Source organism: Pseudomonas parafulva (genome assembly GCF_000800255.1).
GTDB lineage: Bacteria > Pseudomonadota > Gammaproteobacteria > Pseudomonadales > Pseudomonadaceae > Aquipseudomonas > Aquipseudomonas boreofloridensis.
The window spans coordinates 3765642-3823312 of sequence record NZ_CP009747.1; the positions used below are offsets into that span (position 1 = coordinate 3765642).

The window sequence follows — 57671 nt, forward strand, 5'->3', positions numbered from 1 at the left end:
GCGCAACTGCACGCCCCTGCACCCTACGCGGTCAACCTGATCGTGCACCCGAGCAATCCTCGCCTGCAGGCAGATCTGGCGCTGTGCGTTGAGCACCGGGTGCCGATTGTGATCACCAGTCTCGGCGCAGCCAAGGAGGTGGTGGATGCCGTGCACAGCTATGGCGGGGTGGTCTTCCACGATGTCACCACCCGCCGGCATGCGGAAAAGGCCGCCGAGGCCGGTGTAGATGGTTTGATCGCTGTGGCAGCCGGCGCTGGAGGGCATGCGGGAACCTGGAGTCCCTTCGCGCTGGTCGCCGAGATTCGCCAGTTCTTCGACAAGACCCTGCTGCTGGCGGGTTGCATCAATCATGGCCACGAGATCCTCGCCGCCCGCCTGCTGGGCGCCGACCTCGCGTACATCGGCACACGCTTCATCGCCACCGCCGAAAGCCATGCCCAAGCGGCATATAAACGGATGCTGCTGGATGCCCACGCAGCAGACATCGTGCACACCCCTGCCGTTTCGGGCGTACCCGCCAGCTTTCTGCGCCAAAGCCTGGAGCAGGCCGGCTACGACATGACCGCGCTCAAGTCCACAGCCGAGGCGACCCGGCTCAAACCGATGGATGAAGAAGCCAAGGCTTGGAAAACCGTGTGGTCCGCGGGACAAGGCGTCGGCGCAATCGACGACCTGCCATCCGCTGCAACGCTGATCGAACGACTGCGCCAAGAGTACCTGAGCGCTCTTTCCAAAGGCCCCGACCTGGCGCTCTGAGACCTGCGCAAAAGCCAACAAGTCGGCCAACCACGCTGTACACTAGGGCCCCTCTTCAGCCGCCAGGAGCCTTGCATGACCCGTTACGCCATGATCACCGGAGCTTCCAGCGGCCTGGGACTGGCCCTGGCGGAGGCCCTGGCGCGCCGCGGGCGCAATCTGATCCTGGTGGCACGGCATCGCGAGACGCTGGAGCCCATCGCCATGGAGTTGAACCAGCGCTTCGGCGTCGAGGTGTTGCTGCGTGCGTGCGATCTCAGCCAGCCATTGCGCCTGTCGGGCTTCGTACTGGAACTCGAGGAGGGCGAGCGGCGCATCGACCTGCTAGTCAATTGCGCCGGGCAGCGCACCTACGGCCCCTTCCTGGCTCATGAATGGGCCGACGAGCAGGACCTACTGGAAGTCAACGTCCTGGCCCTCACCCGCCTGTGTCATGCGATCGGCAACCTGATGGCGGTTCAGGGCGGCGGCCAGATCCTCAATGTCGCCTCGCTGGCCGGTGTCGCGCCTGGGCCCTGGATGGCGTGCTACAGCGCCAGCAAGGCCTACGTGCTGAGCTTTTCGCAGGCCCTGCGCGAAGAACTGCGGCGCACCGGAATAAAAGTCTCGATACTGTGCCCCGGACCGATCCGCTCGGCGCGCCGACGCATCCCACGGCTCGAGGGCAGCACCCGCTGCCTGAGCCCAGAGGAAGTGGCGCTGCACACCGTGCGCGCGCTGGACCGCAATCGCGCGCTGATCATGCCGGGCCGGCGCAATCGCTGGCTCGCCTTCGCCCCTCGGCTGCTGCCGCGCTGGCTCAGCCGCAAGCTGGCGGGAATGATCCATCGTCGCTACTGCCCGATCGAAGCCGAGTAGGCCCTGTCCGAGCGACGCCGCGCTCAGTACACTGCGCTTCGACCCTCACCAAGGAGCAAGTGAAGTGGACGATCTATTCCTCAAGATCATCAACCGGGAAATCCCGGCGGATATCATTTATGAAGACGACCAGATCCTGGCGTTCAAGGACATCGCACCTGCGGCCCCGGTGCACTTTCTGGTCATTCCGAAAAAACACATCCCCACGCTGAATCACCTCACCGAAGAGGACAAGGCCCTGGCCGGGCACATCCTGTTCACCGCACAGCGCCTGGCGGTCGAGCAAGGTTGCGAGGAGGGCTTTCGGGTGGTGATGAACTGCAACCCGCAAGGCGGGCAGACGGTCTATCACATCCATATGCATGTGCTCGGGCAGCGCCAGATGAACTGGCCGCCGGGCTGACTCAAGGCAAGCCCCGCCCTGGGGATTGCGGTAGACTGTTGGGCACCACTTCAGCGGAGGTGCCCGATGGCTACCGAACGTCACTATTCGCCGCTCGACCGCTTGTTGCTGCAGGCCGATACCGCCATGCGCACCTTGCTGCCCTTCAGCGGCCAACCTTCCCGCCCCTCGCCTGCCATCATCCAGCCGGATGCCGAGCTGGACGACTCGCAAACGCGCCACATCGCCGGCCTCATGCGCATCAACCATACCGGTGAGGTGTGCGCCCAGGCGCTGTACCAGGGTCAGGCCCTGACCGCCAAACTGCCACAGGTTCGCAAGGCCATGGAGCATGCAGCCGAGGAAGAAATCGACCACCTGGCCTGGTGCGAGCAGCGTATTCGCCAACTGGGCAGTCATCCCAGCGTCCTCAACCCACTGTTCTACGGCATGTCGTTCGGCATCGGCGCGCTGGCCGGGCTGGTGAGCGACAAAGTCAGCCTGGGTTTCGTCGCGGCCACCGAGCAGCAGGTATGCAAGCACCTGGACGAGCACCTGGAGCAGCTTCCGGAGCAGGACGAAAAGTCGCGCGCCATTCTCGAACAGATGCGCGTCGATGAAGAACACCACGCCGAATCGGCTCTGCAGGCCGGCGGCTATCGCTTCCCTGCTCCGGTGAGGTTCGGCATGAGCGTGCTGGCCAAGGTGATGACCAAGAGCACTTACCGAATCTAGGAAACACGATGACCGAGCGCTTCGATGCCAAGGACCTGGCCAATGCCGTAAGCGCTGGCATCCTGCAACCTGGCCAGGATCGAGCCCTGCTCGAGTTCCTGCGCCGTCGACCGCAGCAGCAGGGCCAGTTCCAGTTGGCCAATGTCGCTTTCTACTTCGGTGGCCTGCTGATCATGGGCGCCATGGGCTGGCTGCTGACCGAAGCCTGGATGCGCATTGGCGACTGGGCGCTGCTGGCAGTGGCCGGACTCTACATTGCTGTCCTCACTGGATTCGCGCTCACCTTGCAACGTCGCGAGCAGATCGTCCCCGCTGGGGTGCTGGCGGCGGTCGCCGTGAGCATCGTGCCCCTGGCCGTGTTCGCGGTGGAACTGCTGATCGGCTGGTGGCCCATGGGTGAGGCGCAGGGCGAGTACCACACCTACTACACCTATGTGCAGGCCAGTTGGCTGTGGATGGAAGCGGCCACGGTGCTGGCCGGGCTGCTGATGTTGCGCCTGGTACCCTTCCCGTTCATCGTCATGCCGATCGCCTTGGCGCTGTGGTTCATGTCGATGGATCTGAGCGAATGGCTCTACGGCGATGCTTTGACCTGGGCGCAACGAGAACAGGTGTCGGTGTGGTTCGGGCTCGCTGTGCTGGTGGCGTTCGTGGTGATCGACGGGCGAACTCGACGCGATTACGCCGAGTGGGGTTACCTGGCAGGACTTCTGGCTTTGTGGTGTGGCCTGACGTCGATGAACAGCGACAGCGAGGTGAGCAAGGCCCTGTATTGCCTGATCAACCTGGCGTTGATGGGCTTCGCGGTGCTGCTGCGCCGTCCGGTCTTCATGGTCTTCGGCGCACTGGGTGTGGCCGCGTACCTGGGCTACCTGTCTTACGAAGTGTTCGCCGACTCACTGCTGTTCCCAGTGGTGTTGACGCTGATCGGACTGGCAGCCATCGGCTTGGGCCTGGCCTACCAGAAACGCCAGGAACAATTGAGCGCAGCAGTACGGGCCCGCTTGCCACATTGGCTGCTACAGGCAATGCCTGCGCTGCGCGACTGAAAAACGGGCACCTGGCTCAACCCAGTTCGACGATCTCGTAACCGTGGGTGATTTCAACGCCAGCGCGGTCGAGCATGATCGAGGCCGAGCAGTACTTCTCGGCCGACAACTCAACGGCCCGCTTGACCTGTGCTTCCTTCAGGCCTCGACCTTTGACCACGAATTGCAGATGAATCTTGGTGAAGACCTTCGGGTCCTCGCCAGCGCGCTCGGCCTCCAGGAAAGCCTCGCAACTTTCAACGGCCTGCCGGGACTTCTTCAGGATGCTGACCACATCGAAACTGCTGCAGCCGCCGAGACCCAGCAGCAGCATTTCCATCGGCCGAACGCCCAGGTTGCGACCGCCCGCTTCGGGAGGACCGTCCATGACCACGACATGCCCACTCCCCGACTCACCGAGGAACATGGCCTCACCGGCCCACTGGATGCGTGCCTTCATCTATACGGACTCCTGACTGTGGAAAAGGCCGTCAGCTTAGACCTTGTGACGTATTCGGAAAAGCTCAAGAAGTTGGCGGTTGATGCCGATAAGTCAGAAGCGTCTGATAAGCTGGCGCCAAATCACTGGCGCACATGCCAGCTCCCTCCTAGCAAGAGCCTCTGCGTACCTTGAACAGGATTTCGTGATGGTAGCTTCAACCCTTCCGGGCAAGATCAAGAATATCGACAAGCTGCTGGTGCACTGCCAACGCCGCCGCTATGCCGCCAAGAGCAACATCATCTGCGCGGGCGACCGGGCACAGACCCTGTCGTATATCGTGAAGGGCTCGGTGACCATCCTGATCGAGGATGACGAAGGCCACGAAATGATCATCGCCTACCTCAACAGTGGCGACTTTTTCGGCGAACTGGGCCTGTTCGAGCCGGACGGGCCGCAGCAGCAGCGCAGCGCTTGGGTCCGCGCCAAGACCGAATGCGAGGTCGCCGAAATCAGCTACGAAAAATTCCGCGAACTGGCCCGTCACGACCCGGACATCCTCTACGCCCTTGGCAGCCAGATGGCCCAGCGCCTTCGTAACACCACACGTAAAGTCGGCGACCTGGCGTTCTTCGACGTTACCGGCCGGGTGGCTCGCTGCCTGCTCGATCTGTGCAAGCAGCCGGACGCCATGACCCATCCTGATGGCATGCAGATCAAGATCACCCGTCAGGAAATCGGGCGGATCGTCGGCTGCTCGCGAGAGATGGTCGGCCGCGTCCTCAAGGACCTGGAAGAACGCAGCCTGGTGCACGTCAAAGGCAAGACCATGGTGGTCTTCGGCACCCGTTAATCCTTGGGCAGTGCGCCGAGTACCTCGGCGTACACCTTGGACAGGCGCTCGAACCAAGGCGCCGCCGGCGCCACTTCGTGCAGCGCGATATGGCTGTCGGCGCGGCAGCGCTGCTCAAGTGCGCAGCACTCATTGAAGCGATTGACCGCAGCCACCATCGATTCGCGCTCGTTGTCCAACAGCAGTGCACCGTGAACCAGCACTACCGGCCGCTTGCCGCCCAGTCCCTGGCGCCAGCGTTGAGCGGTCCCGACCAGCTTGCGGCCTTCGAGATTGACGTTGTAACGCCCGTCGCAGAAGGCGCCGTCGATCTCGCCGACCGACGCCACCCCACCCCACTCACGCAGTACCTCGCACAGGGGCAGGCACAGCCGCTCGTAGGCCTTCTCGATACGCCCATGATCGCCCTCGCTTCGCGGCGCCATGTAAACCAGCGCTACGTTGACCGTGGCGTGAGATTGCGGCACCGGCTCGCCCCCTGTTTCGCGCAGCAGCACCGGCCAGCCGGCGATCGCCAACTCCGCGCACGCCATTTCGAAGTGCTCGAGACGGCTCATGCGGCGCGGCATGACCAGTGCGTGGTCGGTAGGTCGCCAGAACAGCACACCGGACTCGCGTTCGCCACGGCAGACGGCAGCAAGCAGATCCTGCTCGGCATGCAGACCTTGTTCGACAGTAAGGGCCAGGGGTTGCTCGGTCATGGTGTACCTTCGAGAATGTGGGGCCTTGGCGCAGGTGAATCCGCATCCAAAGGCCGCAAGCAAACACAAAAAAGCCGGCATCGCGCCGGCTTCGTTGCGTTCAGTCCAGCGACTGAACGGTTTTCTTCACCTGGTCAGGGAAAAACAGCCGCTGCAGTTCCAGGCCCGGTTGCTCGGCGCGCATGAACGCTTCGCCGACCAGGAAGGAATACACCTCGTTGATTTCCATCAGTTCCACGTCGGCGCGGTTGAGGATGCCGCTCTCGGTGATGGCCAAACGGTCGCGGGGAATGCGGGGCAGCAGGTCCAGCGTGGTGTCCAAGCTGACCTCGAAGGTGTGCAGGTTACGGTTGTTGACCCCCACCAGCGGCGTATCCAGGGTTTTCAGCGCCCGCTCCAGCTCGTCGCCATCATGGACTTCCACCAGCACGTCGAGGCCGACGTCTTTGGCCGTGGCGGCAAGCTCGGCCATCTTCACGTCGTCCAGCGCCGAGACGATCAGCAGTACACAGTCGGCGCCCAAGGCTCGGGCTTCGACGATCTGATAGGGGTCGACCATGAAGTCTTTGCGAATCACCGGCAGCGACACCGCCGCCCGGGCCTGTTGCAAGTACTGGTCGGCGCCTTGAAAGTAGTCCACATCGGTGAGCACCGACAGGCAGGTGGCCCCGCCCTTCTCATAGCTCACGGCAATGTCCGCGGGCTCGAAGAGCTCGCGAATCACACCCTTGCTCGGCGACGCCTTCTTGATCTCGGCGATGACCGCCGGCTGCTTGGCCCGGGCCTGCTTGATCAAGGCATCGGCAAAGCCACGCGGGGCATCGGCCGCCTTTGCCAGTCGCTCCAGTTCAGCCAGGCTGACGCGAGCACTGCGCTCGGCCACTTCCTGGAATTTGCGGACGATGATCCGCTCCAGCACCGTCGGTACGCTCATGCTCCGTTCTCCTGCTTGAATACCGCGGTAAAGGCGCCCAGTTCCTGGAGTTTTTCCCAGGCAAGGCCGGTGTGCAGCACATCGTGGGCCAGTTCGACGCCCGACTTCAGGCTCATGGCATGGTCGGCGGCATACAGCGCGGCGCCCGCGTTGAGCACGATCATCTCAGCGGCCTTCTGGCCATTCTCGGTCTTGCGCCGGCCCAGCGCGTCGCGGATCAGCGCCAGCGACGCCTGCGGATCTTCGACCGCCAGCCCATGCAGGCTCTGGCTTTTCATGCCGAGGTCTTCAGGCTCGACCCAGTATTCGCTGATCTCGCCGTTCTTGAGTTCGGCCACGAAGGTCGGCGCGGCCAGACTGAACTCGTCCAGGCCATCCTTGGAGTGCACCACCAGCACGTGCTTGCTGCCCAGTCGCTGCAGCACCTCGGCCAGCGGGCGGCACAGCGCCTGGGTGAACACCCCCACCACCTGATGCTTCACCCCGGCCGGATTCGTAAGCGGGCCGAGCATGTTGAACAGGGTGCGCAGGCTAAGGTCGCGGCGCGGGCCGGCGGCGTGCTTCATGGCGCTGTGGTGAGTCTGGGCAAACATGAAGCCGATGCCCAGGCTGTCGATGCAGCGCGCGACCTGGACCGGCGTCAGGTTCAGGTAGATGCCGGCCGCTTCCAGCAAGTCGGCGCTGCCGCTCTTGCCGGACACCGCGCGGTTGCCGTGCTTGGCCACCGGGCAACCAGCGGCCGCGAGCACGAAAGCCGAGGCCGTGGATACGTTGAAGATATTGGCGCCATCGCCACCGGTGCCGACGATGTCGACCACGCCGTCGAGGCTCTGCAGTTCGACCTTCTCGGCCAGCTCGCGCATGACCGACACGGCACCGACGATCTCATCGATGCTCTCGCTCTTCATGCGCATGCCCATGAGGAAGGCGCCGATCTGCGCCTCGCTGCATTGGCCAGTCATGATCTGGCGCATGACATCGCGCATCTCGTCGGTGGTGAGGTCGAGGTGGCCAACGATGCGACTCAGCGCGTTCTTGATATCCATGTCGTTCCTTAACGGCGGCCGCCGGTCTGCTTGAGGAAATTGGCGAACAGCTCGTGGCCCTGTTCGGTGAGGATTGACTCCGGATGGAACTGTACGCCTTCGATGTTCAGGGTCTTGTGACGCAGGCCCATGATTTCGTCGACCGAGCCATCTTCGTGCGCCGTCCAGGCGGTGACTTCCAGGCAGTCCGGCAGGGTATCGCGCTTGACCACCAGCGAGTGATAGCGGGTCACGGTCAGGGGGTTGTTCAATCCGGCGAACACACCCAGGTCACGGTGCAACACCGGACTGGTCTTGCCATGCATCACCTGGCGCGCGCGCACCACCTCGCCCCCATAGGCCTGGCCGATGGACTGGTGCCCCAGGCACACGCCGAGGATCGGCAGTTTGCCGGCAAAATGCAGGATGGCTTCGATGGACACCCCAGCCTCGCTCGGCGTGCAGGGGCCGGGAGACACGACGATGCGTTCCGGATTCAAGGCTTCGATCTGGGCGATGGTCATTTCATCGTTGCGAATGACCTTGACCTCGGCACCCAACTCGCCAAGGTACTGCACCACGTTGTAGGTAAAGGAATCGTAGTTGTCGATCATCAGTAACATCGGGGCAACCTCTTGAACTTACTGACTGTACTTTCGGACCTGCCTGCGTCGTTCATGGGCGCGGCGATACCGCGACGGCGATGTGGAACGGCAGGAGGCAAACGGGACGGGCCGGGCAAGGCCGGCAGGGGAAAGTGTCAGGCGCGCCAACGCCAACGGGCGTGAGCCTTGATAACGCGCATCAGGAGTTTGCTGACGATCAACACGGAGTAGTTCTCGCTCATACGTCCCGGCACAGTAGCCTACCGCGACAACGGGCGCAATACGCGGCAAACCCCGGCAAACGCAGAGGCCTGGAACCTACCGGCGGTTTTTTTGCTAAGGTCTGCGAGCTGCTCCTCAAAACAACAACGAAACGGAATTTCATCCATGCGCCAGCCGCCGTTCCTGCGTACTACCCTGTGCCTGCTCAGCCTGGTCTGCAGCCAGGCCATGGCAGCGCCCTCCCCTTATTCTTCCCTATTGGTTTTCGGCGACAGCCTCAGCGATGCGGGACAGTTCCCGGACCTGACCGGCAGCGCGCAGGGCCTGCGCTTCACCAATCGCCAGGGCAATGGCGACTACGCGCCCGTGTCACCGATGATCCTCGGCACCAAACTAGGCTTTTCCGCCACGTCATTGGGGCCTTCGACTTCGCTGAGCAACCTGCTGCAAGGTCGGCCCGACGGCAATAACTGGGCGGTCGGCGGCTACACCACGCAGCAAGTCCTCGACTCGATCACCGGAACCTCCCAGGCAGTGATTCCGCCCGGGCGCCTGGGCGCCGGCCTGGTGCTGCGCGAGCGTCCCGGCTATCTGGCCGGCGGACTGCGAGCCGACCCCAACGCGCTGTACTACCTCACCGGCGGCGGCAACGATTTTCTCCAAGGCCTGGTGAACAGCCCCGCCAGCGCCGCCGCAGCCGGTGCCCGCCTGGCGGCCAGCGCCCAGGCCCTGCAGCAGGGTGGCGCGCGCTACATCATGGTCTGGCTGCTGCCGGACCTTGGCCAGACGCCGAACTTCAGCGGCACGCCGCAGCAAGCGCCGCTGTCGCAGCTTTCAGGCGTGTTCAATCAGTCGTTGCTCGGCCAACTGCGCCAGGTGGACGCCGAAGTCATCCCGCTGAACATTCCCACGCTGCTCGGCGAAGCGCTGCGCAGCCCGGCGCAATTCGGCCTGGCCGCCGACCAGAACCTGGTCGGCACCTGCTACAGCGGTGACGGCTGCACCGCCAATCCGGTGTACGGCGTGAACGGCAGCAATCCCGATCCCTCACGGCTGCTGTTCAACGATTCGGTACACCCAACCATCGCCGGTCAGCAATTGATCGCTGACTACGCTTATTCCATTCTCGCTGCGCCCTGGGAGCTGACACTGCTGCCAGAAATGGCTCACGCCAGCCTGCGCGCACATCAGGACGAACTGCGCACTCAATGGCGCTCGCCCTGGCAGCCGGTCGGCCAGTGGCAGGCGTTCATCGCCACCGGTGCCCAGGACCTGGATTTCGGCAGCCAGCGTAGCGCCGCCAGCGGCGACGGGCGCGGCTACAACCTGACCCTGGGCGGCAGCTACCGGCTCGACGACGCTTGGCGCGTAGGCATTGCAGCGGGCGCCTATCGGCAGAAGCTTGAAGCAGGGCCACGGGATTCGGACTACGCGCTCGACAGTTACCTGGCCAGCGCCTTCGCCCAGTTCCGTCAGAACCGCTGGTGGGCCGATGCAGCGCTGACCGCCGGGCACTTGAACTACGACAATCTCAAGCGCAACTTCGCCCTCGGCGCAGGCGAGCGTAGCGAGAAAGGCAGTACCGACGGCGAGGCCTGGGCGCTCAGCGGCCGACTGGGCTACAACCTGGCGACCGACGACAGCGCCTGGCAGTTGGCGCCATTCATCAGCGCGGATTACGCGCGGGTGAAGGTGGACGGCTACGACGAGAAAAGCGGACGTTCGACGGCGCTGGGCTTCGACGACCAGGACCGCACGTCACGGCGACTGGGGGCAGGCGTGCTGGGCAGTGTGCAGGTGATGGCTAATACGCGGTTGTTCGCCGAGGTGGCACGCGAGCACGAGTTCGAAGACGACCGCCAGGACCTGACCCTGCACCTGACCAGCCTTCCAGCCAACGACTTCACCCTCGCCGGGTACACGCCCCACAGCAACCTGACGCGGGCGAGCCTGGGCATCAGCCACGAGCTGGTGCCGGGGGTGAAGCTGGCGGGGAACTACAACTGGCGCAAGAGCGACGAACTGCGCCAACAAGGAGTGAGCGTGGGCGTAAGCGTGGACTTCTAACGCTTCAAGTCGGCGCAAGGCCGCTCCTGCAGACAGACTGATCGTCTTGCAGGCGCGGCCTGAGCGTCATACTGTTCACTTAAAGAATGCTGATACCGCTTCGCGGCCCTTTCGCGACACAAGGCCGCTCCCACAATGTCCGCGCAAACCCTGAAACAGGGGGCTGTACGGACCCTGTGGGAGCGGCCTTGCGCCGCGATGGGCTGCGTAGCAGCCCCAATTTCAGCAATACAGATCTTAAGTGAACAGCATTACGGCCTGAGCGGGGCTGCGCAGCAGCCCCGATGCGCAGGGTTCACTTGAACGTGGTCTGCTCGGCCAGCGCCACCGCGCGGAACATGGCGCGGCGCTTGTTGATGGTTTCTTCCCACTCCAGCGCCGGCACCGAGTCGGCGACGATGCCGCCACCGGCCTGTACGTGCAGTTCGCCGTCCTTGATCACCGCCGTGCGAATGGCGATGGCGGTATCCATATTGCCGTTCCAGGCGAAATAGCCCACCGCGCCACCGTAGACGCCGCGCTTGACCGGCTCCAGTTCGTCGATGATTTCCATGGCGCGGATTTTCGGCGCACCCGACAAGGTGCCGGCCGGCAGGATCGCACGCAAGGCATCCATCGCCGTGAGGCCCTCGGCGAGTTCGCCGGTGACGTTGGAGACGATGTGCATTACGTTGGAGTAGCGTTCGATCACCATCTTCTCGGTCAGGCGCACGCTGCCGGTGGACGACACCCGCCCCACGTCATTGCGCCCCAGGTCGATCAGCATCAGGTGCTCGGCGATTTCCTTGTCGTCCGACAGCAAGTCGTCTTCCAGCGCCCGGTCCGCTTCCTCGGTGGCACCGCGCGGGCGGGTGCCCGCGATGGGACGCACCGTGACCAGATTGTCCTCGACCCGCACCAGCACTTCCGGCGAACTGCCGACCACGTGGAAGTCGCCGAAATTGAAGAAGTACATGTAGGGCGTCGGGTTGAAGCAGCGCAGCGCACGGTACAAGTCGATGGGCGCAGCCTTGAAATCGATGGACATGCGCTGCGACGGCACCACCTGCATGCAGTCGCCGGCCAGGATGTACTCCTTGATCCGGCCCACGGCCTTCTCGTAATCGTCGCGGGTGTAGCTGGAGCGGAACGCCGGTTCTGCGGGCATCGGGCCGCCGAGATCCAGGCCGCGGCGTGGGGTGATCGGCTGGCGCAACGTGTCGAGCAACCCGGCCAGCCGCGCCTGGCCCTGCTCGAAGGCCTGCGTGTCCTGCGGATCGACCAGCACGATGGCGTGCATCTTGCCGGCCAGGTTATCGAACACCACCACCGCGTCGGACACCATCAGCAGAATGTCCGGCACGCCCAGTGGATCAGGATTCGGGCTGGCTCCCAGGCGTTTCTCGACGTAGCGCACGCAGTCATAGCCGAAGTAGCCGACCAGACCGCCGTTGAAGCGCGGCAGACCGGCGATGTCGGCGACCTTGTAGCGCTGCTTGAACGACTCGACGAAGGCCAACGGATCCTCGACCTCATGGCTTTCCACTTCGACCCCGTCTTCCAGGATGCTCACCCGGTAGCCGTGAACCCGCAGCACCGTGCGCGACGGCAGGCCGATCATCGAATAACGGCCCCACTTCTCACCGCCCTGCACGGACTCGAGCAAGTAGGTGTTGGGCTGGTCGGCCAGCTTGAGGTAGATCGACAGCGGTGTGTCGAAGTCGGCCAGGGTTTCACAGGCCAGGGGAATGCGGTTGTAGCCGGCAGCGGCCAGGCGCAGGAATTCTTCGCGGGTCATGGGTAGCCTCGGGGCAAGCAGCAATGGGGTCGGACGAGCGGACGAGCCGGCAGGCGCCGGCGGGCAGGAGTCAGGCGCGCCAGCGCCAGCGGGCCAGGGCCTTGATGACTTTCATCCAGAATTTGCCGGTGACACCCACAGTGCGATCTCTGTCTTTGGAGGCGTGAAGGTTTGCCCACGTTATCCCAGTGTCGGTGACGACGCAACCGGGCAACAGCAGACGCAAATCATCCAGTACCAGGCTTGGCGATTCCTCTTCGATCGGCCGCCCGTGGTTGTAGCCGTAGGTCAAGCCGACGCTCTTGACCCCCGCTGCCGTGGCCGCCAGCACATCGTTGCGCGAGTCGCCGACGAACAACGCGTGCTCCGGTGCGATGCCCGCCATCTGCATGACGAACAGCAGCGCGGCCGGGTCGGGTTTCTTCTGAGGCAGGGTGTCGCCGCCGATGATCCAGCGGAAGTAGCGACCGATCTTCATCTGGTCGAGCAAGGGCGCGACGAAGCGTTCGGGCTTGTTGGTGATCAGCGCCATCTCCACACCCTGCTTGTGCAGCCAGCGCAGGGTGTCGCGCACGCCGGGATAGACCACCGTCAGCTCATGGCTTTCGCCATAGGCTTGCATGAACAACGCCAAGCCTCGCTCGGCCAGTTCGGGGTCCACGTCGGCATGCTCGAGACTGCCGGCCAGGGCGCGGCGTACCAGCACCTCGGCGCCATTGCCGACCCACTGACGCACGGCCTCGAGGCCCGCAGGCGGGCGACCCAGGGCCACCAGCATGTGGTCGACGGCGGCAGCCAGGTCCGGCACCGAGTCGATCAGGGTGCCGTCCAGGTCGAACATGACCAGCTTGGGCAGCGTCCCCGGGAACAACTGCTCGAAGCCGCTCATGAGCGCGCCTGGGCGAGCTCGGCATGCATCTTGGCGATGACTTCGGCGTAATCCGGCGCGTTGAAGATCGCCGATCCGGCGACGAAGGTGTCGGCGCCTGCGGCGGCGATCTCACGGATATTTCCGACATTGACCCCGCCATCGATCTCCAGGCGGATATCACGGCCGCTGGCGTCGATCAGCGCGCGTGCTTCGCGCAGTTTGTCGAGGGTGCCGGGAATGAACTTCTGTCCACCAAAACCTGGGTTGACGCTCATCAGCAGGACCATGTCGACTTTGTCCATCACATACTTGAGCACGTCCAAACCAGTGGCCGGGTTGAACACCAGGCCGGCCTTGCAACCGCCGTCACGGATCAGTTGCAGCGAACGGTCGATGTGCTGGGTCGCTTCGGGATGGAAGGTGATGAAGGTGGCACCGGCCTCGATGAAATCGCCGATGATGCGATCGACCGGGCTGACCATCAGGTGCACGTCGATGGGTGCGGTCACGCCGTACTTGCGCAGCGCGCTGCAGACCATTGGGCCGATGGTCAGGTTGGGCACGTAGTGGTTGTCCATGACATCGAAGTGGACGATGTCGGCCCCTGCGGCCAGAACCTTGTCCACGTCCTCGCCCAGGCGGGCGAAGTCGGCGGAAAGAATGGAGGGGGCAATAGCGTAGGGCTGCATGGCGCACCTGTTGGCAGAATCACGGTGGCGCGCATTGTAACTCAGGCGAATGGATCGGGGCTGATTGGTATCAAAACCGCAGTTGCCTGTACCGGCCTCATCGCGGGACGAGCCCGCTCCCACAGGGATCCCACTGTTCATGAGTGCAGTGCTCTACCTGTGGAGCGGGCTTGCCCCGCGACAAGGCCGACACAGCCGTCGCAGAGTCAGCCAGGTTGCTGGGTCCGCAGCTTCTCGCTGCGCCCGCGCAGCCACTCCAGGGTCAGCAGCAACACTACCGAAAAACCGATCAGCAGCGTCGCAGCGGCGGCGATGGTCGGGCTGAGGTTCTCGCGAATGCCGCTGAACATCTGGCGCGGCAGGGTGGCCTGCTCGGGACCGGCGAGGAACAGCGTCACCACCACTTCATCGAACGACGTGGCGAAGGCGAACAGCGCCCCGGAAATCACCCCGGGCGCGATCAGCGGCAGGGTCACCCGACGGAACGCCAGCAGCGGCGAGGCGCCCAGGCTGGCCGCCGCGCGAACCAAGTTGTAGTTGAACCCCTGAAGCGTCGCGGACACGGTGATGATCACGAACGGCACACCCAGCACCGCGTGCACCAGGATCAGCGAGAGGAAACTGTTGCCCAGCCCCAGCGGCGCGAAGAACAGGTAGCTGGCCACCCCGATGATCACCACAGGCACCACCATTGGCGAAATCACCAGCGCCATCACCAGCGACTTGCCGGGAAAATCGCCACGGGTCAGGCCGATTGCGGCCAGAGTGCCGAACACCATCGCCAGCACCGTGGCCGCCGGGGCGACGATGATGCTGTTCCTGAGCGCGCGCATCCACTCGGCCGAGGCGAAGAAGTCCTGGTACCACTGCAGCGAAAAGCCTTGCAGCGGGTAGACCAGGAAACTGCCGCTGTTGAACGACAGCGGAATGATGACCAGCACCGGCAGCACCAGGAACAGCAGGATCAGGCCGCAGAGAATGCGCAGGCCGTAGAACCAGACCCGCTCCACCGGCGACATGTAAGGGCTCAACATGACAAGGCTCCTCAGCTCAGGCGCAGGCGGCTGGCGCCGACCAGCCAGCTATAGATCAGGTACAGCAGCACCGTGGCCAGCAGCAACAACCCGCCCAAGGCGGTGGCCATGCCCCAGTTGATGCTGGTGTTGGTATAGAACGCGACGAAGTAGCTGACCATCTGGTCGTTCGGGCTACCCAGCAGCGCCGGCGTGATGTAGTAGCCGATGGCGAGAATGAACACCAGCAGGCAACCGGCGCCGACACCGGCGTAGGTCTGCGGGAAGTACACGCGCCAGAAGCTGGCGAACGGATGACAGCCCAGGGAGATCGCCGCACGCATGTAGCTTGGCGAAATGCCCTTCATCACGCTGTACAACGGCAAGATCATGAAGGGCAGCAAAATGTGGACCATGGAGATGTACACGCCGGTGCGGTTGAACACCAACTCCAGCGGTTGATCGATGACGCCCATGGCCATGAGTGCGCTGTTGATCAGGCCGCCCGATTGCAGCAACACGATCCACGCGGCCACCCGCACCAGAATCGATGTCCAGAACGGCAGCAGCACCAGGATCATCAGCAGGTTGCTTTGACGGGTCGGCAAGTTGGCCAGCAGGTAGGCCAACGGATAGGCCAGCAGCAGGCAGATCGCGGTGATCACCACGCCCATCCACAGGGTGCGGGCGAAGATGTCCAGGTAGATGGCCTGGTCGGGCGTGGTCTTGGCCAACTCGCCCAGGTCGTCGATACGGTGGTCCAGCGCGGCCAGCAGGTAGAACGGCGTCACCGAGCTGGTATTGCGGCGGATCGCTTGCCAGTAGGCCGGGTCACCCCAGCGCTCGTCGAGGCTCTGCAGCGCCTCTTTATAGGAAGCCGGCTCGGTCTTGAACGGCAAGGCGCGGGCCGTCTTCGACAGCAGGCTGCGGTAGCCGGCCAGTTCCATGTTCAGGCGCTTGGAGAGCTCGCCCAAGGTCTGGTTCTTGCGCGACTGCGCCAGGTCGTCGCTCAGGGCGCGGTACACCGCTTCGCCGGGCAGGCTCTTGCCATCCCACTGCGCCACCGCCTCGACGGTGCGCGGCAGGCCGGCCACCACTTCGGGGTTACCGACGCTCTTGAACAGCAACGCGGCGATCGGCACCAGAAATACCAGCAGCAGAAACGCCACCAGCGGTGCGATCAGCGCCTGCGCCTTCCAGCGGTTGACCCGCTCGGCACGCTTGAGGCGCTGCTTGAGACTTGGACCTGCGCCTTCATTGAGGGGCACTGCAGTGGCCATGACGAACTCCGCAAACAGGAAAACGGGGGAGCGCCGGCCCACGGCCCGGCGCTCCAGCGACACGCGTTACTTCTTCGCCGCCCAGGCGTTGAAGCGTTGCTCCAGTTGCTCGCTGTTGTCAGCCCAGAAGGCCACGTCGATCTGCACCTGGTTGGCGATGTTCTCCGGCGTGGTCGGCATGTTCTGCTTGACCTCGTCGCTGAGCAGGGCGACGGCCTTGGCGTTGGCCGGGCCGTAGGCGATGTTCTCGGAGTAGATCTTCTGCTGCTCAGGCTGGACGCTGTAGGCGATGAACTTCTTGGCCTCCTCGACGTTCTTCGCGCCACGCGGAATGGCCCAGGCATCGAAGTCGTAGATGCCGCCGTTCCACACCACCTTCAGGTTGCTCTCCTTCTGCACTGCCGCGATACGCCCGTTGTAGGCCGAGCTCATGACCACGTCGCCGGAGGCCAGGTACTGCGGCGGCTGGGCGCCGGCTTCCCACCACTGGATGCTCGGCTTGAGCTCGTCGAGTTTCTTGAAGGCGCGGTCTACACCGGCCTTGGTGGACAGCACCGAGTAGACATCCTTGGGCGCCACGCCGTCGGCCATCAGGGCGAATTCCAGCGTGTACTTGGCGCCCTTGCGCAAGCCGCGTTTGCCGGGGAATTTCTTCGTGTCCCAGAAATCGGCCCAGCTGGTGGGGGCGGACTTGAGCTTGTCGGCGTTGTAGGCCAGCACCGTGGACCACACGAAGAAGCCCACGCCGCACGGCTGGATGGCGCCTTTGACGTAGTCGGACTCGTTGCCGAACAACGCGGGATCGAGCGGCTCGAACATGTCCTCGTCACAGCCACGGGCCAACTCTGGGGACTCGACCTCCACCAGATCCCAGGACACGCTCTTGGTGTCGACCATGGCCTTCACCTTGGCCATTTCACCGTTGTATTCCCCAGCGACGATCTTGCCCTTGCCTGCCTGTTCCCACGGCTCATAGAACGCCTTGACCTGGGCGGCCTTGTTGGCACCACCGAAGGACACCACGGTGAGGTCCGCGGCCAGCACCTGGCCGGCGGTGAACAGCCCCAGGGCCAGGGCGGTCAGTTTCAGCTGCTTGCGCATTATTATTCTCTCCACAGTACAGGGTTGGTGAAACGAACCATCAGTGGGCTTCGACGACCGGGTCGAGCGCGCGTGCGTGCTCCACCGCCCAGCCCAGCGGCACTACGTCGCCCACGGCCAGCGCCGGGTCGAGCTCGGCAATCGGCTGCTTGACGAAGAAATCGCTCTTGCCGCACACCTCCAGACGAACCCGTACGTGATCGCCCAGGTAGATGAACTCGGCCACCCGGCCGGAAAACCGATTGGCGCAATGTTCGCTGTGCCCGTTGAGGCGCACCCGCTCGGGGCGTACCGACAAGGTCACCGGCTCGCCGGGCGCACCGACGTTCACCGCCAGCGCCTCGACCTGCTCGCCACGCGCCAGTTGCACTTGGCAGCGCTCACCCTGACGCGACAGCAGGGTGCCGTTGAGGCGGTTGTTCTCGCCGATGAAGTTGGCCACGAAGGTGTTGGCCGGGGCTTCGTAGAGCGTGCGCGGATCGGCGATCTGCTGGATCTGCCCCTGGTGGAACACGGCCACGCGATCGGACATGGTCAGCGCTTCGCCCTGGTCGTGGGTCACGTACACCACGGTCACGCCCAGGCGCTGGTGAATATGCTTGATCTCCATCTGCATGTGCTCGCGCAACTGCTTGTCGAGTGCACCGAGCGGCTCGTCCATCAGCACCAGTTGCGGCTCGAACACCAGGGCGCGGGCCAGCGCTACGCGCTGCTGCTGGCCCCCGGAGAGTTGGCCGGGGTAGCGCTTGGCGAAGCTGTCGAGCTGGACCATGTTGAGCACGCGCTTGACCCGTTCGCTGATGTCGGTCTTGCTCAGGTTGCGTACGGTCAGGGGGAAGGCCAGGTTCTCGGCCACGGTCATGTGCGGGAACAGGGCGTAGTTCTGGAACACCATGCCGATGTCGCGCTTGTGCGGCGGCACATTGTTGATCGAGCGGCCTGCCAGTTGGATCTCGCCGGCGGTAGGGGTCTCGAAGCCGGCCAGCATCATCAGGCTGGTGGTCTTGCCGGAGCCCGAGGGGCCGAGCAGGGTCAGAAACTCGCCTTTGCGGATGTCCAGGTTGAGGTCTTTGACGATCAGCGATTCGCCGTCGTAGCTCTTCTGCACGCCCCGAAAGCTGACCAGCGTCTCGTTCGATTTCGCCTCGCTCATGCCCTGCACCTTCTTGTTGGAATGACTGCGTGGGCGAAAGACTAGAAGAACGGTTACCTCGCCGAAATCGGCGGTGCTGAGAGAATGCCATCATCCAGATGGAAGATTGGTTGTAGGGATCGCCCTACATGAATGACGCAAATGGAATGCTCATTCACTTGGGACATCGGCCGCTACTCGCACGTTTGCAGGGCGAGCCTTGTGCCGCGATGGCCCCCTTGCAGGACGAGAAACCGTTGTCAGGCCGATGGCTGTCGCAATCAGATCAGCTTGTGCGCCATGGCGTACTTCACCAGCTCAGCCAGCGAGTGGACTTGGAGCTTCTGCATCAGCCGCGCCTTGTGCGTGCTGATGGTCTTGCTCGACAGCGCCAGTTGCTGGGCGATGTCGTTGACGTTGGCGCCCTGGGCCAAGCGCTCGAACACGGAAAACTCCCGCTCGGACAACAGCGTGTGCAACGGCCGGGTTTCGGTCAGCCCCACTTCGAAGACCATGCGGTCGGCCAGCGCCGGGTCGATATAACGACCGCCACCGGCCACCCGGCGAATGGCGGTGAGCAGCAGCGCCGGGTCGCTGTCCTTGGTGGCATAACCCGCCGCCCCGGCCTTGAGCGCGCGTGCGGCCATCTGCGCTTCGTCATGCATCGACAGCACCAGGATCGCCGGTGCGTTGGCCAGTGCACGGATACGCGGGATCGCTTCCAGACCGCTGATACCCGGCATCGAGATGTCCACCAGCACCACGTCGCAGGGCGTGTGGCGCAAGGCATCGAGCAACTGCTCGCCATTGCCCGCCTCGCCCACTACCTGCAGGTCCTTGGCCAGGCCGATCAACTGCTTGATGCCTTCGCGCACGATGGTGTGGTCTTCGGCTACCAGCACTCGGATCACGCTGCTTCTCCTGTCATGAAAGGGGGACGGCCACGCTTAGGCTGGTGCCCTCGCCCGGCTCACTGTCCACGGTCACGCTGCCGCCGAGTATCAACACCCGCTCGCGCAGACCGACCAGACCGAACGAGGTAGGACGCGACTGTTCGGGCTCGAAACCGACGCCATCGTCGATCACCGTCATGCGCAGCAGGTCGCCGTCGCGCCTGAGCTCGATCTGCACGGTGTGCGCCTGGGCATGGCGCATGACGTTGGTCAGGGCTTCCTGAAGGATACGGAACAGGCCGGTGGCCTTGGCATCGCTCAAGGGTGGCAGATTATCCGGTACCTGCACCAGACAGGGAATCTGCGTACGTGCCTCGAAGCGTCGGGCCTGCCACTCGACGGCCGAGGCGATGCCGGCATCGAGAATGGGCGGGCGCAACGCCGTGGCCACATCGCGCACCAGTTGGAACAGCTGGGCAATCGAGCGCTTCATGCTGGCCAGACGCTCGTGCAGGGCCGGGTCGAGATCGGCGAAGGCCAACTCGCACATCGACACTTCGAGCTTGAGCACGGTGAGCATCTGCCCCAGCTCGTCGTGGACCTCACGGGCGATGCGCGCTTTCTCTTCCTCGCGCACGCTCTCCAGGTGCGCCGCCAATTCACGCAATTGCTCCTGGGAACTGGCCAGCGCCAGCTCGGCGCGCTTGCTCTGGGTGATGTCCCAGACGATACCGTCCCACACCACCCGCCCGTCGGCCTGGCGCCGGGCGCGGGCCTTGATGTCGGCCCAGCGCTCGGCGCCCTGGCGGGTGACCATGCGACCCTGCCAGGACCAGTCACGGTCGCTGGCCAATGCCAGGTTTTGCACCCGGTGATAGTCGGCGCGGTCATCGGCATGCACCAGCGAGCGCAGCCCCATGTCCGGCTGCTGGATTTCGACCGGCGCGTAGCCGACCAGCGCCTGGCTGCCTTCGCTGATATAGGGAAACTCCGGCTCACCCTCGGCGGGATCGCGCTCCAGACGAAACACCAGTCCCGGTACGTTGCCGGCGATGCCCTTGAGCCGCGCCTCGCGCTCGCGCAGCTCGGCCAGGGCGCGACGGCGATCGGTGATGTCGGTGAGGTACACCACCAGGTACTCGGCGTCGCGAAAGCGCAGAAAGCTCAAGGACAACTCGACCGGTAGCAGACGGCCATCGGCGCACCGGCACAGGCTCTCGAACGCCTGGGCGCCGCTGTCGCCGGTGCGCACGCGGTTCCACAGCACGCGCCAGCGGTCCATGTCGAGGCTTGGTTCGATGTCGCCCAATGGCCGCTCCAGCAACTGCCCTTCACCCTGCCCAAGCATGTGTTCGGCCGCAGGGTTGGCGTAGCGCACGTGGCTGTCCCAATGCACCCAGAGAATGCCCACGGTGCTCTGATCGATGGAGAACTGGCTCAGGCGCAGCGCCTCCTCACGGCCTTGGCGCTCCACCAGCGCCTCGCGCGCGGCCAGCAGTCCGCGCTCCAGACGTCGTTGCTGACGCCGTTGCAGGGCCAACGTCGCCAAGGCCCCCAGCAACAGCAAGCCCAACAGCAGCGCCAGATTCTGCCAGAAACCTGCCGACTCACCCCCACGTGGATACTGCGGCTGCAGCCAGCGCTGATGCAGTTGCTCCAGGGTCTTGGCCGGCAGCGCCTGCAGGCCGCGTTGCAACACCTCGGCCAGCAGTGGCCAGTCACGCCGCGAGCCGATGCGCAGCAACTGCGGCAGGCCGATATCGGCCACCACGGCCAGGTCGCTGAACTCGCTTTCGCGCGACAACCGGCTCAGTTGCGCTTCGTCCAGTACGGCAAAACGCGCCTGGCCGCTGAGCACCCGTTGCAGCGCCTCGCGGTCGTTGGCCACACCTTGCAGGTCGAGCCGCGGGTAAGTGCTGCGCAGGTAATCGGCCAGCACACCGGGCAAGCGCACCGCAACGCCGTCAGCGGCCCCGAGCTTCTCCAGATCCACCGCCCGCGTGCTGCCGCGCAGGCCCACCACAAGCTGCGGCACCCGCATGTAGGGATCGCTGAACAACCACAGGCGCAGGCTCGCCGGGGTCTGGGTGAGGCCAGGCGCGAAGTCGATCTCGCCGATTTGCAGCGCATGCTCCAGGCCGGCCTGGTCCGGGTAGTTGCGCCAGGTGAGGTCCAGGTCCAGGGCACGTGCCAGCTCGCTGACCAACTCGACGTTGGCCCCGTACAGTTGCTGCAATCGACGGTCGAACTGCGCGTAGGGCGCCTGCAACACCAGGCCTACGCGCAGGTGGCGATGGCCATCGAGCCACTGCTGCTGTGCCGGTTCCAGTTGCGCCAGCGGCGTCGCCTCCTTGGCCAGCGCGATCAAGGGCAGGCACAACCAGCCGATAACCAACAGGCAACGCAATCGCTTCATCGGGGGCTCGTCCTGGCAATGATGGCCAACTGCGTGGCCGTCGCGGGCATTTACTATTAGGCTGCCGGTATATTCTGGCCTTGGGTTGATCCATGTTCACACTTTATCGCACGTCGCTGGCCCTGTTCTGCCTGGCTGCAGCCCTTCCCCTGACCGCCCACGCCGCTGAGGCCGAGACTCCGGCCGCCCCCGCCGAGGCCGCGGCGGTGCGTGCGCCGCTGCTCGAGCGCAGCCAGGAAGATGCCCTGGCGCTGGAGCGCTTGGTGCCCAAGGCGCAGCAGCAGACCTTGCAGGCCGATGGCGAGAGCTTCCTGGCCCTGTGGAAACCCGCCAATGACAGCAACCCCAAAGGCGCAGTGATCATCGTGCCGGGTGCCGGCGAAAGCGCCGACTGGCCTGTCACCGTCGCCCCGCTGCGCAATCGCTTTCCCGATGTCGGCTGGCACAGCCTGAGCGTCAGCCTGCCCGACCTGCTGGCCGACAGCCCGCAGCCGCGCGCGGCTGATACCCCCGCACCCGCGGCCAAGGACAAGAGCGAAGGCACCAGCGCCCCCGCCAAGGACACCCCGGACGACGCCAACGCCAATGTGGCCCAGGCGACCGCGCCCGATCCGGATACCGCCCAGGGCACCGACGCGGCGCAGGCCAGTGAACACAGCGACCAGGCCGATGCCGCGCGCATCTTCGCCCGCCTGGACGCTGCCGTGGCGTTCGCCCAGCAGCAGAACGCCCACAGCATCGTGCTGATCGGTCATGGCAGCGGCGCGTACTGGGCGGCGCGCTATGTCAGCGAAAAGCAGCCACCGCAGGTGCAGAAGCTGGCGCTGATTTCCGCGCAGACACCGGCGCGGGTCGAGCACGACCTGGAAAGCCTGGTGCCAACGCTCAAGGTGCCGACTGCCGATATCTATTTCGTCACCCGTACCCGCGACCAGAATGCCGCCCAATTGCGCTTGCAGGCCAGCAAGCGCGAGAAGGACAGCCAGTACCGGCAACTCTCGCTGATCGCCATGCCGGGCGACCGCTCGGCAGAGCAGGAGCAATTGTTCCGTCGGGTGCGGGGCTGGATGATGCCGCAAGATCCGCAAGAGTCACCTTGAGACGCCACGGCCGCGGCGGACCGATCGCTCAGATCCCCCGCCGCGTGCGAATCAGCGCATAGGCCTGGTGCAGTTCGCGGGTCCGCTCGGTGGCTTCGCGCACCCGCGCCTCGCTCGCGCCGCTGCCCACCAGCTTGTCCGGGTGATGACGACTGACCAAACGTCGATAGGCCTGCTTGACCTGGTCCGCGTCGGTGTCGGGCTCGACCCCCAGTACGCGCAGGGCGGCGGCATAGGTCATCGCCCCGCTCGCCACCGCCGCACGGCTCGGCTCGTACTCCTGCGACAGCGCCTGCACCTGGGTGCGGGTCATGCCCAACTGCCGGCCCCAGTTGAGCAGCAGTTCGCGCTCATGATGCCCTGCCTTGCCATCGGCCCAGACCATGCGCCAACAGGCGCGCAATGCGCCTTCCGCACCGTGCGGCTGATGACCGATGCGGCGCAGGTAACGGTCCAGACGACCCTTGCCCGCCTTGCCACGATTGAAGGCCGAAATGGCCCGCAGGCGGGCGGGTTCGCCAAGGTCCAGACGGGTCATCTCCTGACGCGCCTGGTGAATATGCCCCTCGGCGACGCGCCCATCACTCTTGGCCAACCGTCCCAGCAGCAGGAACAGCAACTCCTCGTCGCGCAGCGCCGGACGTCCACCCAGACGCTCGCGCGCATCCTCCCACCCCTGTATACGCAGACGCCGATCCATGGCCTGGCCCAGCAAGGCGCCCAACAGCGCGCCCGGAATACTGGCCACGGCAAAACCGGCCCCGGCACCGATCACTGTGCTCGGCCACCACATCTCAGGCACGCTCGCCGATCAGGCGCTCGACCTCGGCCAGGCGCTCGAGCGTACCGACATCCACCCACTGCCCCCGATAGTGCTCACCGGTCACCTGCCCGTCCGCCATCGCCCGACGCAGCAGCGGTGCCAGCTTGAAGGCGCCGGGCTGGCAGCCGTCGAACAGGTGCGGGTGCAGCAGCGACAGCCCGCTGAAGGTCAGGGTGCCTGGGCTGTCGTCACCGTCGAGCACATGCACGCCGTCGAGGCGGAAATCGCCACGGCCGTGATGCCCGGGGTTATCCACCAGCACCAGGTGCGCCAGGCCCTGCAGCGGTTGGCGCAGACGGGCGAAGTCGTAGTCGGTCCAGATATCGCCGTTGACCAGCAGGAACGGCGCCTCGCCCAGCAGCGGCAACGCCTTGAAGATACCGCCACCGGTCTCCAGCGGCTCGCCTTCGGGGGAGTACTGGATGTGCAGGCCGAAGCGGCTGCCATCACCCAAGTGATCTTCGATCTGCTGGCCCAGCCAGGCGTGATTGATCACCACCTCGGTGATGCCCGCGCTGGCCAGGGACTGGAGGTGATACTCGATCAGCGGTTTGCCGGCTGCCGGCACCAGGGGTTTGGGGGTATGCAGGGTCAGCGGGCGCATGCGCTCGCCTTTGCCGGCCGCCAGGATCATCGCCTTCATGGGCGCGCTCCGCTGTCGAGTTCGGCCAGCAGCTCACCCAACTCCGCCAGCTCCGGACGGCGAGCGATCACCTCGTGCAGGTAGGCGAAGAACCGTGGCACGTCGGCGAGGTAGCGCGGCTTGCCATCGCGGTGACAAATGCGGGCGAAGATGCCGATCACTTTCAGGTGACGCTGAACGCCCATCAGATCGCTGGCGCGCTGGAAGTCGGCGAAGTCTGCCTGTACCGGGATGCCGGCCGCACGCGCCTGGTCCCAGTAGCGGCGCAGCCAGGCGTCGACGCGGGCCTGGGGCCAACTGAGGAAAGCGTCCTTGAACAGGCAGGTGATGTCGTAGGTCACCGGGCCGTAGACCGCATCCTGGAAGTCCAGCACGCCGGGATTGGGGGTGCTGAGCATCAGGTTGCGCGGCATGTAGTCGCGGTGCACCAGCACCTTGGGCTGCGCCAGGGCACTGTCGATCAGCAGTTGGCTGATGCGTTGCCAGCGAGCCTGCTGAGCGTCATCGAAGGCGGTGTTCAGCGCGTGGCCGACGTACCACTCGGGGAACAACGCCAGCTCGCGGCGCAGCAGCGCCGTGTCATAGCTGGGCAGCGGTGCCTGCATCGGCAGGCGCTGCAAGGCCAGCAGCGCCTCGATGGCCGCGTCGAACAGCGCGTCGGCGTTGTCGCCGTCGATCACTTCCAGATAAGTCTGACGCCCCAGGTCGCTCAGCAGCAGGAAACCCCGTTCCAGGTCCTGGGCATGGATGACCGGCACGTTGACCTGGGCGCTGGCCAGCAAGTGATCGATGGCGACGAACGGTGCACAGTTTTCCTGGGGCGGCGGCGCATCCATGATCACCAGACTGCGGCCGCCGCCTTCCCAGCGGAAGTAGCGGCGGAAGCTCGCGTCGCTGCTGGCGGCGGTCAGGCTGCCGGTCGGCACCTCGCCCCAGGCGTTGTCGCGAAAAAGATTCTGTAACTGTCGTTCGAGCCACACAGTCAGCTGTTGCAGGCGTACATCATGATCGGGCATTACAAGGGTCTCCGACGGCCCCTAGCCGTCAAGCGGGTCATGCTTTATTATCCAGCATCTTTTTCAGACCATCGAGAGGCGTGCGGCCCCCACACGCGGGCAGATGGCACGCAGGAAGCCCGGACTAATAAGATGGCATTGAAATCCCCCGCGTTTCGTAGAAAGTTTCCGTTGCTGGTCACTGGCGGTCTGCTGGCCCTGCAACCTCTGGCCACCTCGTACGTGGTGGCTGCCGAGCAGTTCGACTGCCAAGTGTCCGCCGCCGGTGGTTGGGACTGCAAGCCCAAGACTGCAGCCAACACGCTGCCGCCGCGCCCTGTGCACGACGGTGCCGCGCTCAGTGGCGGCACCGAGGCCCAGACCGCCGAGGCGGCTGGCAGCAGTGCCGAAGCCAAGCCGGTGCTGGTCACCGAGAGCAAAGGCCGTGGCCTGAAGTCGCGCAGCGAAGACTACAGTCACCTGGACTGGGTGCCGCGTGACAAGCTCACGGCCGCCCAGTTGGCCGAGACTGGCCCCTATTGCGGCGGCGCCTATGTCGAGCCGACCCGTCCTGGCATGAACGACTCCACGCCCAAGGACGAATCGCCCACCTACATCAATGCCAAGGTCTCCAAGTACCAGCAGGAGCAGCAGATCGCTACCCTCGCCGGTGACGTGGTCATGCGCCAGGGCAGCATGCAGGCCCAGGCCGACGAGGCCAATCTGTACCAGGCCGAGAACCGAGGCGAGCTCAAGGGCAACGTGCGCATTCGCGACAACGGCACCCTGGTCGTCGGCGATCAGGCCGAGGTCCAGCTCGACACCGGCGCGGCCAAGATCGACAACGCCGAATACGTGATGCACAAGTCGCACATCCGCGGCAATGCGCTCTACGCCAAACGTGCCGAGAACGCCATCATCCGCCTCAAGGACGGTACCTATACCACCTGTGAGCCGGGCAGCAACGCATGGCAACTCAAGGGCAACAACATCACGCTCAACCCGGCCACCGGCTTTGGTACCGCGACCAACGCGACGCTGCGGATCAAAGACATTCCGGTCTTCTACACGCCGTACATCTATTTCCCGATCGACGACCGTCGCCAGTCCGGCTTCCTGCCGCCGTCGTTCAGCACCAGCAGCGATACCGGCTTCATGCTGGTCACGCCGTACTACTTCAACCTGGCGCCTAACTACGACGCCACCTTGTATCCGCGCTACATGGCCAAACGCGGCATGATGATGGAAGGCGAATTCCGCTACCTCACCAAGTCCAGCGAAGGTCAGTTCGGCGGCGCCTACCTCAACGACGAGGACGACGACCGCAAGCTGCAGACGGATTACAAAAAAGAACGCTGGATGGTCAACTGGCAGCACAAAGGCGGTCTCGACGACCGCATCATGACCGAGGTGGACTACACCAACATCAGCGATCCGTTCTACTTCCAGGATCTGGAATCAGATCAGATCGGCATCGAGCGACGTGATTTCGTCAACCAGCAAGGCGCTGTCAACTATCGCGGCGATACCTTCACCGCACGATTGAACGTGCAGGCCTACGAGATGGCGACCATCTCGCAGATCACGCCGTATGACCGTCTGCCACAGATCACCGTGAACGGCATGCTGCCGTATCATCCGGCAGGTCTGGACTTCACTTACGACACCGAGGCTGTCCGGTTCGATCGTGATCTGAAGAACGATTTCGTGCGAGATAAAGATGGCTTTGCCGATATCAGCACCGGCTTCCCAGGCCGTCGCCTGGACGAAAACGTCACAGGTATCGCCCGTGCCAACGGCACTCGCTTGAATCTCGCGCCAGCCATGAGTTTGCCGATGGAAGCCAGCTACGGCTACATCACGCCCAAACTCAAGTACGCCTATACCAGCTACGATCTTGACCTTGATGGCAAAGGCAAAGCCGAAGCACTTGCTCAGTCGGCAAACCCTGCCTATGGCAACTACAGCAGTTCGATCAACCGTGACATCCCGATCTTCAGTGTGGACAGCGGCCTGTACTTCGACCGCAACACCTCGATGTTCGGCACCAACTTCCGCCAGACCCTCGAGCCGCGACTGTTCTACCTCTACGTCCCGAACAAGGACCAGAAGGACATCCCGCTGTTCGACACCAGTGAAACGCTGTTCAGCTACGATTCGCTGTTCCGCGACAACCGCTTCAGTGGCGTAGACCGCATCGGCGACGAGAACAAGCTGTCGCTGGGCGTGACCACCCGCTGGATCGAAGACAACGGCTTCGAGCGTCAACGCTTCAGCATCGGCCAGGCCTACTACTTCGAAGACCGCAAGGTTCAGTTGCCAGGCATCAACTATCGCGAGCGCGATGACGCCAAGGCCAACGTGTCACCGTACGCCTTGGTCTATCAGTACGCATTCAACCGCGACTGGCGCTTCAACTCGGACTTCAACTGGGATCCGGACAGCCGCAGCACCCGCTCGGGCAGCGCGATGTTCCACTACCAGCCCGAAGACAACCCGAACAAGGTGGTCAACCTCGGCTATCGCTATCGCAACGACACCATTGCCTACGACTCGCTCACCGGCACATGGAAAGTGGGCGGCGGTGACTACGGCACTCCAGGCCAGCCGAACTACATCAAGGACTACTACAAGATCCAGCAGCACGACTTCTCGGTCATCTGGCCGCTGGTCCCGCAGTGGAGCGTCATTGCACGCTGGCAGCACGACTACAACCGCAACCGTACCCTGGAAGCCATGGGCGGTTTCGAGTACGACAGTTGCTGCTGGAAAGTCCGCCTGATCAACCGCTACTGGCTCGATATCGATGATTTCAGCCAGGCACTGCCGACCAACGAAAAAGGCGACCATGGCGTATTCCTGCAGATCGTCCTCAAAGGCCTCGGCGGCGTCGTCGGCAACAAGGTCGAATCGTTCCTGGACAAAGGCATTCAAGGTTACCGTACCCGTGAAGAGCAAGCTTATTGATCGTCTGCGCCCGCTGATGCTGGGCGCCGTAATGCTGAGCGGTGCGGTGTATGCCGCGCCACAGCCCCTGGACCGTGTGGTGGCCATCGTCGACAACGACGTGGTCATGCAGAGCCAACTGGACCAACGCGTCCACGAAGTGCAGCAGACCATCGCCAAACGCGGCGGTGGTGTGCCACCGGCCAGCGCCCTGCAGCAGCAGGTGCTCGAGCGCTTGATCGTCGAGAACCTGCAACTGCAAATCGGCGAACGCTCCGGCATTCGCATCACCGACGAGGAACTCAACCAGGCCATCGGCACCATCGCCCAGCGCAATGGCATGTCACTGGATCAATTCCGTGCAGCCCTCGCCCACGACGGTCTGTCGTTCGATGACGCCCGCGAGCAGGTCAAGCGCGAGATGATCATCAGCCGCGTTCGCCAGCGTCGCGTGGCCGAGCGCATCCAAGTCTCCGAGCAGGAAGTGAAGAACTTCCTCAACTCCGACCTGGGCAAGATGCAGATGTCGGAAGAGTACCGCCTGGCCAACATCCTCATCCCAACCCCGGAAAGCGCCAACTCCGACGCGATCCAGGCCGCTGCGCGCCAGGCCGGTGACGTCTACCAGCAACTGCGCAAGGGTGCGGACTTCGGCCAGTTGGCCATCGCCCGTTCGGCCAGCGAGAATGCCCTGGAAGGCGGCGAAATGGGCTGGCGTAAAGCCGGTCAATTGCCACCTGACTTCGCCAAGATGCTCAGCAGCATGTCGATTGGCGACATCACCCAGCCGATTCGTATCCCCAATGGCTTCATCATCCTCAAGCTCGAGGAAAAGCGTGGCGGTAGCGAAAGCGTGCTGCGTGACGAAGTCCATGTGCGCCATATCCTGATCAAGCCGAGCGAAATCCGTAGCGACGCCGCGACCGAGCAACTGGCTCAGCGCATCTACGATCGCATCCAGAATGGCGAAGACTTCGCCGAGCTGGCGAAGAGCTTCTCGGAAGATCCGGGCTCCGCGCTCAACGGCGGCGACCTCAACTGGGTCGATCCGAACAGCCTGGTGCCGGAATTCCGCGAGCAGATGGCCAATGCCCAGCAAGGTGTGGTCACCAAGCCGTTCAAGACCCAATACGGCTGGCACGTGCTGGAAGTGCTGGGCCGCCGCGCGACCGACAGCACCGAGCAGGCGCGTGAGCAGCAAGCGTTGAGCGTGCTGCGCAACCGCAAGTATGACGAAGAGCTGCAAAGCTGGTTGCGTCAGATCCGCGACGAAGCCTACGTTGAGATCAAGCTGCCTGGCGCCGAACAGGCCGCGCAGTGAAACCCCTGCGCTTCGCCGTCACGCCTGGCGAGCCCGCAGGCATAGGTCCCGACCTGTGCCTGCTGCTCGCCGCAGAGCAGCAACCCCACCCCCTGATCGCCATCACCAGCCGTGACCTGCTCCTGACGCGGGCCGCGCAACTGGGGCTGGCGATCAGTTTGCTCGAGGTCTCGCCACACGCCTGGCCTGACGAGCCCGCTCCGGCAGGTAGCCTGTACGTCTGGGACACGCCGTTGGCGGCGCCCGTGCAACCGGGTCAGCTCGATGCGCGCAACGCCGTCTTCGTGTTGCATACCCTGACCCGCGCGGGCCAAGGCTGCCTGGACGGCGATTTCGCCGGCATGGTCACCGCCCCAGTGCACAAGGGCGTGATCAATGAAAGCGGCATTGCATTCTCCGGACACACCGAATTCCTTGCCGAACTCACCCACACCGCCCAGGTCGTGATGATGCTGGCTACCCACGGCCTGCGCGTGGCCTTGGTGACCACTCACTTGCCGCTGCGGGACGTCGCCGATGCCATCACGGCCGAGCGCCTGGAGCGTGTCACACGCATCCTGCACGCCGATCTGCGGGACAAGTTCGGCATCGCCACGCCCCGCATTCTGGTCTGCGGCCTCAATCCGCATGCCGGCGAAGGCGGCCACCTCGGCCGCGAAGAAATCGACATCATCGAGCCCGCACTCGAGCGCCTGCGCGCCGAGGGCATGGACCTGCGCGGTCCATTGCCGGCCGACACCCTCTTTACCCCCAAATATCTGGAGCATTGCGACGCAGTGCTGGCGATGTACCACGACCAGGGCCTGCCCGTACTCAAGTACAAAGGCTTCGGCGCCGCCGTCAATGTCACCCTGGGGCTGCCGATCATCCGCACCTCGGTGGACCACGGCACCGCCCTGGACCTGGCCGGCAGCGGCAAGGTCGACACCGGCAGCTTGCGCGTCGCCCTGCACACCGCCTACCAGATGGCCGAGAACCGACCATGAACGAGCATTACCAACACCGGGCGCGCAAGCGCTTCGGTCAGAACTTCCTGCACGACGCCGGCATCATCGACCGCATCCTGCGCGCCATTCACGCCAAGGCGGGCGAGCACCTGCTGGAAATCGGTCCAGGCCAAGGCGCACTCACCGAAGGATTGCTGGGCAGCGGCGCGCAACTCGACGTCGTCGAGCTGGACAAAGACCTGGTGCCGATCCTGCAACACAAGTTCGCTGGCCGTGACAACTTCCGCCTGCACCAGGGCGACGCGCTGAAGTTCGACTTCAATACCCTGGGCGTTCCACCGCGCAGCCTCAAGGTAGTCGGCAACCTGCCCTACAACATCTCCACCCCACTGATTTTCCACCTGCTGGCGCACGCCGGGCTGATCCGCGACATGCACTTCATGCTGCAGAAGGAAGTGGTCGAGCGCATGGCGGCCGGTCCCGGTGGCGGTGATTGGGGTCGTCTGTCGATCATGGTCCAGTACCACTGCCGCGTTGAGCACTTGTTCAATGTCGGCCCCGGCGCATTCAACCCGCCGCCGAAGGTGGACTCGGCAATCGTGCGTTTGGTCCCACACGAAGTGCTGCCGCATCCGGCCAAGGATCCAGCACTGCTCGAACGCGTAGTCCGCGAAGCGTTCAACCAGCGCCGCAAAACCCTGCGCAATACCCTCAAGGGCCTGCTCGACAGCCAAGCCATCGAGGCGGCAGGCGTCGACGGCAGCCTGCGCCCTGAACAGCTCGACCTGGCGGCCTTCGTGCGCCTGGCCGATCAATTGGCGGCGCAGCAAGGCTGATCGCCTTGCTCGTGGCGCGTGCCTGATCGCGCCTAGAACACGCCCATGATAGGCACGGCCAGCCCGCACCGCTGGCCCTCTGCCCTCGCAATGGCCTAGACTGCGACAATCGCGTTAATGCTCCGTTCGCCAAGGCCCTTGCATGTCCGACCCCCGCTATCAGATCGACGTCAGCGTCGTCACCCGCTTCCTCAAAGACCAGTCAGACCCCGAAAACAACCGGTTCGCCTTCGCCTATACCATCACGGTGGCGAACAACGGCACCCTCAAGGCCAAGCTGACCGCACGCCATTGGTTGATCACCAACGGTGACGGCGAAGTCGAAGAAGTGCGCGGCGACGGCGTGGTCGGCCAGCAGCCGGTTATCGCGCCTGGGCAGAGCCACACTTATAGCAGCGGCGCGGTCATCAAAACCCGTGTCGGCACCATGCAGGGCAGCTACCAGATGTTCGCCGAAGATGGCACACGCTTCGACGCACCCATCGCACCCTTCCGTCTGGCGGTGCCCGGAGCCCTGCACTGATGGCTACTTATGCCGTCGGCGATCTTCAAGGCTGCCTGAAACCGCTCAAGTGCCTGCTTGAACAGGTGCGTTTCAATCCAGCGAGCGACCGCCTGTGGTTGGTGGGTGACCTGGTCAACCGTGGCCCGGAATCGCTCGAGACCCTGCGCTACCTCTATTCGATACGGGATTCGCTGGTCTGTGTGCTGGGCAATCACGACCTGCACCTGCTCGCCGCCTGGCACAACCCCGAGCGCTTGAAGAAGAGCGACACGCTGCGCGAAATCGTCGAGGCACCCGATGCCGATGCGCTGCTCGGCTGGCTGCGCCGGCAGAAGCTGCTGCATTACGACGAAGCACGCGGTATCGCCATGGCCCACGCCGGCATCCCGCCCCAATGGACCTTGGGCAAGGCGCTGGAGTTGGCAGCAGAGGTCGAGCAGGTGCTGCGCGACGACAACCGGCTCCAGCCCTACCTGGACGGGATGTACGGCAACGAGCCGAACAAGTGGAGCAAGGACCTGACCGGTATCGAACGGTTGCGGGTGATCACCAACTACTTCACCCGCATGCGCTTCTGCACGGCCTCCGGCAAGCTCGACCTCAAGAGCAAGGAAGGCCTGGACAGCGCACCGAAGGGCTACAAAGCCTGGTATGCACACAAGAACCGTCGTTCGCGGCATGTGAAGATCATCTTCGGGCACTGGGCAGCCCTCGAAGGGCGGGTGGACACACCCGACATCATCGCGCTGGACACCGGCTGCGTCTGGGGCGGTGCCATGACCCTGTACAACCTCGACAGCGGGGCGTATCACCGCTGCGCCTGCACCGACGAAGGGGACGTCCGCGTCCCCTGCGAACCGACTAGAATCGACGATCGAACCTGAAGGAAAGCGTACCCATGAGCGAATTCAAGCGCATCCCCCCGGAGCAGGCCCTGGCCCTGCGCGAGCAAGGGGCCGTGGTGGTCGACATTCGTGACGCCGCCGCCTATGCCGCCGGCCATGTCACCGGTGCCCGCCACCTGGACAACCATTCGGTGGCCGATTTCATCCGCCAAGCGGACCTGGATGCGCCGACGCTGGTGGTCTGCTATCACGGCAACTCCAGCCAGAGCGCGGCCGCCTACCTGGTGGGCCAAGGATTTTCTGACGTCTACAGCGTCGACGGCGGCTTCGAGCTGTGGCGCGCCACCTTCCCAGGTGAAACCGAGCAAAGCCAACCCGAATAATTTTTTCATCTGCTCTGCAGCCCGCGCGCTCTGCGGGCTTGCGCCCCACCTGACGAACGGTCGCAGGCAACTTCTTGCCACCACGACCTTGACCTTGCCGATTACCAACTATCCTTAAGCCCAGGCCATCCAAATCAGGGGAGAGCCGGTACACCGGCGTGCGGGTCATCGGTAGCGTTTCAGGGTGTTCTGGGGGGTACAAGGCATTCGGCGAAAGCCGCTTGCATGCCAGCATCAGCTGACTGATCCGGCGTCGTCTCCACGTATCGAGCGAGGTGACGTCATGAGCATTTTTAGCCACTTCCAACAACGTTTCGAGTCCACCCGCCAGGAAGAACTTTCGCTGCAGGAGTACCTCGAGCTGTGCAAAGAGGATCGCAGTGCCTACGCCTCGGCGGCTGAACGGCTGTTGCTGGCCATCGGCGAACCGGAGCTGATCGACACCTCCACCAACTCCAGGCTGTCGCGGATCTTTTCCAACAAAGTGATCCGTCGCTACCCGGCCTTTGCCGACTTCCATGGCATGGAAGAGTGCATCGACCAGATTGTTTCCTACTTCCGCCATGCGGCCCAAGGCCTGGAAGAGAAGAAGCAGATCCTCTACTTGCTGGGCCCGGTCGGTGGCGGTAAATCGTCCCTGGCCGAAAAACTCAAGCAGTTGATCGAGAAAGTCCCCTTCTATGCCATCAAGGGGTCACCGGTCTTCGAAACACCGCTGGGCTTGTTCAATGCCAACGAAGATGGCGACATCCTCCAGGAAGAATTCGGCATTCCAAAGCGTTACCTGAACACCATCATGTCGCCGTGGGCAACCAAGCGTCTGCAGGAGTTCGGCGGCGACATCAGCAAGTTCAAGGTGGTCAAGCTGTATCCCTCGATCCTCAACCAGATCGCCGTCGCCAAGACCGAGCCGGGTGACGAGAACAACCAAGACATTTCGGCCCTGGTGGGTAAAGTGGATATCCGCAAACTCGAAGAATTCCCGCAGAACGACGCCGATGCCTACAGCTATTCGGGCGCGTTGTGCCGCGCCAACCAGGGCCTGATGGAATTCGTCGAGATGTTCAAGGCGCCGATCAAGGTCTTGCACCCTTTGCTGACGGCCACCCAGGAAGGCAACTACAACAGCACCGAGGGTCTGGGCGCGATCCCCTACTCCGGCATCTTGTTGGCCCACTCCAACGAATCGGAGTGGCACACCTTCCGCAACAACAAGAACAACGAAGCCTTCATCGACCGGATTTACATCGTCAAGGTGCCCTACTGCCTGCGCGTCAGCGACGAGATCCGCATCTACGACAAGCTGCTGGTCAACAGCTCGCTGGCCAAGGCCCATTGCGCGCCGGACACGCTCAAGATGCTGGCCCAGTTCACCGTGTTGTCGCGCTTGAAAGAGCCGGAAAACTCCAACATCTATTCGAAGATGCGTGTCTACGACGGTGAGAATCTCAAGGACACCGATCCCAAGGCCAAGTCGATTCAGGAGTACCGTGACAGCGCGGGCGTCGACGAAGGCATGAATGGACTCTCCACGCGCTTCGCGTTCAAGATCCTGTCGAAAGTGTTCAACTTCGATCCCCATGAAGTGGCCGCCAACCCAGTGCACCTGCTGTATGTCCTCGAACAACAGATCGAGCAGGAGCAGTTCCCGGCAGAAGTTCGCGAGCGCTACCTGCGCTACCTCAAAGAGTACCTGGCGCCGCGCTACATCGAGTTCATCGGCAAGGAAATCCAGACGGCCTACCTGGAGTCTTACAGCGAGTACGGCCAGAACATCTTCGATCGCTATGTGCTGTACGCCGACTTCTGGATTCAGGACCAAGAGTACCGCGACCCGGAAACCGGCGAGATCCTCAACCGCATCGCGCTCAACGAAGAACTGGAGAAGATCGAGAAACCGGCGGGCATCAGCAACCCGAAAGATTTCCGCAACGAGATCGTCAACTTCGTGCTGCGTGCGCGTGCCAACAACAACGGCAAGAACCCGAGCTGGCTGAGCTATGAAAAACTGCGGGTGGTGATCGAGAAGAAAATGTTCTCCAACACCGAGGATCTGCTGCCAGTCATCAGTTTCAACGCCAAGGCAAGCAAGGAAGACCAGAAGAAGCACAACGACTTCGTCACCCGGATGGTGGAACGTGGCTACACCGACAAGCAGGTTCGCCTGTTGTCGGAATGGTACCTGCGGGTCAGGAAATCGCAATAAAGCGACCAGTCGTCTGCCGTAAGCTGCGAGCGGTCGCGTAGCCCCTCAGGGGCTGCGCGTCGGCTTGCGGTGATGGTGGCTGCGTTGTCTAGCAGCTTGACGCTCGAAGCTTGCAGCTGCGCTTAGCGGAGGCCCCATGAGCTACGTGATCGACCGACGCCTGAACGGCAAGAACAAGAGCACGGTGAACCGGCAGCGCTTTCTGCGCCGCTACCGTGAGCACATCAAGAAGGCGGTCGAAGAGGCCGTGAGCCGCCGCTCCATCACGGACATGGAGCATGGCGAGCAGATCAGTATTCCCGGTCGCGACATCGACGAACCGGTGCTGCATCACGGTCGCGGCGGCAAACAGACCGTCGTCCATCCAGGCAACAAGGAATTCACCGCCGGTGAACACATCGCCCGCCCTCAGGGCGGCGGCGGCGGAGGCGGCAAAGGCAAGGCCGGCAACTCCGGCGAAGGCATGGATGAATTCGTCTTCCAGATCACCCAGGAAGAGTTTCTCGAGTTCATGTTCGAGGACCTCGAATTGCCAAATCTGGTGAAACGTCACCTGACCGGCGCCGACACCTTCAAGACCGTGCGTGCAGGCATCGCCAGCGAAGGCAATCCGTCACGCATCAACATCGTACGTACCCTGCGTTCGGCCCATGCCCGCCGCATCGCCCTGACCGGCAGCAGCCGCGCGCTGTTGCGGGCGGCGCAGAAAGAGCTGGAGCGGTTGAGCGTCGAAGAGCCCGCCAACTTCACCGACATTCAGGAAGTGGAAGCCGAGATCGTCCGGCTCAAGGCACGCATCAACCGACTGCCCTTCCTCGACACCTTCGACTTGAAGTACAACCTGCTGGTCAAACAGCCCAACCCCAGTTCCAAGGCGGTGATGTTCTGCCTGATGGACGTCTCCGGCTCCATGACTCAGGCGACCAAGGACATCGCCAAGCGCTTCTTCATCCTTTTGTACCTGTTCCTCAAGCGCAACTACGACCGCATCGAAGTGGTGTTCATCCGCCATCACACCAGCGCCCGCGAGGTGGACGAAGAGGAGTTCTTCTATTCCCGCGAAACCGGCGGCACCATCGTGTCCAGTGCATTGAAACTGATGCAGGAAATCATGGCCGAGCGTTATCCGGCCAGCGACTGGAACATCTACGCGGCCCAGGCATCCGACGGCGACAACTGGAACGACGACTCCCCCATCTGCCGCGACATTCTCACCCGCCAGATCATGCCGCATGTGCAGTACTACACTTACGTCGAGATCACCCCTCGCGAGCACCAGGCGTTGTGGTACGAGTACGAGCGCATCGGCGACGCCTTCCCGGACACCTTCGCCCAGCAACAGTTGGTTTCGGCCGGTGACATCTATCCGGTCTTCCGTGAACTCTTCCAGCGCAGGTTAGCCACATGACCGCCAGAGCACAGAGACGCCAACCCATTTCCACCGGCTCGGAGTGGACCTTCGAGCTGATCCAGACCTACGACCGGGAGATCGGTCGGCTGGCCGAGCGCTATGCGCTGGACACCTATCCCAACCAGATCGAAGTGATCACGGCCGAGCAGATGATGGACGCCTATGCCTCGGTCGGCATGCCACTGGGCTATCACCATTGGTCCTACGGCAAGCAGTTCCTGAGCACTGAAAAATCCTATAGTCGTGGCCAGATGGGTCTGGCTTATGAAATCGTCATCAACTCCGACCCTTGCATCGCCTATCTGATGGAAGAGAACACCATCTGCATGCAGGCGCTGGTAATAGCCCACGCCTGCTATGGACACAACAGCTTCTTCAAGGGCAACTACCTGTTCCGCACCTGGACAGACGCCAGTTCGATCATCGACTACCTGGTCTTCGCCAAGCAGTACATCGCCCAGTGTGAGGAGCGTCACGGCATCGATGCCGTGGAAGACTTGATCGACTCTTGTCATGCACTGATGAATTACGGCGTGGACCGCTACAAGCGCCCCTACCCCATCTCGGCGGAGGAAGAGCGCCGTCGCCAGAAAGAGCGTGAAGAGCACCTGCAGCGGCAGATCAACGACCTGTGGCGCACGATTCCCAAAAGTGCGGATAAAGCCGGGGATCGTGACGATGCCCGCTTCCCGGCCGAACCCCAGGAGAACATCCTCTATTTCATCGAAAAACACGCCCCCCTGCTCGAGCCCTGGCAACGCGAAGTGGTGCGAATCGTGCGCAAGATCGCCCAGTACTTCTACCCACAACGCCAGACCCAGGTGATGAACGAAGGCTGGGCGACCTTCTGGCACTACACCTTGATGAACGACCTGTACGACGAAGGCCTGGTCACCGATGGCTTCATGATGGAGTTCCTGCAATCGCATACCAGTGTGGTGTTCCAGCCCGGCTACGACAGCCCCTATTACAACGGCATCAACCCCTACGCCCTGGGCTTTGCCATGTACACCGACATCCGTCGCATGTGCGAGCACCCCACCGAAGAAGACCGCCGCTGGTTCCCGGACATCGCGGGCAGCGACTGGCTGTCGACCCTCAAATTCGCCATGACCAGCTTCAAGGACGAGAGCTTCATCCTGCAGTACCTCTCGCCCAAGGTGATCCGCGATCTCAAGCTGTTCAGCATTCTCGACGACGATCAACGCGATGACTTACTGGTGCCGGCCATCCACGACGAGGCCGGATACCGCCTGATCCGCGAACAACTAGCCGCGCAGTACAACCTCGGCAACCGTGAGCCCAACGTGCAAATCTGGAGCATCGATCGGCGCGGCGATCGCTCGCTGACCCTGCGCCATCAACAGCACAATCGCAAACCTCTGGGTGAATCCACCGACGAGGTGCTCAAGCACCTGCACCGTCTGTGGGGTTTCGACATCCACCTGGAGACCGTGCAGGGCGACAAAGTGGTCAAAACCCACCACATGCCGCCTCGCGGCGAGCATGGCGAGACGGGCGACTACAGTCGTTCGGACATGTCGGTGATTCATCACCTCTAGCCTCGGACGACTGCCGACAGGGTATGCTGTCGGCTGTCATGGAGGCTGTATATGCACATCTACAAAGTTGGCGGCGCAGTACGCGACCGCCTGCTCGGGCGCCCGGTCAGCGATGTTGACTGGCTGGTGGTCGGCGCCACGGTCGAGGACATGCACGCCCAGGGCTTTCGCCCGGTCGGCGCCGATTTCCCCGTGTTCATCCACCCGAAAACCGGCGAGGAATACGCCCTGGCGCGCACCGAGCGCAAGAGCGGTCGTGGCTACGGCGGCTTCACCTTTCACGCCAGCCCAGAGGTGACACTCGAAGAAGACCTCATCCGTCGCGACCTGACCATCAATGCCATGGCCGAAGACGCGCAAGGCAATCTGCTGGATCCATACAACGGAAAGGCGGATCTGGAAAACCGCATTCTTCGTCACGTTTCACCGGCGTTCGCCGAAGATCCCCTGCGCGTACTGCGCGTTGCCCGGTTCGCTGCCCGCTATGCGCCGCTGGGCTTCAACGTCGCTGACGACACGCTGGCGCTGATGCGGCAACTCAGCGTCAGCGGGGAACTACAGGCACTGACAGCCGAGCGGGCGTGGAAGGAAATCGAACGGGCGCTGATGGAAAGCCAACCTCAGGTGTTCATCGAGGTGCTGCGCGATTGCGGCGCGCTGCATGAGTTGATGCCAGAGCTCGATGGCTCCAGCCAGGCGCTCGCTCCGTTGCGTCAAGCGGCCGAGCACGACCAGTCGCTGCCGGTGCGCTGGGCCTGCCTGATGCTGGCCATCCACGACACCACGCAGATCAATGCCGTGAACCAGCGTTTCAAGGCACCACGCGACTGCCAGGAATTGGCGGGGTTGGTGGGTGACTGCCTGCCGCTGGCCGACCGCGCGCGCGAACTCGAACCTTCAGCGCTGCTGGCGCTGCTGCAGAAATTCGATGTATACCGCCGGCCGCAGCGCTTCGAGGAGTTCATCGCGGCGTGCCAGATGGCAGCCTTCGCCCGTGGCGCGCGCAACTATGCACAAGCCGACTATCTGCGCGGCGCGGCATCGAAGGCACGGGGCGTGGATGTGAAACCGCTGGTGGCCAGAGGGCTGACCGGGCAGGCATTGGGTGAGGCGCTCAAGGCGGAGCGGCTGCACGTGCTGGCCCAGCACAAAGCCACTGCGTCTTGCGTATAGCCGCTAGGCGCCGCCTGGCGTCAACTGCAAGCCGCGCCACTCGAACGGCACCGGCGCCAGCACCTGCTGAATGTCAGCCTCACGCCAAAGTTGCGCCATGACCTTGCCCTGCCCCGGATGCACCAGATCAGGCGCCAGCAGCGACAGCGGCCAGAGCACGAACGCATTCTTCAGGATCTCGGCGCGTGGCAGTACCAGGCCATCGAAGGTGCCGTTCAGGTCATCGAACATCAGCACGTCGATATCCAACGGCAAGCCTTTTCGGTCCGGCGCATAGCGGCCGTTGTCGGCTTCGATGAACTTGAGTCGGCGGTCCAGTTCCAGTAATGGCATGTCGGTTTGACCGCTGACCACCAGATTGAAAAACGGCCCGCTCTTGATGCCCACGGCTTGGCTTTCGAACACCGCCGAGCAGCGCATGTCACTGAGGATGCCGGCCAGCGCGTCGAGCCCCGCGCACAGATGGCGCTCGCGCTCGGTGTTGCTGCCCAGGCCCAGATAAACGGTGCTCAGAGACATCCGCGCTCGATCTCCACACCTACGCCACCCCGCGCCGCCGGTACGGCTCCGGGCTTGGTCAGCTTCAGTCGCATCCAGGGGATGTCGAACTCGGCCATCAGCGTTGCCGCCAGGCGCTCGGCAAAGGTTTCCACCAACTCGAAGCGCGACTGCTCGGCGAACGCCTGGACACGCGCCGAGACACTGGCGTAGTCGAGCGCCAGGCTGAGGTCGTCACCGGCTGCAGCGGGACGGTTGTCCCAGGCAAAACTCAGGTCCAGGCGCAGGCACTGGCGAATGTCGCGCTCCCAGTCGTAGGCGCCGATGACCGTATCGACCTCCAGCCCTTCGATGAACACTCTGTCCAAGCACTTCTCTCCACAGCACGACAAGGGCGACGGGCGCCGTTAGAATCAGGGCGTCCCCGCCCGGAATAGTTAGCATGTTTTGGTTACTGGCGCTGCTCGCCTACCTGCTCGGCTCGCTGTCCTTCGCCATCGTCCTGAGCCGCCTCGGCGGCCACCCGGACCCGCGTTTCAGCGGATCAGGCAACGCCGGTGCGACCAACATGCTGCGCCTGGCAGGGCGCAAGCTGGCCATCCTCACCCTGCTCGGCGACCTGTGCAAGGGTTTGCTGCCCGTGCTGTTGGCCGACTTTGTCGGCCTGAGCCTGCAAGACCAAGCCTGGATCGGCCTGTGCGCGGTGCTCGGCCACCTGTTTCCGCTGTACTTCCGTTTCAAGGGCGGCAAGGGCGTAGCCACTGCCGCCGGCATGCTCATGGGCTTGTATTTTCCCGCGGCGCTACTGGCGGTGGCAGCCTGGCTGCTGACCTTCTACCTGACCCGTACCAGCTCGCTGGCCGCGCTGATCGCCACACCCTTGACCCTGCCCCTGCTGGCCTGGCGCGAGCCTGCGGCGCTGCTGCCGATGAGCGTGCTCACCGTGCTGATCGTCTGGCGCCACCGCAACAACCTGCGCGACCTGTTCGCCGGACGCGAGCGCCACTTCTGAGCCCCGCCGTCAAAGCGGCGGCAGTTGCTCCATCGGCCAGCGCGCCTGCACGCTGATCGCCAGATCCTGCTGCTGGCCCGCCAATAGCCGCTGGCACCCAGCGTAGGCAATCATCGCGCCGTTATCGGTGCAGAACTTCGCACGCGCGTAGTACACATTGCCGCCCATGCTGGCCAACATGCCTTCGAGCGAGGTGCGCAACGCCTTATTCGCACTCACGCCGCCAGCGATGACCAGGCGCTTGAGGCCAGTCTGCTTGAGCGCACGCTTGCACTTGATGGTCAGAGTCTCCACCACCGCCTGCTGGAACGCCAGCGACAGGTCGCAACGGGTTTGCTCGCTGTCGTCCCCGGCATTGCGGCACTGCTGCCAGGTATTGAGGGCGAAGGTCTTGAGGCCGCTGAAACTGAATTCCAGGCCCGGACGATCGGTCATGGGCCGAGGGAACACGAAACGTCCGGGGGTGCCCTGCTCGGCCAGGCGGGCGATTTCGGGACCACCCGGATAATTCAGGCCGATCAGCTTGGCGGTCTTGTCGAACGCTTCGCCGGCAGCGTCATCCAGGCTTTCACCCAAGAGCGCGTATTGGCCAATGCCATCGACCTGCACCAACTGCGTGTGACCGCCGGACACCAACAAGGCGACGAACGGAAACTGCGGCGGCTGCTCTTCGAGCATGGGTGCCAGCAGGTGACCTTCCATGTGATGGACACCGATGGCCGGAATGTCCCAGGCGAACGCCAGCGCCTGCGCACAAGACGCGCCCACCAGCAGCGCACCGACCAGGCCGGGGCCGGCGGTGTAGGCGATGGCGTCGATATCCTGGGCAACCTTGCCGGCCTCATCGAGCACTTCACGAATCAGCGGCAGCATGCGCTTGACGTGGTCACGCGAGGCGAGCTCGGGCACCACGCCGCCGTAGACGCGGTGCAGGTCGATCTGGCTGAACAGCGCATCGGCCAACAGGCCGCGTTCGCTGTCGTATAATGCGACGCCAGTTTCGTCGCAGGATGTTTCCAATCCCAGTACTAGCATGGGTCCGTGCCTTGTGGAGGCTGAATGCGAAGCCGCGCATTCTAGTCGCCGTACCCAGTGCCGACCAGCGGTTTTCGATCAGAGGCTTTGCATTCCGCCACACTAAGGGTTAACATCCGCAACCCTTGAAAACTGACGTTCTCCAGCACACCTTTGTTTTGCCAGGAGCACGTCCACCCCGGTAATGAATTAAGGTAGCCCTGGATGCCAGCCGTCAAAGTTAAAGAGAACGAACCCTTCGACGTAGCTCTGCGTCGTTTCAAGCGCTCCTGCGAAAAAGCCGGTGTATTGGCTGAAGTTCGTAGCCGCGAGTTTTACGAAAAGCCGACCGCCGAGCGTAAGCGCAAAGCCGCTGCTGCCGTGAAGCGTCACGCCAAGAAAGTCCAGCGCGAACAGCGCCGCGCCGTTCGTCTGTACTAATACAGACGTTCTACGCAAGGCTTCTGCCCAGCCCGGCCTCGTGCCGGGCTAATGGCAGTTGTAGCTGCAAATCCCAAGCCCTGTGCTTCGGGCGCCCAGACTCCGGTCATCGGGCATCTATTCAGCGCTTCACCCTCGAACGCCCGACGCGGCAGGTGAACCGCGCACTCGCATCTCCTTTGCTGCACTTCTGCGATTAGACTTGCCGTAGCCAGATAACGAGACTGCCATGGCCGGGCTGATTCCCCAGAGCTTCATCGATGATCTTCTCAACCGCACCGACATCGTCGATGTGGTGAGTTCGCGCATCCAGCTGAAGAAGACCGGCAAGAACCACTCGGCCTGCTGTCCGTTCCACAAGGAAAAGACCCCGTCCTTCACCGTCAGTCCCGACAAGCAGTTCTACTACTGCTTCGGCTGCGGCGCCGGGGGCAACGCCTTGGGCTTCATCATGGACCACGACAACCTGGAGTTTCCCCAGGCGGTCGAGGAACTGGCCCGCGCCGCGGGCATGGAAGTACCCCGCGAGGAGGGCCGACGCGGACAAAAGCCGCGCCAGCCCACCGACTCGCCTCTGTATCCGCTGCTCGAAGCCGCGGCCGAGTTCTATCGCCAGGCCTTGCGCAATCATCCGACGCGCAAGGCGGCAGTCGAATACCTCAAAGGCCGAGGCCTGTCCGGGGAAATCGCCCGTGATTTCGGCCTGGGCTTCGCGCCGCCGGGCTGGGACAACCTGTTCAAGCACCTGGGCGCGGACACCCTGCAGCAAAAAGTCATGATCGACGCCGGCTTGCTCATCGAGAACGCCGAAAGTGGCAAGCGCTACGACCGCTTCCGTGACCGGGTGATGTTCCCCATCCGCGACAGCCGCGGCCGCGTGATCGCCTTCGGTGGTCGGGTGCTGGGCGATGACAAGCCCAAGTACCTGAACTCCCCGGAAACCCCGGTGTTCCACAAGGGCCAGGAACTCTACGGGCTGTACGAGGCGCGCAAGCACAACCGCAACCTCGACGAAATCATCGTGGTCGAGGGCTACATGGACGTCATAGCCCTGGCCCAGCAAGGCTTGCGCAATGCCGTAGCGACCCTCGGCACCGCCACCAGCGAGGAGCACCTCAAGCGCCTGTTTCGCGTGGTGCCCAACGTACTGTTCTGCTTCGACGGCGACCAGGCCGGACGAAAAGCCGCCTGGCGCGCCCTGGAAGCCGCACTGCCAACACTTCAGGATGGTCGCCGCGCGCGCTTCCTGTTCCTGCCCGAAGGTGAAGACCCGGACACCCTGGTCCGTGCCGAGGGCACCGATGCCTTCCAGGCGCGGATCCACCAGCACGCGCAACCGCTCGCCGACTACTTCTTCGAGCAACTGAGCAACGAAGCCGACCCGCGGTCACTGGAAGGCAAGGCGCACATGGCGACCCTGGCTGCACCGTTGATCGAAAAAATTCCGGGCGCCAATTTGCGTCAGTTGATGCGCAACAGGCTGAAGGAAATCACCGGCCTGGACATGCAGCAAATGGAGCAACTGGCCCAGCAGCCGGCAGCCCCCAACGTACCGGACTACGATCCAGGCTATGACTACGACGCCATGGCCAGCTATACCCCGGACTTCTCCGAACAGCACTACGACTATGGCCAGGCGCAGCCCGAACAGCAGCCCTGGACGCCCCCCAAGGGGGGCTCGAAAAAGCCCTGGGAGGGCAAAGGCAAGCCCTGGGACAAGCAGCGCAAAGGCGGCAGAGGCTGGCAGCGCGATGAGGCTCCGCCACGCACCCCAGCCCCCGTGGAACCCCCGGCTCTCGCGGCCTTGCGCACTTTACTGCACTACCCGCTGCTGGCCGGCAAGGTGGAAGATGCCAGCCATTTCGCTGCCGAGGAACACCTCTACAGCCAGCTGTTGGTGGCCTTGATCGAAGCCGTGCAGAAAAATCCTGGTCTAAGCTCGATGCAGTTGATCGCGCGCTGGCACGGCACCGACCAAGGCCGCCTGTTGCGGGCACTGGCGGAGAAGGAATGGCTCATCGATGCCGATAACCTTGAACAACAGTTTTTCGACACCATTACTAGCTTGTCTGCTCGCCAGCGCGAGCGAAGCCTGGAACATCTGCTCAGGAAAGCACGTCAAAGTGAGCTGAGCGGCGAGGAAAAATCGCAGCTTCTTGCCCTTTTGAGCAGGAATGTTCCCGCACAAACCCCGACCTCATCTGGCGCGTGAGGTCCATGCTCGGGTATAATCCTCGGCTTGTTTTTTGCCCGCCAAGACCTTCAGTGGATAGGGTGTTATGTCCGGAAAAGCGCAACAGCAATCTCGTATCAAAGAGTTGATCACCCGCGGTCGTGAGCAGGGCTACCTGACTTACGCGGAGGTCAACGACCACCTGCCTGAGGATATTTCAGATCCGGAACAGGTGGAAGACATCATCCGCATGATCAACGACATGGGGATCAACGTATTCGAGAGTGCTCCGGATGCGGATGCCCTGCTGTTGGCGGAAGCCGACACCGACGAAGCCGCGGCCGAGGAAGCCGCCGCTGCGTTGGCAGCAGTCGAAACCGATATCGGCCGCACGACCGACCCGGTGCGCATGTACATGCGTGAAATGGGTACCGTCGAGCTGCTGACCCGCGAAGGCGAGATCGAAATCGCCAAGCGCATCGAGGAAGGCATCCGTGAAGTCATGGGCGCCATCGCCCACTTCCCGGGCACCGTCGATCACATTCTCGGCGAGTACGACCGCGTTACCACCGAAGGCGGCCGCCTGTCGGATGTGCTCAGCGGCTACATCGACCCTGACGACAACATCGCCGCACCGACCGAAGAGGTGCCGGTCATCGGCGCCAAGGCGTCCGCCGCCAAGGAAGAGTCCGACGAGGAAGAAGAAGAGAGCGCCGACGGCGACGAAGAGGAAGAGACCGAGAGCGGTCCGGACCCTGTCATTGCCGCACAGCGTTTCGGTGCGGTCTCCGACCAGCTGCAGGCCACCAACAAGGTGGTGAAGAAGCATGGTCGCGGCGCCAAGGAAAGCGTCCAGGCACTGCAAGCCCTGGCCGACCTGTTCATGCCGATCAAGCTGGTACCCAAGCAGTTCGACGCGCTCGTCGAGCGTGTGCGCGGTGCCCTCGACCGCCTGCGTCAACAGGAACGCGCCATCATGCAGCTGTGCGTGCGTGATGCCCGCATGCCTCGCGCCGACTTCCTGCGCCTGTTCCCCAGCAACGAAACCGACCAGACCTGGAGCGGTGATCTGGCCAAGCGCAGCACCAAGTGGGCTGCCGCGCTGGGCGAGAAAGACGCGGCCATCGTCGCCTGCCAGCAGAAGTTGATCGACCTCGAAACCGAAAGCGGTCTGACCGTTGCCGAAATCAAGGAAATCAACCGCCGCATGTCCATCGGCGAGGCGAAAGCCCGTCGCGCCAAGAAAGAAATGGTCGAGGCGAACCTGCGTCTGGTGATTTCCATCGCCAAGAAGTACACCAACCGTGGCCTGCAATTCCTCGATCTGATCCAGGAAGGCAACATTGGCTTGATGAAGGCGGTGGACAAGTTCGAATACCGTCGTGGCTACAAGTTCTCGACCTACGCCACCTGGTGGATTCGCCAGGCGATCACCCGCTCGATCGCCGACCAGGCGCGCACCATCCGTATTCCGGTGCACATGATCGAGACGATCAACAAGCTCAACCGTATTTCCCGGCAGATGCTGCAGGAAATGGGTCGCGAACCGACGCCGGAAGAGCTGGGCGAGCGTATGGAAATGCCTGAGGACAAGATCCGCAAGGTATTGAAGATCGCCAAAGAGCCGATCTCCATGGAAACCCCGATCGGCGACGACGAAGACTCGCACCTGGGCGACTTCATCGAGGACTCCACCATGCAGTCCCCGATCGATGTCGCCACGGTCGAAAGCCTCAAGGAAGCCACGCGCGACGTACTCTCGGGCCTTACCGCCCGTGAAGCGAAAGTGCTGCGCATGCGCTTCGGCATCGATATGAACACCGACCACACCCTCGAAGAGGTCGGCAAGCAGTTCGACGTGACTCGCGAGCGGATCCGTCAGATCGAAGCCAAGGCGCTGCGCAAACTGCGTCATCCGACGCGCAGCGAGCATCTACGCTCCTTCCTCGACGAGTGATGACGAACCCCGGCCCAGGCCGGGGTTTTTCTTGGGCGACAAAAACCTGCAGGCCGTTGGCCGCATTCCTCGGCACCGTTCATCCCGGCACGTCTACACTCGAATCAGCCCCTTTGATCGAGAGTTCGCCATGCCCTTGCTGCCGGCACTTGTGCTGTTGCTCTTGCTGATCTGGAACACAACTGCCAGCGCTTTGACCGACCAGAACACTGCTGCCGCCCTAGCCCCTGCGTCCGAATCGTCTTCGCAGATTCGGCCTACCGACGCCAACCTCACCGTGGATGCCCGCAGTCATGCGCCAATGCAGGTCGTCGATCGTCAGCAAGTGGTCCTGTGGCACAACCTGTTGCTGCTTGGCTTGCCAGCGCTTGCCGCCGTGGTGGCGATTCTCATCGCCATGTTGCGGATCAATCGCCGCCTGACTTCGGAAATTTCTCGGCGAATCGCCCTCGAGCAGGAGTTGCGCAGCAGCGAATACCATTATCGAGGCCTGATCGAGAGCCTGTCGGCAGTGGCCTGGGAAGCCGATGCCAACGATTTCACTTACAGCTACGTCTCCCCCCACGCCGAGGATCTGCTCGGTTATCCACAGCGCGAGTGGCTCAAGCCTGGTTTCTGGCGCGGCATTCTGCACCCCGATGACGCCCTCCGTGTGCAGCACTACTGCGACAGCGAAACGGCAGCGGGCCGCGACCACAGCCTGGACTACCGTGTGATACGTGCCGACGGCCAGACACTGTGGGTGCGCAACATCGTCAGCATGATCGGCCACGGTCATAAACCGCTGATTCGCGGCCTGATGATCGACATCAGCGAAACCAAGCGCACCGAAGAGGCGCTGCGTCTTTCCGAACAGAAGTTCGCCAAGGCCTTCCATGCCTCGCCCGACGGCCTGCTGCTGTCACGCCAGCGCGACGGCTTGCTGTTGGAGGTCAACGAGGGCTTCTGCCGCCTGACCGGCTACGACATCGACCCCAACCGCGATCAGAACAGCCTGGACCTGGGCATCTGGGCCGACCTCGACGAGCGCGCGCGCCTGGTCGAACGCTTGCGCCGCGACGGCTTCGTGCGCGATTTCAGCTGCCATATCCGCCGCAGCGATGGTCAGATTCGGCTATGCGAAGTGTCTGCGCGACCGCTGCCCATCGGCGACACCGACTGCATGCTGACCATTACCCGCGATATCACCGAACGCCACCTGATGCAGGAAAAGCTGCAACTGGCCGCCACGGTATTCGAGAACACGGCCGAAGGCGTGCTCATCACCGATCCCGAGCAGCACATCAGTGCGGTCAACCGCGCCTTCAGCGAGATCACCGGCTACAGCGAACACGAAGCCCTCGGCCAGACGCCACGCCTGCTCGCCTCGGGCCAGCACGACAGCGCTTTTTACGCCGCCCTCTGGCATCAGCTCTGCGCCGAAGGCCACTGGCAGGGCGAAATCTGCAATCGACGCAAGAACGGTGAACTCTATCCCAGTTGGCTGACCATCAGCGCCGTGCGCAACCGCGAGGGGGAGATCAGCCACTTCGTCGCGGTCTTCGCCGACATCTCCAGCCTCAAGCACGCCCAGGCGGAACTGGACTACCAGGCTCACCACGACCCGTTGACCGGCCTGCCCAACCGCACCCTGTTCGAGAACCGCCTGCAAGCCACCCTCAACTGCGCCCAGGCCCCCAACCGCCAGGGCGCCGTGCTGTTTCTCGACCTCGACCGCTTCAAGCACATCAACGACAGCCTCGGTCATCCCGTCGGCGACCTGCTGCTCAAAGGCATTGCCCAGCGCCTCAGGGAGCAGGTGCGCGATGTCGACACCGTGGCACGCCTGGGCGGCGACGAGTTCATCATTCTCCTGCCCGGCCTGCACCGCCCCAGCGATGCCAGTGCCATCGCCAACAAGCTGCTGGCCTGCTTCCACGCCCCGGTGCAGGCGGGCGAGCACGAGTTCTTCACCAGCGCCAGCATCGGCATCAGCCTCTACCCGCAAGACGGCACCGACGTCGCCACCCTGATCCGCAACGCCGACGCCGCCATGTACCGCTCCAAAGCCAAAGGCCGCAACCGCGTGGAGAGCTACACCCTGGACCTCACCACCCAGGCCAACGAACGGATCTTCCTCGAACACGAACTGCGCCGGGCCATCGAGCGCAACGAACTGAGCCTGTACTACCAACCCAAGTTCAGCCTCAAGACCCAGGCCCTGGTCGGCGCCGAAGCGCTGGTACGCTGGACGCACCCCACTTTCGGCGAAGTGCCACCCGAACAGTTCATTCACCTGGCCGAAGAGAACGGCAGCATCCTGCAATTAGGTGATTGGGTGCTGGAGCAGGCCTGCCGGCAGATGCACCAGTGGAAGCACGCCTACGCACCGTTCGGCCCGTTGTCGATCAACCTGGCCGGCGCGCAGTTGCGCCAGCCGAGCCTGGCGCGGCGCATCGAACACCTGCTCGGCACCTTCCAGCTCCAGGCCGGCGACCTGCAGTTGGAGATCACCGAGAACTTCATCATGAGCCAGGCCGAAGAGGCCCTGGCCATCCTGCACCAACTCAAGGGCCTGGGCGTGCAACTGGCGATCGACGACTTCGGCACGGGTTACTCGTCGCTCAGCTACCTCAAGCGCCTGCCGCTGGATATCCTCAAGATCGACCAGTCGTTCATCCGAGGCCTGCCGGACGATCCCCACGACGCCGCCATCGCCCGCGCCATCATCGCCCTGGGCCGCAGCATGCAACTGACGATCATTGCCGAAGGCGTGGAAACCCCGGCCCAGCAACGCTTCCTGGCGGCTGAAGGGTGTGAGCAGATTCAGGGCTACATCGTCAGCCTGCCGCTGCCGGCCGAGCAGTTCGCCGCGCGCTTTCTTCGCATAGCACCAACGGATCTTTCAGATGGCACCCATGGCCAACCCTCGTTATAATCGCGCCGACCTCTGGGGCCTATAGCTCAGTTGGTTAGAGCAGAGGACTCATAATCCTTTGGTCCACGGTTCGAGTCCGTGTGGGCCCACCATGTTAGAAGCCGCGCATTGCGCGGCTTTGTCGTTTCTGGCGGCGGCCGTTTTCATGTGGCACTAGAACTCACTGACCACAAACAGTCCACACCAGCACATTAGACAGTGAGCCGGGTAGCGCATCGTATTCGGCTCCCGGATCTGTCAGTTGACGAGCTCCGCTTTGTCTAGTTTCCCAAGCGGCTCCCCTCAAACCCCCGTACCATCGCCTGAGTCCACCGCACCAAGAGCCCCGCCATGCCAGACACCCTCCCCCTGGACCACACCGACCGCCAGCTCATCGCCCTGCTGCAAATCAACGCCCGCGAAAGCGTGGCGACGCTGGCGCGTCAATTGGGTATCGCCCGCACCACGGTCACCTCGCGCCTGGCGCGGCTGGAAAAGCACAAGGTGATCACCGGCTATGGCGTGCGCCTGGGTCAGCGTCTGGCCGGCGGCGGTCTGCAAGCCTACGTCGGGATCAAGGTTCAGCCACGTGCCGGACGCGAGGTGGTGCGCCGGCTCTCGGCCATGGGCCAGGTGCAGCAACTGTGCGCGGTGAGTGGGGAGTTCGACTATGTGGCCTGGTTGCGCAGCGACTCCCCCGAACAGCTCGACCAGTTACTCGACCAGATCGGCAGCCTTGAAGGGGTCGAGAAAACCACCACGTCGATCATCCTCAGCCACAAGGTGGATCGTGGCCAGGCGGTGTGAACATTCGTCATAACGCTTGACGCTCAAGTCGTTATGACGAAAAAACAGGCATTTCGACGCCACTCTTGCTCTTAATAACGACCATCCCTAGCCCTAAAATGATCGCCAGGCATTTCCTATACTCAGGCTCCGCCCTCTGCGCAGCCGCTCTGGCAAGGTCATCAGATGAACAAGAAAAACCGCCATCCCGCCGACGGCAAGCCCCCGGTGACCATCTTCGGCCCCGATTTTCCCTTCGCATTCGATGACTGGCTAGAGCACCCTGCCGGGCTCGGCAGTATTCCCGCCGAGCGGCAAGGCGAGGAAGTCGCCATCGTCGGCGCCGGGATCGCCGGTCTGGTGGCGGCCTACGAGCTGATGAAGCTGGGCCTCAAGCCGGTGGTGTACGAGGCGTCGAAACTCGGGGGGCGGTTGCGCTCGCAGGCCTTCAACGGCACCGACGCCATCGTCGCCGAACTGGGCGGCATGCGCTTTCCAGTGTCCTCCACCGCCTTCTACCACTATGTCGACAAGCTGGGGCTGGAAACCCGCCCCTTCCCCAACCCGCTGACCCCGGCCTCACCCAGCACGGTGATTGATCTGGAGGGCCAGACCTATTACGCGGAAAACCCCGGCGATCTGCCACCGATCTTCCGCGAAGTGGCAGACGCCTGGGCCGACGCGCTGGAAGACCGCGCGTCCTTCGGCGAGATCCAGCAGGCGATCCGCGAGCGTGACGTACCGCGTCTGAAAGCGCTGTGGAATACGCTGGTTCCGCTATGGGACGACCGCACCTTCTATGACTTCGTCGCCACCTCCAAGGCCTTTGCCCAGTTGAGCTTCCAGCACCGCGAAGTATTCGGCCAAGTGGGCTTCGGCACTGGCGGCTGGGATTCGGACTTCCCCAATTCGATGCTGGAAATCTTCCGGGTGGTGATGACCAATTGCGACGATCACCAGCACCTGGTGGTCGGCGGCGTCGAGCAGGTGCCGCAGGGCATCTGGCGGCACGCCCCGGCGCAAGCGGCGCACTGGCCGGCCGGTACCAGCCTCAAGTCGCTGCACGGCGGTGCACCGCGCGCGGGGGTCAAGCGCATCGCGCGGGCCAGTGACGGGCGTCTGGCGGTCACCGACAACTACGGCGACTGCCGCCACTACGCGGCAGTGCTGACCACCTGCCAGAGCTGGCTGCTGACCACGCAGATCGACTGCGAGGAAGCGCTGTTCTCGCAGAAGATGTGGATGGCCCTGGACCGCACGCGCTACATGCAGTCGTCGAAGACCTTCGTCATGGTCGATCGGCCGTTCTGGAAAGACAAAGACCCGGAAACCGGCCGCGACCTGCTGAGCATGACCCTCACCGACCGCCTTACGCGCGGCACCTACCTGTTCGACAACGGCGACGACAAGCCGGGGGTGATTTGCCTGTCCTATGCATGGATGAGCGATGCCCTGAAGATGCTGCCGCACCCCACCGAGAAACGTGTGCAACTGGCCCTGGACTCGCTGAAGAAGATCTACCCGAAGACCGACATCGCCGGGCATATCATCGGCGACCCGATCACCATTTCCTGGGAAGCCGATCCTTACTTCCTCGGCGCCTTCAAAGGCGCATTGCCGGGCCATTACCGCTACAACCAGCGCATGTACGCGCACTTCATGCAGCAGGATCTGCCGGCCGAGCAGCGCGGCATCTTCATCGCCGGCGACGATGTGTCCTGGACGCCGGCCTGGGTGGAAGGCGCGGTGCAGACTTCGCTGAATGCGGTGTGGGGTATCATGAACCACTTTGGCGGCCGCACACATCCGGACAATCCAGGTCCTGGTGACGTGTTCGCCGACATCGGCCCCATCGCCCTGCCCGACTGAAAACCGCGAGGAAACGCCATGCGCATCGCCCTGTTCCAAGGCGCGCCCAGGCCGCTGGACGTCTCTGGCAACCTAGACCGGTTGCGCGAACGGGCACATCAGGCGGCGGCGCAAGGTGCGCAGTTGCTGGTGTGCCCGGAAATGTTCCTGAGCGGTTACAACATCGGCGCCCAGGCCGTGCAGCGCCTGGCCGAGCCCGTCGATGGCCCATCGGCCCAGGCTGTGGGCGAGCTTGCACAGGCGCAGAACATTGCCATCGTCTATGGCTATCCGGAGCAGGGCGAAGACGGCGCGGTCTACAACAGCGTGCAGTTGATCGACGCTCACGGCCGCCGACTGTGCAACTACCGTAAGACGCACCTGTTCGGTGAACTGGACCGCACGATGTTCAGCCCCGGCGAGGAGCACTTCCCGGTGGTGGCGTTGAATGGCTGGAAGCTGGGGCTGCTGATCTGCTACGACATCGAGTTCCCCGAGAACGCCCGGCGCCTGGCGTTGAACGGTGCCGAGCTGATCCTGGTGCCGACCGCCAACATGGCGCCCTACGATTTCGTCTGCCAGGTGACCGTACGTTCGCGGGCGCAGGAGAACCAGTGCTACCTGGTGTACGCCAACTACTGCGGCTCGGAAGGTGAGATCCAGTATTGCGGGCAGAGCAGCATCGTCGCGCCGGACGGCAGTCAACTGAGCCTGGCCGGGAATGAGGAAAGCCTTCTACTGGCAGACCTGTCACATCACACGCTGAGGCAAGGACGCGAGGCCTTCCCGTATCTGGCCGACCTGCGGCACGACCTGCATCGCGTCCAGCGCTGAGCCGCCAGAGCTGCGGCGGCGCAAATACGCTAGCATGCGCCCATGACCGACCCGATCCGCACGTTGACCCTGGCCAACGGCCTGCACCTGACCTTGCGCCACGCGCCACGCCTCAAGCGCGCTGCCGCCGCCCTGCGGGTGCATGCCGGTAGCCACGATGCCCCGGCCAGATGGCCCGGCCTCGCGCATTTTCTCGAACACCTGTTCTTCCTCGGCACCGCCCGCTTTCCTTTGCAGGACGGCCTGATGCGTCATGTGCAGGCGGTCGGAGGTCAGGTGAATGCCAGCACCCGCGAGCGCACCACCGATTTTTTCTTCGAAGTGCCTGTCAGCGCCCTAGGCTCGGCACTGGAGCGCCTGTGCCAGATGCTGGCCGAGCCGGATCTGAGCGTCGAGCGCCAGCGCCACGAGCGTGAGGTGATCCACGCCGAGTTCATCGCCTGGTCGCGCGACGACCAGGCGCAGCGCCAGTTCGCGCTGTTGCAGCGTGTGTCGCCGCGCCATCCGTTGAGTCGATTTCATGCAGGCAATCGATACAGCCTGGCCGTCCAGGATCCTGCCTTCCAACGGGCGCTGCTCGACTTCCACGCCCGTTTCTACCGGGGTAGCCACATTCACTTGAGCCTGTGCGGCCCGCAATCGCTGGACGCACTCGAAGCGTTGGCCCGACCGTTCGCCAACCTGTTCGCCAAAGGTCCAGCGCAGGCACAGCAACCGCCTCCCGCCCTGCTCGACGCGCCCTGGGTCGAACACCCGGCCACGGCGGGCTGTCTGGAGCTGCTCTTTGCCCACGACGCGCTGCCGCCGGGCGCCGCACAGGCGTTGGAACTGCTGCTGTCCTGCTTGAACGACAGCCGCCCCGGTGGCTGGCTCGACGCCTTGCGCCAACGCGGCTGGCTGCGGGACGTCCACAGCGAGACGCTGTACGCCTTCGCCGGACAGGTGCTCTGGCACATTCGATTGCATCTGAGCGATGACGCTCCGCCAGCAGAAGTCCGCGACCTGCTGCACGGCTGGCTCGGCAGCTTGCGTCAGTCGAGCGCCACGCGACTCAATGACGAATTCGGGCGCTTGCAACAGCGCCGCGAACAAGCCGCCAGCGCCCTGGAGCTGGCGCGTCGAGACAGCGCCGACACCCCGTTCGCGGCATTGGACGCACAAGCGCTCGAGGCCTTCCAAGCACTGCTCGCAGATCTTCCCGCCAGCGCCCACGGCCACTGGCCGCCACCTGACGATGAGCCGTTGCTGCGGGCTGACCTGCCGGGCGCACGTGCCGGCCTGCCCGACGACGTGGCGATCAGCGCGTTGCTGCCACCTGAGCGTGGCCTGGCGACGCTCTACCTGCATTGGTTTATCGCCTCGCCGCTGCGCGAGCGCTTCCATCACGTCCTGTCGCAAAACCTGCGACCCTTGCTCGAACGTGCCCATCGCGCCTCGCTGCAATTGGACTTCAGCCGGGAGGGCGAGCACTGGCAACTGCGCTGTGCGGGCAGCCCGGGCGCAGTGATTCGCACCGTCGCCCTGGCACTGGAGGCTCTGCGCCAGCCGAGCGCTGAACTGTTACGCACTCCAGCGCCCAGCAAAGCGCCGCAAATACCGATCCGAGCGCTGCTGAGCGCGCTGCCCGATCATCTGCACGGCAGGGCCGCGCCGCCTCAACCGGCGAGCCTGCTGGATCAGTCGATGCTCGACCAGCTCTGGGCCAGCGCCCCTCGGCAAGGCCTCGCCATCGGCTTCGACCTCACCGCGCAAGCCGCGCTCGGCGCTGTGCTCAAGCACGCGCCTGGAAAGCCTGGCGGGCGGCCCTCAGCCCCGACACACTCGCCGGGCCGGCGTTGGGTGCGGCACGCCACAGGCGGCAGCGAGCATGCCCTTGTGCTGTTCTGCCCGCTGCCCAACGCCGCCGAGGGCCCTGGTCGGCTGCTGGCGCAAGCGCTGCAAGGGCTGGTGTATCAGCGCCTGCGCGTGGAGTTGCAGTTGGGCTATGCGGTGTTCAGTGCCTTTCGTCAGATCCAGGGCCAAGGCGGCTTGCTGTTCGGCGTGCAATCGCCGAAGGCGAGCCCCGCGCAGATTCTCGATCATCTCTTCACAGTGCTGAACGAAGGAGTAACGCTCGACACGGCCGCCCAGGCAGCCCTGGCGGCGCAGTTCGACGAACCGGCGATGCCCAATGCCGAGGTCGCGCACTGGGCTTGGCAGACATATCTGGCTACAGAGCCGACAGACCTTTCCCGGCTCCAGCGGTCTATTCTCAACACCACTCAGCCTTTACTGGATGAACTGCTGAAAAGCCTGCTGGACGCCGATCATGGTTGGCTTTGCCTGGCTAACGGCGAGCCCCCGGATGAGCGCTGGCAATAACCCAACCCACGCCGGGATTGTTACCTCAAACGCAACGGCGCTTTTCCAAGAATTAACCATTGCGTACAAAGTTTTCTTGTAAGATAGCGCAATCTCAGCCAATGGAACCTCCTGCTCCAGGCGGCGCCCAAGTAGATAGCTGACACCACCCCAACCCTATCCGGAAGGAGCACCACCATGACCACCTGGACCAAACCTGCCTACACCGACCTGCGCATCGGCTTCGAAGTCACCATGTACTTCGCCAACCGTTAAGCAGCGCTGCAGTGCAACGCCTCGGCCCGCCGGGGCGTTTTCGTTTCATGGACAGGGTCGTCCGGCAAGAGAGTAGCCATGTATATCCAGATTCTCGGTTCCGCCGCCGGCGGCGGCTTCCCCCAGTGGAACTGCAACTGCGTCAACTGCAAGGGTTTTCGTGATGGCAGCCTGCGCGCCACCGCCCGCACCCAGTCGTCCATCGCCCTGTCCGACGACGGCGAACACTGGATCCTGTGCAACGCCTCGCCGGACATCCGCGCCCAGCTCCAGGCCTTCGCGCCGATGCAACCGGCGCGCGCCCTGCGCGACACCGGCATCGACGCTATCGTGCTGCTCGACAGCCAGATCGACCACACCACCGGGTTGCTCAGCCTGCGCGAGGGCTGCCCGCACCAGGTCTGGTGCACCGACATGGTCCACCAGGACCTGAGCACCGGCTTCCCGCTGTTCACCATGCTCAGCCACTGGAACGGCGGGTTGCAGTGGAACCGCATCGAACTGCAGGGCAGCTTCGTCATTCCGGCCTGCCCGAACCTCAGGTTCACCCCCTTCCCGCTGCGTAGCGCCGCACCGCCCTACTCGCCGCACCGCTTCGACCCGCACCCAGGCGACAACCTCGGCCTGCTGGTCGAGGACACCCGCACCGGCGGCAAGCTGTTCTATGCCCCAGGGCTGGGCCAGGTCGATGCCGCGCTGCTGGAGATGATGCACGGCGCCGACTGCCTGCTGGTGGACGGCACCCTGTGGGAAGACGATGAAATGCAACGTCGCGGCGTCGGCACCCGTACCGGCCGCGAGATGGGTCACCTGGCGCAGAACGGCCCTGGCGGCATGCTCGAAGTGCTCGACGGCTTCGCGCGCCAGCGCAAGGTGCTTATCCACATCAACAACACCAACCCGATCCTCGACGAGGCGTCGCCCGAGCGCGCCGAAGTCCTGCGCCGCGGCGTGGAAGTGGCCTACGATGGCATGAGCATCGAGTTGTAAGGAGCCCCGATGAGCGACGCATTGCCGATGTCCCCTGCCGAGTTCGAGCAGGCCCTGCGCGCCAAGGGCGCCTACTACCATATTCATCACCCGTATCACGTGGCCATGTACCAAGGCCGCGCCACCCGCGAGCAGATTCAGGGCTGGGTGGCCAACCGCTTCTATTACCAAGTGAACATCCCGATGAAGGATGCTGCGATCCTGGCCAACTGCCCGGACCGTGAAGTCCGCCGCGAGTGGATTCAACGCCTGCTCGACCACGACGGCGCACCCGGCGAGGACGGTGGCATCGAAGCCTGGCTGCGCCTCGGCCAGGCAGTGGGCCTCGACCCGGAGCAACTGCGGTCCCAGGAACTGGTACTGCCCGGCGTGCGCTTCGCCGTCGATGCCTACGTCAACTTCGCCCGCCGCGCCAGTTGGCAGGAAGCGGCCAGCAGTTCGCTGACCGAACTGTTCGCGCCGCAGATTCACCAGTCGCGCCTGGACAGTTGGCCGCAGCACTACCCGTGGATCGATCCGGCTGGCTACGAGTACTTCCGCACGCGCCTGGGCCAGGCCCGCCGTGATGTGGAGCACGGTCTGTCGATCACCCTGCAGCACTACACCAGCGCCGAGGGCCAGGCGCGCATGCTGGAAATTCTGCAATTCAAGCTGGATATTCTCTGGAGCATGCTCGATGCCATGAGCATGGCCTACGAACTGAACCGCCCGCCGTATCACAGCGTCACAAGCGAACGTGTCTGGCACAAGGGGATCGCACCATGAGTCTCGACCGCAACCAGGTGCCGAACTGGCGCCCGGGCTACCGTTTCCAGTACGAGCCCGCCCAGCAAGGCCATGTGCTGCTGTACCCCGAGGGCATGATCAAGCTCAACGACAGCGCCGGGCTCATCGGCGGGTTGATCGATGGCCAGCGCTCTGTCGCCGCGATCATCGCCGAGCTGGAACAGCAGTTCCCCGGCATTCCCCAGGTGGCCGAGGACATCGAGCAGTTCATGGAGGTGGCCCGTGCCGAACACTGGATCGTCCTCGCCTGAAGTGCCGGTGGGCTTGCCGCTCTGGCTGCTGGCGGAACTGACCTACCGCTGCCCGCTGCAATGCCCCTATTGCTCGAACCCGCTCGACTTCGC

Annotated in this window: 52 protein-coding genes, 1 tRNA gene and 1 pseudogene (2 of these 54 cut by a window edge); 34 read left to right on the forward strand and 20 right to left on the reverse strand. The window is 63.6% G+C overall.

Going from position 1 to position 57671, the window contains the following annotated elements:
* From NJ69_RS16470 to NJ69_RS16490, 5 genes are all read left to right on the forward strand, one after another.
* Positions 1-759, forward strand: the 3' portion of a protein-coding gene (locus NJ69_RS16470) for an NAD(P)H-dependent flavin oxidoreductase (protein WP_039581095.1). The gene continues 189 nt to the left of window position 1, outside the view; 759 of the gene's 948 nt are visible here — the last part of the coding sequence; its start codon lies beyond the left edge, outside the window; it ends in the stop codon at positions 757-759.
* A 75-nt stretch (positions 760-834) separates the two neighbouring features.
* Positions 835-1617 (forward strand): SDR family NAD(P)-dependent oxidoreductase, encoded by a 783-nt coding sequence (locus NJ69_RS16475; RefSeq protein ID WP_039581097.1) that lies wholly within the window; start codon positions 835-837, stop codon positions 1615-1617.
* Between the two features lie 64 nt (positions 1618-1681).
* Entirely contained in the window at positions 1682-2020 is a 339-nt protein-coding gene (locus NJ69_RS16480; RefSeq protein WP_029615065.1) for a histidine triad nucleotide-binding protein, read from the forward strand.
* Positions 2021-2086: 66 nt separating this feature from the next.
* Positions 2087-2734: a 2-polyprenyl-3-methyl-6-methoxy-1,4-benzoquinone monooxygenase gene (gene coq7 / locus NJ69_RS16485; RefSeq protein ID WP_029615066.1), complete on the forward strand. Its 648-nt coding sequence runs from the start codon at positions 2087-2089 to the stop codon at positions 2732-2734.
* Between the two features lie 8 nt (positions 2735-2742).
* Positions 2743-3783: a hypothetical protein gene (locus NJ69_RS16490; RefSeq protein WP_039581099.1), complete on the forward strand. Its 1041-nt coding sequence runs from the start codon at positions 2743-2745 to the stop codon at positions 3781-3783.
* A gap of 16 nt (positions 3784-3799) precedes the next feature.
* On the opposite strand, the gene NJ69_RS16495 is transcribed toward NJ69_RS16490, so the two are convergent.
* On the reverse strand, positions 3800-4222 hold the full coding sequence (locus NJ69_RS16495; protein ID WP_029615067.1) for an OsmC family protein: 423 nt from the start codon (positions 4220-4222) through the stop codon (positions 3800-3802).
* 187 nt (positions 4223-4409) lie between these two features.
* Here NJ69_RS16495 and crp point away from each other — a divergent pair, with 187 nt between their 5' ends.
* Positions 4410-5054: a cAMP-activated global transcriptional regulator CRP gene (gene crp, locus NJ69_RS16500; protein WP_039581101.1), complete on the forward strand. Its 645-nt coding sequence runs from the start codon at positions 4410-4412 to the stop codon at positions 5052-5054.
* On the opposite strand, the gene NJ69_RS16505 is transcribed toward crp, so the two are convergent.
* The 4 genes from NJ69_RS16505 to NJ69_RS16520 form a co-directional block, all read right to left on the reverse strand.
* Positions 5051-5755: a lipoate--protein ligase family protein gene (locus tag NJ69_RS16505; RefSeq protein ID WP_039581104.1), complete on the reverse strand. Its 705-nt coding sequence runs from the start codon at positions 5753-5755 to the stop codon at positions 5051-5053. The two genes, crp and NJ69_RS16505, sit on opposite strands and share 4 nt — an antisense overlap.
* Before the next feature lie 100 nt (positions 5756-5855).
* The gene (gene trpC / locus NJ69_RS16510) at positions 5856-6689 is read right to left on the reverse strand and encodes an indole-3-glycerol phosphate synthase TrpC (RefSeq protein ID WP_039581107.1); all 834 of its coding nucleotides are present in this window, start codon (positions 6687-6689) and stop codon (positions 5856-5858) included.
* The gene (gene trpD / locus NJ69_RS16515; protein ID WP_039581110.1) at positions 6686-7735 is read right to left on the reverse strand and encodes an anthranilate phosphoribosyltransferase; all 1050 of its coding nucleotides are present in this window, start codon (positions 7733-7735) and stop codon (positions 6686-6688) included. The genes trpC and trpD overlap by 4 nt, the downstream gene beginning before the upstream one ends.
* A gap of 8 nt (positions 7736-7743) precedes the next feature.
* Entirely contained in the window at positions 7744-8337 is a 594-nt protein-coding gene (locus tag NJ69_RS16520; protein ID WP_029615069.1) for an aminodeoxychorismate/anthranilate synthase component II, read from the reverse strand.
* Positions 8338-8706: 369 nt separating this feature from the next.
* Here NJ69_RS16520 and estP point away from each other — a divergent pair, with 369 nt between their 5' ends.
* The gene (estP, locus tag NJ69_RS16525) at positions 8707-10608 is read left to right on the forward strand and encodes an esterase EstP (protein WP_039581114.1); all 1902 of its coding nucleotides are present in this window, start codon (positions 8707-8709) and stop codon (positions 10606-10608) included.
* A gap of 295 nt (positions 10609-10903) precedes the next feature.
* On the opposite strand, the gene trpE is transcribed toward estP, so the two are convergent.
* From trpE to NJ69_RS16570, 9 genes are all read right to left on the reverse strand, one after another.
* Positions 10904-12385: an anthranilate synthase component I gene (gene trpE, locus NJ69_RS16530; protein WP_039581117.1), complete on the reverse strand. Its 1482-nt coding sequence runs from the start codon at positions 12383-12385 to the stop codon at positions 10904-10906.
* 70 nt (positions 12386-12455) lie between these two features.
* Positions 12456-13274 (reverse strand): phosphoglycolate phosphatase, encoded by an 819-nt coding sequence (locus NJ69_RS16535; protein ID WP_039581120.1) that lies wholly within the window; start codon positions 13272-13274, stop codon positions 12456-12458.
* Positions 13271-13945: a ribulose-phosphate 3-epimerase gene (gene rpe, locus NJ69_RS16540; protein WP_039581123.1), complete on the reverse strand. Its 675-nt coding sequence runs from the start codon at positions 13943-13945 to the stop codon at positions 13271-13273. The genes NJ69_RS16535 and rpe overlap by 4 nt, the downstream gene beginning before the upstream one ends.
* Before the next feature lie 206 nt (positions 13946-14151).
* Positions 14152-14979, reverse strand: coding sequence for an ABC transporter permease (locus tag NJ69_RS16545; protein WP_029615070.1), 828 nt, complete (start codon positions 14977-14979; stop codon positions 14152-14154).
* An 11-nt stretch (positions 14980-14990) separates the two neighbouring features.
* On the reverse strand, positions 14991-16238 hold the full coding sequence (locus NJ69_RS16550) for an ABC transporter permease (protein WP_039581125.1): 1248 nt from the start codon (positions 16236-16238) through the stop codon (positions 14991-14993).
* A gap of 66 nt (positions 16239-16304) precedes the next feature.
* The gene (locus NJ69_RS16555) at positions 16305-17339 is read right to left on the reverse strand and encodes an ABC transporter substrate-binding protein (RefSeq protein WP_029615072.1); all 1035 of its coding nucleotides are present in this window, start codon (positions 17337-17339) and stop codon (positions 16305-16307) included.
* A gap of 40 nt (positions 17340-17379) precedes the next feature.
* A complete protein-coding gene (locus tag NJ69_RS16560; RefSeq protein ID WP_039581128.1) occupies positions 17380-18492 on the reverse strand; it encodes an ABC transporter ATP-binding protein in 1113 nt (370 codons plus the stop codon).
* A 260-nt stretch (positions 18493-18752) separates the two neighbouring features.
* On the reverse strand, positions 18753-19382 hold the full coding sequence (locus NJ69_RS16565; RefSeq protein WP_039581131.1) for a response regulator: 630 nt from the start codon (positions 19380-19382) through the stop codon (positions 18753-18755).
* Between the two features lie 13 nt (positions 19383-19395).
* Positions 19396-21780: a PAS domain-containing sensor histidine kinase gene (locus NJ69_RS16570; RefSeq protein WP_039581133.1), complete on the reverse strand. Its 2385-nt coding sequence runs from the start codon at positions 21778-21780 to the stop codon at positions 19396-19398.
* A gap of 92 nt (positions 21781-21872) precedes the next feature.
* Between NJ69_RS16570 and NJ69_RS16575 the strand changes: the two genes are divergently transcribed.
* On the forward strand, positions 21873-22880 hold the full coding sequence (locus tag NJ69_RS16575) for an alpha/beta hydrolase family protein (RefSeq protein WP_039581136.1): 1008 nt from the start codon (positions 21873-21875) through the stop codon (positions 22878-22880).
* Positions 22881-22908: 28 nt separating this feature from the next.
* Here the strand turns inward: NJ69_RS16575 and NJ69_RS16580 are convergent, their stop codons facing one another.
* From NJ69_RS16580 to NJ69_RS16590, 3 genes are read right to left on the reverse strand one after another with little or no spacing between them, the layout of a single operon-like run.
* On the reverse strand, positions 22909-23673 hold the full coding sequence (locus NJ69_RS16580) for a TerB family tellurite resistance protein (RefSeq protein WP_039581138.1): 765 nt from the start codon (positions 23671-23673) through the stop codon (positions 22909-22911).
* Position 23674: 1 nt separating this feature from the next.
* A complete protein-coding gene (gene murU / locus NJ69_RS16585) occupies positions 23675-24346 on the reverse strand; it encodes an N-acetylmuramate alpha-1-phosphate uridylyltransferase MurU (protein WP_039581140.1) in 672 nt (223 codons plus the stop codon).
* Complete coding sequence (locus NJ69_RS16590) at positions 24343-25362, reverse strand: aminoglycoside phosphotransferase family protein (RefSeq protein WP_039581143.1); 1020 nt, start codon at positions 25360-25362, stop codon at positions 24343-24345. The genes murU and NJ69_RS16590 overlap by 4 nt, the downstream gene beginning before the upstream one ends.
* A gap of 132 nt (positions 25363-25494) precedes the next feature.
* Between NJ69_RS16590 and NJ69_RS16595 the strand changes: the two genes are divergently transcribed.
* The 11 genes from NJ69_RS16595 (at position 25495) to NJ69_RS16645 (ending at position 39476) form a co-directional block, all read left to right on the forward strand.
* Positions 25495-28308 (forward strand): LPS-assembly protein LptD, encoded by a 2814-nt coding sequence (locus NJ69_RS16595; RefSeq protein WP_029614048.1) that lies wholly within the window; start codon positions 25495-25497, stop codon positions 28306-28308.
* The gene (surA, locus tag NJ69_RS16600) at positions 28289-29608 is read left to right on the forward strand and encodes a peptidylprolyl isomerase SurA (RefSeq protein ID WP_039581146.1); all 1320 of its coding nucleotides are present in this window, start codon (positions 28289-28291) and stop codon (positions 29606-29608) included. Before NJ69_RS16595 ends, surA begins: the two co-directional genes overlap by 20 nt.
* Positions 29605-30594 (forward strand): 4-hydroxythreonine-4-phosphate dehydrogenase PdxA, encoded by a 990-nt coding sequence (pdxA, locus tag NJ69_RS16605; RefSeq protein ID WP_039581149.1) that lies wholly within the window; start codon positions 29605-29607, stop codon positions 30592-30594. The genes surA and pdxA overlap by 4 nt, the downstream gene beginning before the upstream one ends.
* Positions 30591-31391, forward strand: coding sequence for a 16S rRNA (adenine(1518)-N(6)/adenine(1519)-N(6))-dimethyltransferase RsmA (rsmA, locus tag NJ69_RS16610; protein WP_029614045.1), 801 nt, complete (start codon positions 30591-30593; stop codon positions 31389-31391). Before pdxA ends, rsmA begins: the two co-directional genes overlap by 4 nt.
* Before the next feature lie 142 nt (positions 31392-31533).
* Complete coding sequence (gene apaG / locus NJ69_RS16615; protein WP_029614044.1) at positions 31534-31914, forward strand: Co2+/Mg2+ efflux protein ApaG; 381 nt, start codon at positions 31534-31536, stop codon at positions 31912-31914.
* Positions 31914-32780, forward strand: a complete 867-nt coding sequence (locus NJ69_RS16620) for a symmetrical bis(5'-nucleosyl)-tetraphosphatase (RefSeq protein ID WP_029614043.1) — start codon at positions 31914-31916, stop codon at positions 32778-32780. The genes apaG and NJ69_RS16620 overlap by 1 nt, the downstream gene beginning before the upstream one ends.
* A gap of 14 nt (positions 32781-32794) precedes the next feature.
* Positions 32795-33124 carry a thiosulfate sulfurtransferase GlpE gene (gene glpE, locus NJ69_RS16625; protein WP_029614042.1) on the forward strand — a complete coding sequence of 110 codons (330 nt, stop codon included), beginning with the start codon at positions 32795-32797 and terminating at the stop codon, positions 33122-33124.
* A 283-nt stretch (positions 33125-33407) separates the two neighbouring features.
* Entirely contained in the window at positions 33408-35330 is a 1923-nt protein-coding gene (locus NJ69_RS16630; RefSeq protein ID WP_039581151.1) for a PrkA family serine protein kinase, read from the forward strand.
* Positions 35331-35466: 136 nt separating this feature from the next.
* Positions 35467-36738, forward strand: coding sequence for a YeaH/YhbH family protein (locus NJ69_RS16635; RefSeq protein ID WP_039581153.1), 1272 nt, complete (start codon positions 35467-35469; stop codon positions 36736-36738).
* Complete coding sequence (locus tag NJ69_RS16640) at positions 36735-38303, forward strand: SpoVR family protein (RefSeq protein WP_039581156.1); 1569 nt, start codon at positions 36735-36737, stop codon at positions 38301-38303. Before NJ69_RS16635 ends, NJ69_RS16640 begins: the two co-directional genes overlap by 4 nt.
* Before the next feature lie 51 nt (positions 38304-38354).
* Positions 38355-39476: a multifunctional CCA addition/repair protein gene (locus tag NJ69_RS16645; RefSeq protein ID WP_039581157.1), complete on the forward strand. Its 1122-nt coding sequence runs from the start codon at positions 38355-38357 to the stop codon at positions 39474-39476.
* Positions 39477-39479: 3 nt separating this feature from the next.
* Here NJ69_RS16645 and folK read toward each other — a convergent pair whose 3' ends face one another.
* Together folK and folB are read right to left on the reverse strand one after the other, a co-directional pair.
* The gene (folK, locus tag NJ69_RS16650; RefSeq protein ID WP_039581160.1) at positions 39480-39995 is read right to left on the reverse strand and encodes a 2-amino-4-hydroxy-6-hydroxymethyldihydropteridine diphosphokinase; all 516 of its coding nucleotides are present in this window, start codon (positions 39993-39995) and stop codon (positions 39480-39482) included.
* Positions 39986-40342: a dihydroneopterin aldolase gene (gene folB / locus NJ69_RS16655; RefSeq protein WP_029614037.1), complete on the reverse strand. Its 357-nt coding sequence runs from the start codon at positions 40340-40342 to the stop codon at positions 39986-39988. The genes folK and folB overlap by 10 nt, the downstream gene beginning before the upstream one ends.
* A 74-nt stretch (positions 40343-40416) precedes the next feature.
* Between folB and plsY the strand changes: the two genes are divergently transcribed.
* On the forward strand, positions 40417-40986 hold the full coding sequence (gene plsY, locus NJ69_RS16660) for a glycerol-3-phosphate 1-O-acyltransferase PlsY (RefSeq protein ID WP_039581162.1): 570 nt from the start codon (positions 40417-40419) through the stop codon (positions 40984-40986).
* A gap of 9 nt (positions 40987-40995) precedes the next feature.
* Here plsY and tsaD read toward each other — a convergent pair whose 3' ends face one another.
* Complete coding sequence (gene tsaD, locus NJ69_RS16665; RefSeq protein WP_039581164.1) at positions 40996-42021, reverse strand: tRNA (adenosine(37)-N6)-threonylcarbamoyltransferase complex transferase subunit TsaD; 1026 nt, start codon at positions 42019-42021, stop codon at positions 40996-40998.
* Positions 42022-42225: 204 nt separating this feature from the next.
* On the opposite strand from tsaD, the gene rpsU reads away from it, so the two are divergent.
* The 14 genes and pseudogenes from rpsU to pqqE all read left to right on the forward strand — a co-directional run.
* Entirely contained in the window at positions 42226-42441 is a 216-nt protein-coding gene (gene rpsU / locus NJ69_RS16670; RefSeq protein ID WP_003255575.1) for a 30S ribosomal protein S21, read from the forward strand.
* Positions 42442-42670: 229 nt separating this feature from the next.
* Complete coding sequence (dnaG, locus tag NJ69_RS16675) at positions 42671-44653, forward strand: DNA primase (protein WP_039581175.1); 1983 nt, start codon at positions 42671-42673, stop codon at positions 44651-44653.
* Positions 44654-44720: 67 nt separating this feature from the next.
* Positions 44721-46571 (forward strand): RNA polymerase sigma factor RpoD, encoded by a 1851-nt coding sequence (rpoD, locus tag NJ69_RS16680; RefSeq protein ID WP_039581178.1) that lies wholly within the window; start codon positions 44721-44723, stop codon positions 46569-46571.
* A gap of 349 nt (positions 46572-46920) precedes the next feature.
* A pseudogene (locus tag NJ69_RS16685) lies at positions 46921-49488 on the forward strand (sensor domain-containing protein); the annotation flags it as partial.
* Positions 49489-49503: 15 nt separating this feature from the next.
* A tRNA-Ile gene (locus tag NJ69_RS16690) sits at positions 49504-49580 on the forward strand.
* Positions 49581-49818: 238 nt separating this feature from the next.
* The gene (locus NJ69_RS16695; RefSeq protein ID WP_029614028.1) at positions 49819-50274 is read left to right on the forward strand and encodes an Lrp/AsnC family transcriptional regulator; all 456 of its coding nucleotides are present in this window, start codon (positions 49819-49821) and stop codon (positions 50272-50274) included.
* 165 nt (positions 50275-50439) lie between these two features.
* Positions 50440-52122 carry a flavin monoamine oxidase family protein gene (locus NJ69_RS16700; protein WP_039581181.1) on the forward strand — a complete coding sequence of 561 codons (1683 nt, stop codon included), beginning with the start codon at positions 50440-50442 and terminating at the stop codon, positions 52120-52122.
* 18 nt (positions 52123-52140) lie between these two features.
* Complete coding sequence (locus NJ69_RS16705; RefSeq protein ID WP_039581183.1) at positions 52141-52935, forward strand: carbon-nitrogen hydrolase family protein; 795 nt, start codon at positions 52141-52143, stop codon at positions 52933-52935.
* 42 nt (positions 52936-52977) lie between these two features.
* Entirely contained in the window at positions 52978-55296 is a 2319-nt protein-coding gene (gene pqqF, locus NJ69_RS16710) for a pyrroloquinoline quinone biosynthesis protein PqqF (protein WP_039581185.1), read from the forward strand.
* 177 nt (positions 55297-55473) lie between these two features.
* Positions 55474-55551, forward strand: coding sequence for a pyrroloquinoline quinone precursor peptide PqqA (gene pqqA, locus NJ69_RS22465; protein ID WP_080754815.1), 78 nt, complete (start codon positions 55474-55476; stop codon positions 55549-55551).
* 78 nt (positions 55552-55629) lie between these two features.
* Positions 55630-56541, forward strand: coding sequence for a pyrroloquinoline quinone biosynthesis protein PqqB (pqqB, locus tag NJ69_RS16715; protein WP_029614026.1), 912 nt, complete (start codon positions 55630-55632; stop codon positions 56539-56541).
* A gap of 9 nt (positions 56542-56550) precedes the next feature.
* Complete coding sequence (gene pqqC, locus NJ69_RS16720; protein WP_039581187.1) at positions 56551-57306, forward strand: pyrroloquinoline-quinone synthase PqqC; 756 nt, start codon at positions 56551-56553, stop codon at positions 57304-57306.
* The gene (gene pqqD / locus NJ69_RS16725) at positions 57303-57578 is read left to right on the forward strand and encodes a pyrroloquinoline quinone biosynthesis peptide chaperone PqqD (RefSeq protein ID WP_029614024.1); all 276 of its coding nucleotides are present in this window, start codon (positions 57303-57305) and stop codon (positions 57576-57578) included. The genes pqqC and pqqD overlap by 4 nt, the downstream gene beginning before the upstream one ends.
* On the forward strand, positions 57550-57671 hold the beginning of the coding sequence (gene pqqE / locus NJ69_RS16730; RefSeq protein WP_039581190.1) for a pyrroloquinoline quinone biosynthesis protein PqqE. Its footprint extends 1027 nt past the window's final position; 122 of the gene's 1149 nt are visible here — the first part of the coding sequence; the start codon lies at positions 57550-57552; its stop codon lies beyond the right edge, outside the window. The genes pqqD and pqqE overlap by 29 nt, the downstream gene beginning before the upstream one ends.

Bases quoted from the DNA above. Each gene is read 5' to 3' on its own strand.
- NJ69_RS16475 (WP_039581097.1), top strand. From the start codon at position 835: ATGACCCGTTACGCCATGATCACCGGAGCTTCCAGCGGCCTGGGACTG.
- coq7 (WP_029615066.1), top strand. From the start codon at position 2,087: ATGGCTACCGAACGTCACTATTCGCCGCTCGACCGCTTGTTGCTGCAG.
- NJ69_RS16490 (WP_039581099.1), top strand. From the start codon at position 2,743: ATGACCGAGCGCTTCGATGCCAAGGACCTGGCCAATGCCGTAAGCGCT.
- NJ69_RS16495 (WP_029615067.1), bottom strand. From the start codon at position 4,222: ATGAAGGCACGCATCCAGTGGGCCGGTGAGGCCATGTTCCTCGGTGAG.
- crp (WP_039581101.1), top strand. From the start codon at position 4,410: ATGGTAGCTTCAACCCTTCCGGGCAAGATCAAGAATATCGACAAGCTG.
- NJ69_RS16505 (WP_039581104.1), bottom strand. From the start codon at position 5,755: ATGACCGAGCAACCCCTGGCCCTTACTGTCGAACAAGGTCTGCATGCC.
- trpC (WP_039581107.1), bottom strand. From the start codon at position 6,689: ATGAGCGTACCGACGGTGCTGGAGCGGATCATCGTCCGCAAATTCCAG.
- trpD (WP_039581110.1), bottom strand. From the start codon at position 7,735: ATGGATATCAAGAACGCGCTGAGTCGCATCGTTGGCCACCTCGACCTC.
- NJ69_RS16520 (WP_029615069.1), bottom strand. From the start codon at position 8,337: ATGTTACTGATGATCGACAACTACGATTCCTTTACCTACAACGTGGTG.
- estP (WP_039581114.1), top strand. From the start codon at position 8,707: ATGCGCCAGCCGCCGTTCCTGCGTACTACCCTGTGCCTGCTCAGCCTG.
- trpE (WP_039581117.1), bottom strand. From the start codon at position 12,385: ATGACCCGCGAAGAATTCCTGCGCCTGGCCGCTGCCGGCTACAACCGC.
- NJ69_RS16535 (WP_039581120.1), bottom strand. From the start codon at position 13,274: ATGAGCGGCTTCGAGCAGTTGTTCCCGGGGACGCTGCCCAAGCTGGTC.
- rpe (WP_039581123.1), bottom strand. From the start codon at position 13,945: ATGCAGCCCTACGCTATTGCCCCCTCCATTCTTTCCGCCGACTTCGCC.
- NJ69_RS16545 (WP_029615070.1), bottom strand. From the start codon at position 14,979: ATGTTGAGCCCTTACATGTCGCCGGTGGAGCGGGTCTGGTTCTACGGC.
- NJ69_RS16550 (WP_039581125.1), bottom strand. From the start codon at position 16,238: ATGGCCACTGCAGTGCCCCTCAATGAAGGCGCAGGTCCAAGTCTCAAG.
- NJ69_RS16555 (WP_029615072.1), bottom strand. From the start codon at position 17,339: ATGCGCAAGCAGCTGAAACTGACCGCCCTGGCCCTGGGGCTGTTCACC.
- NJ69_RS16560 (WP_039581128.1), bottom strand. From the start codon at position 18,492: ATGAGCGAGGCGAAATCGAACGAGACGCTGGTCAGCTTTCGGGGCGTG.
- NJ69_RS16570 (WP_039581133.1), bottom strand. From the start codon at position 21,780: ATGAAGCGATTGCGTTGCCTGTTGGTTATCGGCTGGTTGTGCCTGCCC.
- NJ69_RS16575 (WP_039581136.1), top strand. From the start codon at position 21,873: ATGTTCACACTTTATCGCACGTCGCTGGCCCTGTTCTGCCTGGCTGCA.
- NJ69_RS16580 (WP_039581138.1), bottom strand. From the start codon at position 23,673: ATGTGGTGGCCGAGCACAGTGATCGGTGCCGGGGCCGGTTTTGCCGTG.
- murU (WP_039581140.1), bottom strand. From the start codon at position 24,346: ATGAAGGCGATGATCCTGGCGGCCGGCAAAGGCGAGCGCATGCGCCCG.
- NJ69_RS16590 (WP_039581143.1), bottom strand. From the start codon at position 25,362: ATGCCCGATCATGATGTACGCCTGCAACAGCTGACTGTGTGGCTCGAA.
- NJ69_RS16595 (WP_029614048.1), top strand. From the start codon at position 25,495: ATGGCATTGAAATCCCCCGCGTTTCGTAGAAAGTTTCCGTTGCTGGTC.
- rsmA (WP_029614045.1), top strand. From the start codon at position 30,591: ATGAACGAGCATTACCAACACCGGGCGCGCAAGCGCTTCGGTCAGAAC.
- apaG (WP_029614044.1), top strand. From the start codon at position 31,534: ATGTCCGACCCCCGCTATCAGATCGACGTCAGCGTCGTCACCCGCTTC.
- NJ69_RS16620 (WP_029614043.1), top strand. From the start codon at position 31,914: ATGGCTACTTATGCCGTCGGCGATCTTCAAGGCTGCCTGAAACCGCTC.
- glpE (WP_029614042.1), top strand. From the start codon at position 32,795: ATGAGCGAATTCAAGCGCATCCCCCCGGAGCAGGCCCTGGCCCTGCGC.
- NJ69_RS16630 (WP_039581151.1), top strand. From the start codon at position 33,408: ATGAGCATTTTTAGCCACTTCCAACAACGTTTCGAGTCCACCCGCCAG.
- NJ69_RS16635 (WP_039581153.1), top strand. From the start codon at position 35,467: ATGAGCTACGTGATCGACCGACGCCTGAACGGCAAGAACAAGAGCACG.
- NJ69_RS16640 (WP_039581156.1), top strand. From the start codon at position 36,735: ATGACCGCCAGAGCACAGAGACGCCAACCCATTTCCACCGGCTCGGAG.
- NJ69_RS16645 (WP_039581157.1), top strand. From the start codon at position 38,355: ATGCACATCTACAAAGTTGGCGGCGCAGTACGCGACCGCCTGCTCGGG.
- folK (WP_039581160.1), bottom strand. From the start codon at position 39,995: ATGTCTCTGAGCACCGTTTATCTGGGCCTGGGCAGCAACACCGAGCGC.
- plsY (WP_039581162.1), top strand. From the start codon at position 40,417: ATGTTTTGGTTACTGGCGCTGCTCGCCTACCTGCTCGGCTCGCTGTCC.
- tsaD (WP_039581164.1), bottom strand. From the start codon at position 42,021: ATGCTAGTACTGGGATTGGAAACATCCTGCGACGAAACTGGCGTCGCA.
- rpsU (WP_003255575.1), top strand. From the start codon at position 42,226: ATGCCAGCCGTCAAAGTTAAAGAGAACGAACCCTTCGACGTAGCTCTG.
- dnaG (WP_039581175.1), top strand. From the start codon at position 42,671: ATGGCCGGGCTGATTCCCCAGAGCTTCATCGATGATCTTCTCAACCGC.
- rpoD (WP_039581178.1), top strand. From the start codon at position 44,721: ATGTCCGGAAAAGCGCAACAGCAATCTCGTATCAAAGAGTTGATCACC.
- NJ69_RS16695 (WP_029614028.1), top strand. From the start codon at position 49,819: ATGCCAGACACCCTCCCCCTGGACCACACCGACCGCCAGCTCATCGCC.
- NJ69_RS16700 (WP_039581181.1), top strand. From the start codon at position 50,440: ATGAACAAGAAAAACCGCCATCCCGCCGACGGCAAGCCCCCGGTGACC.
- NJ69_RS16705 (WP_039581183.1), top strand. From the start codon at position 52,141: ATGCGCATCGCCCTGTTCCAAGGCGCGCCCAGGCCGCTGGACGTCTCT.
- pqqF (WP_039581185.1), top strand. From the start codon at position 52,978: ATGACCGACCCGATCCGCACGTTGACCCTGGCCAACGGCCTGCACCTG.
- pqqA (WP_080754815.1), top strand. From the start codon at position 55,474: ATGACCACCTGGACCAAACCTGCCTACACCGACCTGCGCATCGGCTTC.
- pqqB (WP_029614026.1), top strand. From the start codon at position 55,630: ATGTATATCCAGATTCTCGGTTCCGCCGCCGGCGGCGGCTTCCCCCAG.
- pqqC (WP_039581187.1), top strand. From the start codon at position 56,551: ATGAGCGACGCATTGCCGATGTCCCCTGCCGAGTTCGAGCAGGCCCTG.
- pqqD (WP_029614024.1), top strand. From the start codon at position 57,303: ATGAGTCTCGACCGCAACCAGGTGCCGAACTGGCGCCCGGGCTACCGT.